The organism is Roseomonas sp. CCTCC AB2023176, assembly GCF_042259275.1.
Classification (GTDB): domain Bacteria; phylum Pseudomonadota; class Alphaproteobacteria; order Acetobacterales; family Acetobacteraceae; genus Roseomonas.
The window spans coordinates 1450614-1506221 of sequence record NZ_CP170086.1 but is presented as its reverse complement, the minus strand read 5'-3'; the positions used below and the strand labels follow the sequence as shown (position 1 = coordinate 1506221).

Annotated in this window: 57 protein-coding genes and 1 pseudogene (2 of these 58 running past the window's edge); 42 read left to right on the top strand and 16 right to left on the bottom strand. The window is 71.5% G+C overall.

What is annotated here, in order from left to right; all coding sequences use genetic code 11:
* Positions 1-669 carry the 5' portion of a calcium-binding protein gene (locus ACE7GA_RS07570; RefSeq protein ID WP_376097889.1) on the bottom strand. It extends 504 nt beyond the left edge of the window, so the window shows 669 of its 1173 coding nt (coding positions 1-669); the start codon lies at positions 667-669; the stop codon falls past the left edge of the window.
* Positions 670-1006: 337 nt separating this feature from the next.
* Here ACE7GA_RS07570 and ACE7GA_RS07565 point away from each other — a divergent pair, with 337 nt between their 5' ends.
* The 4 genes from ACE7GA_RS07565 to ACE7GA_RS07550 all read left to right on the top strand — a co-directional run bounded on the left by ACE7GA_RS07565 (position 1007) and on the right by ACE7GA_RS07550 (position 4923).
* Positions 1007-2296, top strand: a complete 1290-nt coding sequence (locus ACE7GA_RS07565; RefSeq protein ID WP_376097886.1) for a bifunctional folylpolyglutamate synthase/dihydrofolate synthase — start codon at positions 1007-1009, stop codon at positions 2294-2296.
* 101 nt (positions 2297-2397) lie between these two features.
* Positions 2398-3822, top strand: coding sequence for an NAD(P)-binding domain-containing protein (locus tag ACE7GA_RS07560; protein WP_376097884.1), 1425 nt, complete (start codon positions 2398-2400; stop codon positions 3820-3822).
* A gap of 34 nt (positions 3823-3856) precedes the next feature.
* Complete coding sequence (locus tag ACE7GA_RS07555; RefSeq protein ID WP_376097881.1) at positions 3857-4360, top strand: CMD domain protein; 504 nt, start codon at positions 3857-3859, stop codon at positions 4358-4360.
* Entirely contained in the window at positions 4357-4923 is a 567-nt protein-coding gene (locus ACE7GA_RS07550; protein WP_376097878.1) for a peroxidase-related enzyme, read from the top strand. The genes ACE7GA_RS07555 and ACE7GA_RS07550 overlap by 4 nt, the downstream gene beginning before the upstream one ends.
* A 257-nt stretch (positions 4924-5180) precedes the next feature.
* On the opposite strand, the gene ACE7GA_RS07545 is transcribed toward ACE7GA_RS07550, so the two are convergent.
* A complete protein-coding gene (locus ACE7GA_RS07545; RefSeq protein ID WP_376097875.1) occupies positions 5181-5876 on the bottom strand; it encodes a helix-turn-helix transcriptional regulator in 696 nt (231 codons plus the stop codon).
* 63 nt (positions 5877-5939) lie between these two features.
* On the opposite strand from ACE7GA_RS07545, the gene ACE7GA_RS07540 reads away from it, so the two are divergent.
* The 8 genes from ACE7GA_RS07540 to ACE7GA_RS07505 all read left to right on the top strand — a co-directional run bounded on the left by ACE7GA_RS07540 (position 5940) and on the right by ACE7GA_RS07505 (position 11663).
* The gene (locus tag ACE7GA_RS07540) at positions 5940-6680 is read left to right on the top strand and encodes a class I SAM-dependent methyltransferase (protein WP_376097872.1); all 741 of its coding nucleotides are present in this window, start codon (positions 5940-5942) and stop codon (positions 6678-6680) included.
* 10 nt (positions 6681-6690) lie between these two features.
* Positions 6691-7347, top strand: coding sequence for a hypothetical protein (locus ACE7GA_RS07535; RefSeq protein ID WP_376097869.1), 657 nt, complete (start codon positions 6691-6693; stop codon positions 7345-7347).
* A gap of 43 nt (positions 7348-7390) precedes the next feature.
* On the top strand, positions 7391-7645 hold the full coding sequence (locus tag ACE7GA_RS07530) for a DUF2171 domain-containing protein (protein ID WP_376097866.1): 255 nt from the start codon (positions 7391-7393) through the stop codon (positions 7643-7645).
* 123 nt (positions 7646-7768) lie between these two features.
* Positions 7769-8209: a hypothetical protein gene (locus ACE7GA_RS07525; protein WP_376097863.1), complete on the top strand. Its 441-nt coding sequence runs from the start codon at positions 7769-7771 to the stop codon at positions 8207-8209.
* 143 nt (positions 8210-8352) lie between these two features.
* Positions 8353-9801, top strand: a complete 1449-nt coding sequence (locus ACE7GA_RS07520) for a bifunctional phosphopantothenoylcysteine decarboxylase/phosphopantothenate synthase (protein WP_376097860.1) — start codon at positions 8353-8355, stop codon at positions 9799-9801.
* Positions 9798-10253 carry a dUTP diphosphatase gene (gene dut, locus ACE7GA_RS07515; protein ID WP_376097857.1) on the top strand — a complete coding sequence of 152 codons (456 nt, stop codon included), beginning with the start codon at positions 9798-9800 and terminating at the stop codon, positions 10251-10253. The genes ACE7GA_RS07520 and dut overlap by 4 nt, the downstream gene beginning before the upstream one ends.
* A gap of 93 nt (positions 10254-10346) precedes the next feature.
* Entirely contained in the window at positions 10347-10826 is a 480-nt protein-coding gene (locus tag ACE7GA_RS07510; protein WP_376097854.1) for a hypothetical protein, read from the top strand.
* Between the two features lie 39 nt (positions 10827-10865).
* A complete protein-coding gene (locus tag ACE7GA_RS07505; RefSeq protein WP_376097851.1) occupies positions 10866-11663 on the top strand; it encodes a ThiF family adenylyltransferase in 798 nt (265 codons plus the stop codon).
* A 125-nt stretch (positions 11664-11788) separates the two neighbouring features.
* Here ACE7GA_RS07505 and ACE7GA_RS07500 read toward each other — a convergent pair whose 3' ends face one another.
* The 8 genes from ACE7GA_RS07500 to ACE7GA_RS07465 form a co-directional block, all read right to left on the bottom strand.
* Complete coding sequence (locus ACE7GA_RS07500; protein ID WP_376097848.1) at positions 11789-12757, bottom strand: Bug family tripartite tricarboxylate transporter substrate binding protein; 969 nt, start codon at positions 12755-12757, stop codon at positions 11789-11791.
* A gap of 117 nt (positions 12758-12874) precedes the next feature.
* Positions 12875-13591: a 1-(5-phosphoribosyl)-5-[(5-phosphoribosylamino)methylideneamino]imidazole-4-carboxamide isomerase gene (gene hisA / locus ACE7GA_RS07495; protein WP_376097845.1), complete on the bottom strand. Its 717-nt coding sequence runs from the start codon at positions 13589-13591 to the stop codon at positions 12875-12877.
* A gap of 10 nt (positions 13592-13601) precedes the next feature.
* The gene (locus tag ACE7GA_RS07490) at positions 13602-14162 is read right to left on the bottom strand and encodes a GNAT family N-acetyltransferase (RefSeq protein WP_376097842.1); all 561 of its coding nucleotides are present in this window, start codon (positions 14160-14162) and stop codon (positions 13602-13604) included.
* Positions 14159-14818, bottom strand: a complete 660-nt coding sequence (hisH, locus tag ACE7GA_RS07485) for an imidazole glycerol phosphate synthase subunit HisH (protein WP_376100153.1) — start codon at positions 14816-14818, stop codon at positions 14159-14161. The genes ACE7GA_RS07490 and hisH overlap by 4 nt, the downstream gene beginning before the upstream one ends.
* A gap of 46 nt (positions 14819-14864) precedes the next feature.
* Complete coding sequence (locus ACE7GA_RS07480) at positions 14865-15275, bottom strand: DUF2628 domain-containing protein (RefSeq protein ID WP_376097839.1); 411 nt, start codon at positions 15273-15275, stop codon at positions 14865-14867.
* Positions 15275-15889 (bottom strand): imidazoleglycerol-phosphate dehydratase HisB, encoded by a 615-nt coding sequence (hisB, locus tag ACE7GA_RS07475; RefSeq protein WP_376097836.1) that lies wholly within the window; start codon positions 15887-15889, stop codon positions 15275-15277. The genes ACE7GA_RS07480 and hisB overlap by 1 nt, the downstream gene beginning before the upstream one ends.
* A 70-nt stretch (positions 15890-15959) precedes the next feature.
* Positions 15960-19736, bottom strand: a complete 3777-nt coding sequence (locus ACE7GA_RS07470; RefSeq protein WP_376097833.1) for a M10 family metallopeptidase C-terminal domain-containing protein — start codon at positions 19734-19736, stop codon at positions 15960-15962.
* 187 nt (positions 19737-19923) lie between these two features.
* Entirely contained in the window at positions 19924-21327 is a 1404-nt protein-coding gene (locus ACE7GA_RS07465; RefSeq protein ID WP_376097830.1) for a TonB family protein, read from the bottom strand.
* 162 nt (positions 21328-21489) lie between these two features.
* On the opposite strand from ACE7GA_RS07465, the gene hslV reads away from it, so the two are divergent.
* The 5 genes from hslV (at position 21490) to ACE7GA_RS07440 (ending at position 27753) form a co-directional block, all read left to right on the top strand.
* The gene (gene hslV, locus ACE7GA_RS07460; RefSeq protein ID WP_376097827.1) at positions 21490-22056 is read left to right on the top strand and encodes an ATP-dependent protease subunit HslV; all 567 of its coding nucleotides are present in this window, start codon (positions 21490-21492) and stop codon (positions 22054-22056) included.
* A gap of 1 nt (position 22057) precedes the next feature.
* Positions 22058-23404 (top strand): ATP-dependent protease ATPase subunit HslU, encoded by a 1347-nt coding sequence (gene hslU, locus ACE7GA_RS07455; RefSeq protein ID WP_376097824.1) that lies wholly within the window; start codon positions 22058-22060, stop codon positions 23402-23404.
* Positions 23405-23857: 453 nt separating this feature from the next.
* The gene (locus tag ACE7GA_RS07450) at positions 23858-24667 is read left to right on the top strand and encodes an amidohydrolase family protein (RefSeq protein ID WP_376097821.1); all 810 of its coding nucleotides are present in this window, start codon (positions 23858-23860) and stop codon (positions 24665-24667) included.
* The gene (locus tag ACE7GA_RS07445; protein WP_376097818.1) at positions 24664-25611 is read left to right on the top strand and encodes a LysR family transcriptional regulator; all 948 of its coding nucleotides are present in this window, start codon (positions 24664-24666) and stop codon (positions 25609-25611) included. The genes ACE7GA_RS07450 and ACE7GA_RS07445 overlap by 4 nt, the downstream gene beginning before the upstream one ends.
* A 438-nt stretch (positions 25612-26049) precedes the next feature.
* Positions 26050-27753, top strand: a complete 1704-nt coding sequence (locus ACE7GA_RS07440; RefSeq protein WP_376097816.1) for a NosD domain-containing protein — start codon at positions 26050-26052, stop codon at positions 27751-27753.
* 9 nt (positions 27754-27762) lie between these two features.
* On the opposite strand, the gene ACE7GA_RS07435 is transcribed toward ACE7GA_RS07440, so the two are convergent.
* Entirely contained in the window at positions 27763-27990 is a 228-nt protein-coding gene (locus ACE7GA_RS07435; protein WP_376097813.1) for a hypothetical protein, read from the bottom strand.
* Between the two features lie 198 nt (positions 27991-28188).
* Positions 28189-29307 carry a mandelate racemase/muconate lactonizing enzyme family protein gene (locus tag ACE7GA_RS07430; RefSeq protein ID WP_376097810.1) on the bottom strand — a complete coding sequence of 373 codons (1119 nt, stop codon included), beginning with the start codon at positions 29305-29307 and terminating at the stop codon, positions 28189-28191.
* A gap of 99 nt (positions 29308-29406) precedes the next feature.
* Between ACE7GA_RS07430 and ACE7GA_RS07425 the strand changes: the two genes are divergently transcribed.
* Positions 29407-29661, top strand: a complete 255-nt coding sequence (locus tag ACE7GA_RS07425; protein ID WP_376097807.1) for a DUF3072 domain-containing protein — start codon at positions 29407-29409, stop codon at positions 29659-29661.
* Between the two features lie 37 nt (positions 29662-29698).
* Here the strand turns inward: ACE7GA_RS07425 and ACE7GA_RS07420 are convergent, their stop codons facing one another.
* Positions 29699-30256: a Yip1 family protein gene (locus ACE7GA_RS07420; protein WP_376097804.1), complete on the bottom strand. Its 558-nt coding sequence runs from the start codon at positions 30254-30256 to the stop codon at positions 29699-29701.
* A 145-nt stretch (positions 30257-30401) separates the two neighbouring features.
* Here ACE7GA_RS07420 and ACE7GA_RS07415 point away from each other — a divergent pair, with 145 nt between their 5' ends.
* A complete protein-coding gene (locus tag ACE7GA_RS07415) occupies positions 30402-31652 on the top strand; it encodes an MFS transporter (RefSeq protein ID WP_376097801.1) in 1251 nt (416 codons plus the stop codon).
* A 5-nt stretch (positions 31653-31657) separates the two neighbouring features.
* Here the strand turns inward: ACE7GA_RS07415 and ACE7GA_RS07410 are convergent, their stop codons facing one another.
* Positions 31658-31990 (bottom strand): DHCW motif cupin fold protein, encoded by a 333-nt coding sequence (locus tag ACE7GA_RS07410; protein WP_376097798.1) that lies wholly within the window; start codon positions 31988-31990, stop codon positions 31658-31660.
* Positions 31991-32049: 59 nt separating this feature from the next.
* On the opposite strand from ACE7GA_RS07410, the gene ACE7GA_RS07405 reads away from it, so the two are divergent.
* The 4 genes and pseudogenes from ACE7GA_RS07405 (at position 32050) to ACE7GA_RS07390 (ending at position 35216) form a co-directional block, all read left to right on the top strand.
* A complete protein-coding gene (locus ACE7GA_RS07405) occupies positions 32050-32403 on the top strand; it encodes a DMT family protein (RefSeq protein ID WP_376097795.1) in 354 nt (117 codons plus the stop codon).
* A gap of 13 nt (positions 32404-32416) precedes the next feature.
* Positions 32417-33594, top strand: a pseudogene (locus ACE7GA_RS07400) (aminotransferase).
* A 49-nt stretch (positions 33595-33643) separates the two neighbouring features.
* Positions 33644-34243 carry a methionine biosynthesis protein MetW gene (gene metW / locus ACE7GA_RS07395; RefSeq protein WP_376100151.1) on the top strand — a complete coding sequence of 200 codons (600 nt, stop codon included), beginning with the start codon at positions 33644-33646 and terminating at the stop codon, positions 34241-34243.
* 10 nt (positions 34244-34253) lie between these two features.
* Positions 34254-35216 (top strand): NAD-dependent epimerase/dehydratase family protein, encoded by a 963-nt coding sequence (locus ACE7GA_RS07390; protein WP_376097792.1) that lies wholly within the window; start codon positions 34254-34256, stop codon positions 35214-35216.
* Here ACE7GA_RS07390 and ACE7GA_RS07385 read toward each other — a convergent pair.
* The gene (locus ACE7GA_RS07385) at positions 35189-35881 is read right to left on the bottom strand and encodes a LysR substrate-binding domain-containing protein (RefSeq protein ID WP_376100149.1); all 693 of its coding nucleotides are present in this window, start codon (positions 35879-35881) and stop codon (positions 35189-35191) included. The genes ACE7GA_RS07390 and ACE7GA_RS07385 overlap by 28 nt on opposite strands.
* A gap of 50 nt (positions 35882-35931) precedes the next feature.
* Positions 35932-36111 carry a LysR family transcriptional regulator gene (locus tag ACE7GA_RS07380; RefSeq protein ID WP_376097789.1) on the bottom strand — a complete coding sequence of 60 codons (180 nt, stop codon included), beginning with the start codon at positions 36109-36111 and terminating at the stop codon, positions 35932-35934.
* Between the two features lie 114 nt (positions 36112-36225).
* On the opposite strand from ACE7GA_RS07380, the gene ACE7GA_RS07375 reads away from it, so the two are divergent.
* From ACE7GA_RS07375 to dnaN, 19 genes are all read left to right on the top strand, one after another.
* The gene (locus ACE7GA_RS07375) at positions 36226-37251 is read left to right on the top strand and encodes an aldo/keto reductase (protein WP_376097786.1); all 1026 of its coding nucleotides are present in this window, start codon (positions 36226-36228) and stop codon (positions 37249-37251) included.
* Between the two features lie 84 nt (positions 37252-37335).
* The gene (locus ACE7GA_RS07370) at positions 37336-37977 is read left to right on the top strand and encodes a hypothetical protein (RefSeq protein ID WP_376097783.1); all 642 of its coding nucleotides are present in this window, start codon (positions 37336-37338) and stop codon (positions 37975-37977) included.
* A gap of 70 nt (positions 37978-38047) precedes the next feature.
* Entirely contained in the window at positions 38048-39355 is a 1308-nt protein-coding gene (hisD, locus tag ACE7GA_RS07365) for a histidinol dehydrogenase (protein ID WP_376097780.1), read from the top strand.
* Positions 39352-40128 (top strand): SDR family NAD(P)-dependent oxidoreductase, encoded by a 777-nt coding sequence (locus ACE7GA_RS07360; protein ID WP_376097777.1) that lies wholly within the window; start codon positions 39352-39354, stop codon positions 40126-40128. Before hisD ends, ACE7GA_RS07360 begins: the two co-directional genes overlap by 4 nt.
* A gap of 73 nt (positions 40129-40201) precedes the next feature.
* Positions 40202-41290, top strand: coding sequence for a LacI family DNA-binding transcriptional regulator (locus ACE7GA_RS07355; RefSeq protein ID WP_376097774.1), 1089 nt, complete (start codon positions 40202-40204; stop codon positions 41288-41290).
* Positions 41290-42270 carry an ester cyclase gene (locus ACE7GA_RS07350; protein WP_376097772.1) on the top strand — a complete coding sequence of 327 codons (981 nt, stop codon included), beginning with the start codon at positions 41290-41292 and terminating at the stop codon, positions 42268-42270. Before ACE7GA_RS07355 ends, ACE7GA_RS07350 begins: the two co-directional genes overlap by 1 nt.
* 85 nt (positions 42271-42355) lie before the next feature.
* A complete protein-coding gene (locus tag ACE7GA_RS07345) occupies positions 42356-43669 on the top strand; it encodes an ABC transporter substrate-binding protein (RefSeq protein WP_376097769.1) in 1314 nt (437 codons plus the stop codon).
* Positions 43666-44637 carry a carbohydrate ABC transporter permease gene (locus tag ACE7GA_RS07340; protein ID WP_376097766.1) on the top strand — a complete coding sequence of 324 codons (972 nt, stop codon included), beginning with the start codon at positions 43666-43668 and terminating at the stop codon, positions 44635-44637. Before ACE7GA_RS07345 ends, ACE7GA_RS07340 begins: the two co-directional genes overlap by 4 nt.
* Entirely contained in the window at positions 44634-45452 is an 819-nt protein-coding gene (locus ACE7GA_RS07335) for a carbohydrate ABC transporter permease (protein ID WP_376097763.1), read from the top strand. The genes ACE7GA_RS07340 and ACE7GA_RS07335 overlap by 4 nt, the downstream gene beginning before the upstream one ends.
* A complete protein-coding gene (locus ACE7GA_RS07330; protein ID WP_376097760.1) occupies positions 45449-46540 on the top strand; it encodes an ester cyclase in 1092 nt (363 codons plus the stop codon). The genes ACE7GA_RS07335 and ACE7GA_RS07330 overlap by 4 nt, the downstream gene beginning before the upstream one ends.
* A complete protein-coding gene (locus tag ACE7GA_RS07325) occupies positions 46540-47607 on the top strand; it encodes an ABC transporter ATP-binding protein (protein WP_376097757.1) in 1068 nt (355 codons plus the stop codon). Before ACE7GA_RS07330 ends, ACE7GA_RS07325 begins: the two co-directional genes overlap by 1 nt.
* On the top strand, positions 47604-48629 hold the full coding sequence (locus ACE7GA_RS07320; RefSeq protein ID WP_376097754.1) for a cupin domain-containing protein: 1026 nt from the start codon (positions 47604-47606) through the stop codon (positions 48627-48629). The genes ACE7GA_RS07325 and ACE7GA_RS07320 overlap by 4 nt, the downstream gene beginning before the upstream one ends.
* The gene (locus tag ACE7GA_RS07315; protein ID WP_376097751.1) at positions 48626-49750 is read left to right on the top strand and encodes a cobalamin-independent methionine synthase II family protein; all 1125 of its coding nucleotides are present in this window, start codon (positions 48626-48628) and stop codon (positions 49748-49750) included. The genes ACE7GA_RS07320 and ACE7GA_RS07315 overlap by 4 nt, the downstream gene beginning before the upstream one ends.
* 69 nt (positions 49751-49819) lie before the next feature.
* The gene (locus tag ACE7GA_RS07310) at positions 49820-50599 is read left to right on the top strand and encodes an enoyl-CoA hydratase (protein ID WP_376097748.1); all 780 of its coding nucleotides are present in this window, start codon (positions 49820-49822) and stop codon (positions 50597-50599) included.
* A gap of 139 nt (positions 50600-50738) precedes the next feature.
* Positions 50739-51011, top strand: coding sequence for a 30S ribosomal protein S20 (gene rpsT, locus ACE7GA_RS07305; RefSeq protein ID WP_376097745.1), 273 nt, complete (start codon positions 50739-50741; stop codon positions 51009-51011).
* A gap of 222 nt (positions 51012-51233) precedes the next feature.
* Positions 51234-52685: a chromosomal replication initiator protein DnaA gene (gene dnaA / locus ACE7GA_RS07300; protein WP_376097742.1), complete on the top strand. Its 1452-nt coding sequence runs from the start codon at positions 51234-51236 to the stop codon at positions 52683-52685.
* Positions 52686-52729: 44 nt separating this feature from the next.
* Positions 52730-53716: a 4-hydroxythreonine-4-phosphate dehydrogenase PdxA gene (gene pdxA, locus ACE7GA_RS07295; RefSeq protein ID WP_376097738.1), complete on the top strand. Its 987-nt coding sequence runs from the start codon at positions 52730-52732 to the stop codon at positions 53714-53716.
* Entirely contained in the window at positions 53713-54453 is a 741-nt protein-coding gene (locus ACE7GA_RS07290; RefSeq protein WP_376097735.1) for a pyridoxine 5'-phosphate synthase, read from the top strand. The genes pdxA and ACE7GA_RS07290 overlap by 4 nt, the downstream gene beginning before the upstream one ends.
* A gap of 118 nt (positions 54454-54571) precedes the next feature.
* On the top strand, positions 54572-55608 hold the 5' portion of the coding sequence (dnaN, locus tag ACE7GA_RS07285) for a DNA polymerase III subunit beta (protein ID WP_376097732.1). Its footprint extends 91 nt past the window's final position; only the first 1037 of its 1128 coding nucleotides appear in the window; it begins with the start codon at positions 54572-54574; its stop codon lies off the right edge, out of view.

Genomic DNA, 55608 nt, shown 5'->3' with positions numbered 1-55608 from the left:
CGTGTCATTGTCGCCGGCACCGAAGATCACGTCGTCGCCCGCGCCGCCGAAGGATCGGTTGTTGCCGGCGCCGCCCAGGATCGTGTCGTTGCCGTCATCGCCCTGGGCGTATTCGCGCCCGTCGCCGCCGTCGATGTAGTCGTTGCCGGCGCCGCCATAGGCCATGTCGTTGCCGAGGCCGCCGAGCAGCACGTCGTCTCCGTCGCCGCCGGCCACCACGTCGTTCCCCGCGCCGCCGGAGACGATGTCGCGACCGGCCCCGCCGAAGAGCTGGTCGGCCCCCGCGCCGCCGTCGAGGCCGTCGTTCCCGTCGCCGCCGTCGAGCTGGTCGTCGCCGGTGCCGCCGACGAGGAGGTCGGTCCCCGCCCCGCCGAAGAGCTGGTCGTTCCCGGCATCGCCGAAGAGCTGGTCGTTGCCGTCGCCCCCCGACAGGTAGTCGTTGCCGAGGCCGCCCAGCAGCGTGTCGTTGCCGAGCCCGCCATGCAGCTGGTCATCACCGTCGCCGCCGAGCAGCGAGTCCCGGAAATCCGTCCCCTGGACGAAGTCGTTGCCGCCCTTGGCGTCGAAGGAGATGACGTCCGACAGGACGCTCCACGACGGCCGGACGGAGAGGGTTAGAAAGACGGCCTGTGCCGCGTTGGTCCCGGTGGTGACGATCCGGAGGGCCATGATGCGCTGTCCTGGGCCGGCGCGGGGTGGAAGGAACCGCACACGGAACGATCCATAAAGGATCAGTTCGTGCATCGTATCAATTGGTAAAGTGAGGTAGAGTAAGGAAGGCCTGATCTTGGTCCGAAATCTCATATTTTGATCATTTCTGACGATAATTAGGCAGACTGCCGCGGATGCTGGTGACGCTCTGGAAACGGTACGGCGGTCACAGACCCCGCAGTACGGCCCGATCAGGTCCGTCCGCATCACGTCGAGCCGTGGGACAAAGCCCTCGACACGTCCCCCGCGCGGCGCCTCGTTGACGACCGCCGGTTCTCCCGCGCACACCTCCGGCATGGGACGCAGCGAAGCGATCGTCGACCGGCTGCATGCCCTTCACCCCCGCCTGATCGATCTCAGCCTCGATCGACTCCGGCGCCTCCTGGCCGCCCTCGGCCACCCCGAGCAGCGCCTGCCGCCTGTCCTCCACGTCGCCGGAACCAACGGCAAGGGCAGCACCTGTGCTTTCCTCCGCGCCGTGGCGGAGGCCGCGGGACAGCGGGTCCACGTCTATACCTCCCCCCACCTAGTGCGCTTCCACGAACGCATCCGCCTCGCCGGCCGATTGGTGGAGGAAGACGCCCTCACCGTGGCGCTGGAGGAGGTCGAGGCGGTGAACGCCGGCGCCCCCATCACCGTCTTCGAGGTGACGACCGCGGTCGCCTTGCTGCTCTTCGCGCGGACGCCGGCGGACCTGCTGGTGCTGGAGGTCGGGCTCGGCGGACGGTTCGACGCGACGAACGTCGTGGACCATCCCGCCGCCTGCGCCATCGCCTCGATCTCCATGGACCACATGGATTTCCTTGGCGACACGATCGAGAAGATCGCGGGTGAGAAGGCGGGCATCCTCAAGCCCGGCGTCCCCGCCGTGACGGGCGCCCAGCGCGCCGAGGTCCTGCCCGTCCTGGACGCGGAGGCCGCGCGGGTCGGCACGCGCGTTCAGGCCCGCGGCCGCGCCTGGAGCATCGAGGAGACGGACACCGGCCTTCGCTTCCGCGACGCGCACGGGGCGCTCGACCTGCCGCCACCCGCGTTGCCCGGGCCGCACCAGGCGGACAATGCGGGCATCGCCGTCGCGGCGCTGCGTGCCTGGAACCCGTCCTGGCTGACGGAGGACGCGCTGCGCCGCGGCGTCGCGCTCGCCACCTGGCCGGCGCGGATGCAGCGGCTGCACGGATCGCTCGCGGCGTCCCTGCCGCCGGGCTGGGAGCTCTGGCTCGACGGCGGGCATAACGCCGGCGCGGGCGAGGCGATCGCGGCGCAGCTGCGGCGCTGGCAGGCGGGCGGCGTCCCGACCCACCTCGTCGTCGGCATGAAGCGCAGCAAGGCGGTCGGGGACTTCCTTGCGCCGGTCCTGCCGCTCGCCGCCTCGGCCTGGGCGGTGGCCGAGCCGGACCAGCACCTCGCCGTCACGCCGGAGGACATCGTCGCGGCCTCCGGCGGCGTCGCGCGGATCGGGCCCCGTGTCGCGGATGCGCTGCGCGGGATCACCGCCGGCGGCGGGACGCCCGGGCGGATCCTGATCTGCGGCAGCCTCTACCTTGCGGGCGAGGTGCTGAAGGCGGACGGGAGCCTGCCGCGCTAGCGACCCGCCCGACGCCCGGGCGGGGAATGCGACGCCCGCCTGCCATTGCCCTCTGCGTCGCACCGCGCCAAGTCGGGTCCCGGACCGACGGAGAGGTGCGGGTGTCCCTGAGCGACCTGGAGGCGCGGCTTCGGCACGACCTCGCCTGCCTCGAACTCCCCGGCAAGCCCTGGGTGCCGGAGCGGGCGGGCCCGGACGGCAGGCCCGTCACGGATGTCGCGGTCATCGGCGCGGGGATGTGCGGCCTGACGGCCGCGGCGGCGCTGCGTTTCCTGGGAATCGAGCGGTTGCGCGTGCTGGACCGGGCCCCCGCGGGGCAGGAGGGTCCCTGGATCACCTTCGCCCGCATGGAGACGCTTCGCTCGCCGAAGGCCCTCGCCGGCCCCGCGCTGGGTCTGCCCGCCCTGACCTTCCGCCAGTGGTTCGAGGCGCAGCATGGCGCCGAGGCCTGGGAGGCGCTCGGGAAGATCCCGCGCCCCATGTGGATGGACTACCTCGTCTGGTACCGGCGCGTGCTGGACCTGCCCGTCGAGAACGGCGTCACCGTCACCCTCGTCCGTCCGCGCGGGGACGGGCTGATCACGCTGGAACTTGCGGAAGGACCGCCGGTGCATTGCCGCCGCCTCGTCCTCGCGGGTGGGCGGGACGGGCTGGGCGGGCCCTTCGTGCCGGAGGTGATCCGCGCCCTGCCGCGCCGGCTCTGGTCGCATTCGGCAGACGATGTGGACTTCGCGGCGCTGCGTGGGAAGCGTGTCGGCGTGATCGGGGCCGGGGCGTCGGCGATGGACAACGCGGCCACGGCGTTGGAGGCGGGCTGCGCGACGCTCGACCTCTTCGTCCGCCGCGCGGCGCTGCCGCGGGTCAACAAGTTCACGGGCATCGGCAGCGCGGGGACGGTGCACGGCTTCGCCGGCCTGCCCGACGAGTGGAAGTGGCGCTTCCTGCACACGGTCAACGCGGCCCAGACGCCCCCGCCGCGCGACAGCACGATGCGCGTGTCCCGTCACCCGAACGCGCGGCTGCACCTGTCCTCGCCCATCCGTTCCCTGCGCGACGCCGACGGCGCGTTGGTACTGGAAACGCCGCGGGGCCGGCACGTCCTCGATTACCTCATCGTGGCGACGGGCTTCGTGACCGACCTGGCGCGGCGGTCCGAATACGCGCTCGTCGCGCCGCATGTCCGGGCGTGGGGGGACCGCTTCCCGCTGCCGCCGGACATGCCGAGCGAGGAGCTCGCGACCTCCCCCGACCTCGCACCCGACTTCTCGTTCCAGGAGAAGGTGCCAGGGGAGGCTCCGTGGCTGTCGCGCATCCACTGCTTCAACCATCCCGCGACGCTGTCCCACGGGAAACTGTCCGGCGATATCCCCGCGGTCTCGCAGGGCGCGGAGCGCCTGGCGCGTGGCATCGCGCGGTCGCTGTTCGTCGAGGATCGCGCGATCCACTACGACCGCCTCGTTGCCTTCGACACGCCTGAGCTGCTGGGCGACGAATGGCCGCAGGCGGCGGAGGACGCCGCGGCGTGAAAGGATCGTCCCACCCCGTCGCATCCGAGGCCGCATGAACGAGCCGGAAGACCTGATCGACGACCTCCTCGGCATGGCGCCGGGATCGCCGCTGGACGCGCTGCGGCGTCAGCGTCCGGAAGCGCGGCGACACGCGCAGGGCGCCTACCGGGAACTGCTGATGCCGGACGATCCGGGCAACGTGTCGCACGCCGAGCGCGCCGCGCTGGCGCTGCGCGTCGCACTGCGGGAGGGCGACGCCGACCTCGCCGCGCGCTATCGGGCGTTGCTGACCAACGCGGATGCGGAGGAGACCCTCATGCTGGCGGAGGATCTTTCGGGCGACCCGATGGAAGGCCGCCTTCCCGTGCTGCTGCGCTACGCCGACGTCGTCGCGGCCCGGCCGGAGGCGACGACGCAGGCCGACCTCGACACCCTGCGCGGGATGGGGCTGACGCCGCGCGACGTCGTCGCGATCACGCAGCTGATCGCCTTCGTGCCCTACCAGGTGCGCCTGCTCGCCGGGCTGCGCGCGCTGATGCAGGAAGCCGCCGCATGAACCGCTTCACCATGGAAGAGGTGGGCTGGACGCCCCGCGTCCCGCCGGTCGAGGCCGAGACGGCGACGCCCGCGCAACTGGCGGCGCTGGAGGCCTGCCCGCCGGCGCAGCGGCGCTCCACCTACTTCCTCACCCTCGCGAATGACCCGGCCTCGCTCGGGGAGCGCGGGGCGCTCTTCAACGCGGTGATGTACGCCCCCCGCGGCCTGCCGCGGGCGGAACGCGAACTGGCCACCGCCGTCACGTCCATGGCGAATGGCTGCGTCTACTGCACCTCCGTCCACGCCCGTCGCTTCGCCGAACTCACGAGGGACGCTCCGGCCATGCAGCGCATCCTGGATGAGGGCTGGCTGTCCGACCCGGACCCGCGCCGCCGCGCCGTCGCGGCCTATGCCGACAAGCTGACGCGGACGCCGGCTGCGGTGACGGCGGCGGACGTCGCGGCCCTGCGCCGCGCGGGGCTGGACGACCTTCAGATCCTGGACCTCAACCACTCCGTCGCGATGTTCGCGAACGCGAATCGGCTGATGCAGTCGCTCGGAGACTCGACCCCGCCGGGGTGATCGCCCCGGGGCGGGCTGCGCCCTCCCCGAACCCCTTCCACCGGGGGCGGACGCGCCCCTCGACCGCGTTCTGCCTGGGCCGATCCGGCCAGCGGGGTCGCTTCCAAGGCGGCGCGAGGAGACGCGCGAGCCAGGATTCCGGTTGGCACCCCATGGATGCGCGGACGCGAGGGTCCGGGAGGGCCGGGGAGGCTTGGCCTTTTCTGGTCACCCGCGCGGGACGAAGGGCATCAGGCCGGGACCAGCGCCGGCCGACATCAGTCCTCCCCGCCAAGCGCCTCGGCCAGGCGCCAGTCGGCCAGCAGGACGCGGCGGTGGCGGGGGATGCGGCCGCCGGCGCGGGAGGCCTCGCGGATGCGATCGAGGCGGAAGTGCCGGAAATCCTCCCGCGTCTCGCACCAGGCGACGAGGACCTCCGCGGCCTCGAAGAAGCCGACCGCGACGGGCCAGACGACGCGGTCGGTCTCGCGGCCCTTCTTGTCGGCGTAGTGCAGGCGGAGACGGGCCTCCTCCCGCAGCGCCGCGCGGATCAGGGGCAGGTGGGGGGAGGCGGTGGCGACAGGGCCGGCCAGCAGCCCGCTCTCGGCCGCCGCGTCGGCGCGGCCGGGCGGCAGGGCGGCGGCGATGCGGGCCAGCGCCCGGGCGGCGGCCTCGGCCAGTTCCGGGTCGGCGCGGCGCTGGACGAAGCGCAGGCCGAGCATCACCGCATCCGCCTCGTCGTCGCCGAGCATGAGCGGCGGCAGGAAGGTTCCGGGGCGGAGGACATAGCCCAGCCCCGGCTCGCCCTCGATCGTGGCGCCCCCGGCGTTGAGGGTCGCGATGTCGCGGTAGAGGGTGCGGAGGGAAACGCCGAGCTCCTCGGCCAGGATCGCGCCCGCCACGGGCCGGCGCCTGCGGCGCAGGGCGTCGAGCAGGGCGAGGAGGCGGCCTGACCGGGTCTGGGCGGAGGTCACGCTGCCGATGCTGGCGCGGGGCGGCCGTGACGGGAACCCGCCCCTGGCCTATCTGTCCCCGCGATGCCCCAGGACACCACCGATTTCGGCTTCACCCCCGTCCCGCGCGAACAGAAGGCGCGGATGGTGCGGGATGTCTTCGATTCCGTCGCGCCGAAATACGACGTGATGAATGACCTCATGTCGCTCGGCCTGCACCGGGTCTGGAAGCGGATCTTCATCAACGCGATCGGAGCGGGGCCTCGGGACACGCTGCTGGACCTCGCCGCGGGGACCGGCGACATCGGCTTTCTCGCGCGCGAACGTGGGGCGGGGCGCGTCATCCTCGCCGACATCAACCATTCCATGCTGAACGTCGGCCAGGGGCGGGCGCTGGACCGCGGCCTCGTCGCGGGCCTCGACTTCGTCTGCTGCGACGCGGAGCGGCTGCCCTTCCCCGACCGCTGCGTGGACCGGATCTCCATGGCCTTCGGCCTGCGCAACTGCACGGACAAGGACGCCGTGCTGCGGGAAATGCGCCGCGTGCTGCGCCCCGGCGGGAAGGCGCTGGTCCTGGAGTTCTCCCGGCTCCAGGTCGCGGCGCTCGACCCAATCTACGACGCCTGGTCGTTCAAGGCGTTGCCGGCGATCGGGGCGCGGGTCGCGAAGGACTCCGAATCGTACCGCTACCTTGCCGAGAGCATCCGCATGATGCCGGATCAGGACCGCCTGGCCGGGATGTTCGGCGACGCCGGGCTGGAACGGGTGAGCCACCGCAACCTGTCCGGCGGCATCGTCGCGATCCATCAGGGCTGGCGGCTGTAGGCGCGCGGCCATGCCCACGGCGGCGAACGAGCGGTGGTACGCGAATTCCTGGCTCTGGATGGAAGCCGAGGGCTACCAGTACGACCGGGGCACCGGCGACTGGCAGGTCGTCGCGGACCCCAACCCCGACCCCGCGCGCCGCAACCCGCGCGGCGTCCTGGCCCGCACCGGCGGGCTGATCGCGCGCCGCCGGGTGAACCTGGCGCAGGACAACGTGATGTTCCGCTTCGCGGCCCGGCGTTACCTCGGCGCTTCCGGCCCGCCGTTGCTGCCGCTCCTGAACTCGCCGTGGTGGATGGAGGAGGACCGGATGGTCCTGCTTCTCAGCCGCGCGCGGGGTGCGGGGGTGGGGCTGGTCGAGATGGCGCGGCGACAGCTCGCGCTCCCCACCGCCTGGACGGATGCGGACATCATCGTTCGGGTGAATCTCCGGCCGGGAACCCTCCTCGCCGCCCTGGCGGGACCGGGCCTGACGGCGGAGGGTGGGGGCGAGCGGCGGATCATCGCCCAGGAGGCGCCGCACCTTCTCATCGACCAGCTCTACATCCCCGGCCTGGGACGGCATCCGGCGCTGGCCCGCGGGACGGGCGAGGCGAATGCGGCGGCCTGGTTCGACGCGGCCTCGGCGACCGCCTTCGATCCGAACCACCGCGGCCTGAACCCATGAGGCGGCCACCCGTTATGCGGGCGGGCCGAAGGGGAAGGCAGCGATGGTCGATACGACGCTCATCCGGGAACGCATGCCCGTGGTGGATTGCGAGGGGCGCCGCGTGGGCACGGTGGACCACCTCGATGCGGGCCGGATCAAGCTGACGCGCGCCGGATCTTCGGACGGCCACCACCACTACCTGCCGTTGTCCGAGGTCTCCTCCGTGGACGAGGCGAAGGTCACGTCGCAGCTGACGTTCGAGGAACTGGAAGACCTGTTCCGGAGCGAGGGCGAACGGAGCCACGCCGAGGGCTGACCGGCCGGTCCCTCCTACAGGCTGGCCGATCACGATCCGGGTGGGCGCCACGTGCGGCGAGCAGCGTCCGGCATCCTGGGCCATGTTCCGCCGTTGGGCGGCGGTCACGACGGAGCGCACCTCATGGCCATCTCGACCCGGCTGCACGGATTAATCGACTACGCGGCGGCAGTGTCGCTCGGGGGCCTCGCACTGAGCGGCGCGCTCCGCGGCCGGCCGGGGCGGGTCGCGGCGATGGCCACCGCCGTGCCGGTGGCGGCCTTCCTCTCGACCGACTTCGAGGGCGGCGTCGTCCCGACCTTCAGCGTGCGGGAACACCTGACCTTCGACGTCGTCGCGGGGCTCCTGCTCGCGGGCACCGCGCTCGCGATGCGGAGGGAGCCACCCGCGGCGCGCGCTGTCCTCGCGGGCTACGGCATTGCGCAGTTCCTCCTGGGCCTCTCGACCGATCCGGATGCGGGGAGCGGGCCGGGGGACGGTGCCGGGCCCCTCGAGCGGTTGTTCGGCGGCGAAGACGGGCTGCGCCCCATCGCGGAACGGGTGCGGCGGCTCGTGGAGGCCTGACGCTGGCCGGCTTCGGTTCCGATCCCTGTCGGTGGTGCTGCAGGTGAGGCCGGAGGCAGGCGCAGCCTTCCTCCCGGGTCGACCGGCGCAACACGGCCCGCCGCCGACTGTCCGCACCGCGCGGGGGCCGCTACCCTGGCCTCATGCTCGCCCGCCGCCGCGTCCTCCTCATCGTTTCCGGCTCCGTTGCGGCCTACAAGGCGCTGGAACTCGCCCGGCTGCTCGGCAAGGCCGGCGCGGAAGTGACGGGGCTGCTGACGGGCGGCGGCGCGCGCTTCGTCACGCCCCATGCGCTGCAGGCCATCACGGGGCGGCCGCTGGCAGCCGACCTGTGGTCGCTTGTGGAGGAGGGCGAGGGGCGCGGCCATATCCGCCTGGCCCGCACGCACGACATCGTCGTGGTCGCGCCGGCCTCGGCCGACCGGATCGCGCGCATGGCGGCGGGCTTCGCGGATGATCTCGCGGGCGCAGTCCTGCTGGCCTGGGACGGGCCGCTGCTGGTGGCACCCGCGATGAACCCGACGATGTGGGGGCATCCCGCGACCAACGCGAACGTCGCGACGCTCCTGGCGCGCGGCGTGACCTTCGTGGGGCCAGAGGAAGGGCCGATGGCGGAAGCCGAGAGCGGCGTCGGCCGCCTGTCCGAGCCGCCGGCGATCCTCGCGGCGATCGAGCGGGTGCTGACCGATCCGACCCACGGCGCACCGGACGCGGAGCTCGAGGCGGCGCTGGACGCGGCCATAGCCGGCATCAGCGGGGAGGACGCGGCGCCGCGCGGCGGGGCGGACCGCGTGACAACGCGCGCGTCGTCCTTCTCCGCCTCCTCGCATCCGGAGGCGCCGCATCACCTGTCCGGTGCGGAGGTCCATGCGTCGTCGTTCAGCGCGTCCTGGTCCTCGGCGGCCGCTGTCGCCTCGCACGCCGTCGCGGGCACGGCGTCCGGGGCACTGCCGCTCGCCGGGCGGCACGTCATCGTCACCTCGGGACCGACGCATGAGCCGCTGGACCCGGTGCGCTACATCGCCAACCGGTCCTCCGGGAAGCAGGGGCACGCCATTGCCGGGGCGCTTGCGGCGCTCGGGGCGCGGGTGACGCTGGTGGCCGGCCCGGTGAACGTGCCCGATCCCCAAGGCGTGGAGGTCCGTCACGTGGAGACGGCGCGGGAGATGCTGGCGGCGGTGGAAGCCGCGCTGCCCGCCGATGCCGCCGTGATGGCCGCCGCCGTCGCGGACTGGCGCCCGGCCGAGGTCGCGACGCAGAAGGTGAAGAAGGGCGAAGGCGCGGCCGCCCCGCCGCTGGCCCTCGTGCCGAACCCCGACATCCTCGCCACCCTGTCGCGCCACGCGCGGCGGCCGCGTCTGGTGGTGGGCTTCGCGGCGGAGACCGAGCGCGTCGTCGAACACGCATGCGCAAAACTGGCGCGAAAGGGCTGCGACTGGATCGTCGCGAACGACGTGTCGGGCGACGTGATGGGGGGCGACGCGAACGCGGTGCACCTTGTCTCGGCCGGGGGCGTGGAGGACTGGCCGCGGCTGCCGAAGGGGGAAGTGGCGGCGCGGCTGGCCGACCGCGTGGCGGAGGCGCTGCGGTGACGCGGGATGCCACGATCCGCGTGACCCGCCTGCCGCATGCCGAAGGCTTGCCGCTGCCATCCTATGCGACCGCCGGCGCCGCCGGCGTCGACCTGCTGGCTGCCGTGACGGAACCGCTGGTCATCCCGCCAGGCGGACGCGCGCTGGTGTCCTGCGGCATCAAGGTCGCGCTGCCGCCTGGCCACGAATGGCAGGTGCGCCCGCGCTCCGGCCTCGCGCTGCGGCATGGCATCGTCCTGCCGAACTCCCCCGGTACGGTAGACGAGGACTATCGGGGGGAAATCCAGGTCATCCTGATGAACGCGGGGACCGAGCCCTTCACGGTGGAGCGGGGCATGCGCATCGCGCAGGCCGTCCTGGCGCCGGTGACGCGGGCGGCTTTCCAGGAAGTCGACGAGCTGGACGACACCAGCCGCGGTGAGCGTGGCTTCGGGAGTACGGGCCTGCGTTGACGCCGTGCCGCCCGAGCCCCCTTGTGTTGTCACGATTTCGTGATAAGTCTGTCCTCAATTACCGAAGAACGTCTCGAATTGAGGAAATTACGCTTGCTTCTCCGTGCCCTCGGCCTCCTCGGCCTGCTTCTCTCGACCGCTTGCGCCACCATCACGCAGAGCCCAAGCCAGAATGTCACGGTGGTCACCGAGCCGCCTGGGGCGACCTGCACCCTGACCCGGAACGGCGTCGGACCCATGGGGACAGTGAACCCGACGCCTGGCACCCTGCGGGTCGGACGCTCGGTCCGCGCGCTGGACATCGCGTGCACGCGTGAGGGCTACCAGCCCGCCCAGCAGACGGTGGAGTCGAGAACGAGTCCCGTGTTCCTCGCCAACGTCCTCGTCGGCGGCGTGGTGGGACTGATCGTGGACGCGAGTACCAGCGCCTCCACCTACTATCCGGACAGCGTAACGCTGACCCTGTCGCCGATAGCGCCACCGGCCGCGGCGCCAGCGCCGCCGGCGATCTCGATGGAGCCGATCCCTGACGCGCCAGTAAGGCGCCGCGCCGGCGGGCGGCCGATGAGCTGACGCGGCAGTTGCCGCGCGGGGGGCGGTGACCGACATGCAGTGCATGGACGGTCCCGCCCCCTCTCCCTCGACTTCTCCGAGGACGAACTTCACCGCTACTCCCGCCACATCCTCCTCGGCGAAGTAGGAGCAGTGGGGCAGGCGCGGCTGCGCGCAGCGCGGGTGCTGGTGGTCGGCGCGGGCGGGCTGGGCTCGCCGCTCGCGCTCTACCTCGCCGCGGCCGGCGTCGGCACGATCGGGATCGCGGACCACGACACGCTGGAACTGTCGAACCTCCAGCGCCAGGTCGCGCACGTCACCGCGCGGGTCGGCCAGCGCAAGGCGGACAGCGCGGCGGAGGCGCTCCGCGCCCTCAACCCCCTCACGACCGTCGAGGTCCACGCGCGCCGGCTGGACGAGGCTGCGGCGGACGACCTGATCCCGCGCTACGACATCGTCTGCGACGGCACCGACAACTTCCCGACGCGCTTCCTGCTGGGTGATGCCTGCCACCGTCTCGGGCGCACGCTCGTCTCCGCGGCCGTGCTGCGGTTCGAGGGGCAGTTGTCCACCTTCAAGTCGCATCTCGGCCCACCCCATCCTTGCCACCGCTGCCTGCATCCCGAACCGCCGCCACCGGGCCTGGTGCCGTCCTGCTCAGAGGCGGGGGTGCTCGGCGCCGTCACGGGCGTGATGGGCACGCTCCAGGCCACGGAGGTGCTGAAGGAAATCCTCGGCATCGGCGAGGGCATGTCGGGCCGCCTGCTGCTCTGGGACGCGCTGGACGCACGCTTCCGCACGATCCGCCTGCGCCGCGACCCGGCCTGCCGCCTCTGCGGCAGCGCCGCGCCGGACTGACTGCGGACGGCTTCGGTTCCGATCCCTGTTTGGGGGGCGCCAGTTGTCTCTGGAGGAAGGCAGAGCCTTCCTCCAGCGTAACCTGCAACACCACCGACAGGGATCGGAACGGAAGCCGGCCAGCGTCAGTCCGCGCGGATGGCGAAGCGGCGCACGACCTCAGCGTAGCGGGCCGCGTCCTCGCGGATCGCCTTGGCCAGCGGGGCCGGGCCTTCCTCCTGCGGCTCGACGCCGAGGGGGAGAAGGCGTTCCAGGATCTCCGGCCGGCGCAGACCGGCGCGGTTGGCGGCGTTCAGGCGCTCGGCGATGGCGGGGTCCAGGCCCGGGGGCGCGACCAGGCCGTGCCAGCCGACGGCCGTGTAGGGTGCGAGGCCGATCTCGGTCAGCGTGGGCACGTCCGGCAGGGCCGCCGCGCGGGTCGCAGGCGACACGAACAGGCCGCGCAGGCGTCCGTCGCGGACGTGGCCGGTGACGGCGCCGATGTTGATCATCACGGCCGAGAGCGACCCGGCCAGGAGGTCGTTCACCGCCAGCGCGCCGCCGCGGTAGGGCACGTGGGTCCAGTCGCCCTCCGTCGCGCGGCCGACCTGCGCGACGAGGAGGTGGGCGAGGGAGCCGTTGCCCGGGGTGCCGACCGGGGTCGGCCGGGTACGGGCGCGGTCCGCCCAGGCGGCGAAGTCGGGCGCGGGGTCGTCGGCGCGGACGACGAGGATCTGCGGCACGGACACCGTGCGGTGCACCGGCGCGAAGCCCAGCGGGTCGAAGGCGAGGCGTGTGGAGAGGGCCCCGGTGATGGAGAGGGTGTCCGAGCCGGCCAGCAGGATATGCCCGTCCGCCGGCGCGCGGGCGGCCGCCGAGTAGCCGATGTTCGACCCGCCACCCGGCATGTTCTCGACCTGCACGGGGGCGCCGAGCACGTCGGACAGCGCACGGGCGGAGAGGCGCGCGACGACGTCCTGGGACCCGCCGGGCGCGACGGGAACGATGAGGCGGATCGGGCGCTCGGCCTGGAGGGCGCGGGCGACGCCCGGCGCGACGAAGGGGGCGGCGAGGGTTGCGGCGCCGAGGAGGAGCGGGCGGCGGGGGGTGGACATGGCGGAGCTCCGGGGCCGGTACTGATCGGCCGTCGCCCGCCTATTTCGCGTCCAGGCGCGAAAAGTCCAGGGCTTTACCACGATCAACGATCGGGATGCGTGTATATCTGCCGCGCGTCAGGCGGCGAGCGCTTCCCCCGCCGTCAGCCGCCCGTCGTAGAGCGCGCGGCCGATGATCACGCCGGCGATGATGCCGGTGGCGCGCAGGGCTCGGACGTCGGCCGCGCCGGCGACGCCGCCGCTGGCGATGACGGGCGTGGTGAGGCGCCGGGCCAGGGCCTCGGTCGCCGCGGCGTTGACGCCGCCGAGCATCCCGTCCCGCTCGATATCCGTGTGGATGATGGCGGCGGCGCCGGCATCCTCGAACCGCAGGGCGAGGTCCGTCGCGGCCATCGTCCCGACCTCCGCCCAGCCTTCGGTCGCGACGAGGCCGTCGCGGGCGTCGATGCCGATCGCGACGCGGCCCGGGAAGTCGCGGCAGGCGGCGCGCGCGAAGTCCGGGTCCTTCGCGGCGGCGGAGCCGAGGATCACGCGGCTGATGCCGGCTGAGAGCCAGGCCTCGATCGTCGCGACGTCGCGGATGCCGCCGCCCAACTGCACCGGGCGCGTCGTGGCGGAAAGGATGGCGCGCACGGCCTCCGCGTTCGCGGGGCGGCCGGCGAAGGCGCCGTCCAGGTCCACGACGTGCAGCCAGGGGAAGCCCGACGCGTCGAAGGCGCGGGCCTGCTCGGCCGGGTCGCCGTAGACCGTCGCCTGCGCCATGTCGCCGCGCTTCAGGCGCACGACCTGCCCGCCCTTCAGGTCGATGGCGGGGTAGGGGATGAAGTCCGTCACGGCCTGTCCGTCAGAGTCGGTCGGTGGGGCGGCCGCGGTGCGGCTCCAGCATCTTGTAGTAGTGGTGCCCCGCGACGGTGGCGCCGTTGACGCGGGCATAGGCGGGGTGCGTGCCCCAGCGAACGTAGCCCAGGTTCTCGAAGAGGAAGATCGCGCGCGCCTGGGTTTCCCGCACGTCGAGGTTCAGCACGCGGTGGCCGAGCGCGGCCGCGCGCTCCTCCACCCGTTCGACGAGGAGCCGCGCCAGGCCGTGCCCGCGGGCGTAGGGGGCGACGTAGGCGTGGGTGAGTTGCGCGGCCCAGGCCTGCGCCTCGTTGTTGCGGGCGGGGCGGACGAGCTGCGCGGAGCCGACGATGTGATCGTCGAGGCGTGCGACGAAGAGTTCGCGCTCCGGCACCAGCAGCACGCCGCGGAAGTGGCGGGACAGGGCGTCGCGGCCCTGGGGCGCGAGCCAGCCGAAGCCGCCGCCCTCCATGATCGCGTGGTCCGTCGCCTCGCAGAGGTCGGCCAAGTCCTCATCGGACAGCGCGGTCGCGCGCTCGACCGACGACGTGTGGATGACGTCGGTCATTGCCTCGCCCCGGGAGACCACCGAAGGAAGTTCCGCAGGATGCGCAGGCCGACATCGCCCGACTTCTCCACGTGGAACTGCGTGCCCGCCATGTTGTCCCGCCCGACGATCGCGACGACCGGGCCGCCGTAGGAAGCGGTCGCCAGCAACTCCTCCCGACGCCCGCCGCGCAGCGCGTAGGAATGGACGAAATAGGCGTGCGCGTCGGGCGCGACGCCGGCCAGCAGCGGGTGTGCGGAAGCGGGTTCCAGGCGGTTCCAGCCCATCTGCGGCAGCGGCAGCGGCGCGCCATCATCCCCGCGCGGGTCCATCGGCGCGATCTCGCCCTCGATCCAGCCGAGGCCGGGGGTCACGCCGTGCTCCAGCCCGCGCTGGGCCATGAGCTGCATGCCCACGCAGATGCCGAGGAAGGGTTTTCCGCGCGCGACCTCCTCGTTCAGCGCCTGCGTCATGCCGGGCAACGCGGCGAGGCCCCGCGCGCAGGCGGCGAAGGCACCCTGTCCCGGAAGGACGATGCGGTCGGCGTCGCGGACCGCCTCCGCGTCCTCCGTGACCGTGAGGTCGAGGGCGATCCCCTCCTCCGCCGCCGCGCGCTCGAAGGCGCGCCGGACGGAGGCGAGGTTGCCGGAGCCTGGGTCCACGACGGCGATGCGCATCAGGCGATCCACCCGTGCGTGGTCGCATCCCTGCGCAGGCGTGTCGTCATGCGACCGCCCCGGGCGCCAGGTCCGGCTTCAGGGTGACGGCGCGCAGCAGCGCGTCCTCGTGGTCGCGGCCCGCGACCACGCCGTGCAGGGCGTAGCCGCGGCGCCGCAGCATCCACCGTTCCAGGTCGCGCGCATGCAGGCCGAGAAGGATCTGGGCGGCGAGCGAGGTCCAGGGCATCAGGTCCAGGGTGACGGACGGATCGGCGGAGGCCAGTCCGGCCGTGACCAGCGCCCCAAGCGCAGCGCCGGCGACGGGCACGAACAGCGCCAGCAGCGCGCCGAGCCAGAGCCCGCGCGCGAGGAACCAGAACGGCCCGAAGAGGAAGGCCCAGAAGGACGACCCTTCCCGCACCAGCCGGGTCCGCGGCCGGTCCCCGGCCTTCGCGTGCAGCGTGTAGAGGCGCATCAGGCCTCCAGCATGCCCTTGGTCGAGGGGACCGCGTGCGGGGCGCGAGGGTCGGTCTCGGCCGCCGCACGCAGGGCGCGGGCAACGGCCTTGAAGCAGGCCTCCGCCACGTGGTGCGCGTTCGTGCCGGCGCGCTGGACCACGTGCAGCGTCAGCAGCGCGTTCATCGCGAGCGCGCGGAAGAACTCCTCGAAGAGTTCCGTGTCCATCTCGCCGACCTTGTCGCGGCCGAAGGTCACGGACCAGGCCAGGAATGGGCGGCCGGAGATGTCGAGCGCGGCCTCGGCCAGCGCCTCGTCCATCGGGACGACCGCGTGGCCGTAGCGCCGGATGCCCCGCTTGTCGGACAGGGCCTGCCGGATCGCCTGGCCCAGGACGATGCCCACGTCTTCCGTCGTGTGGTGGAAATCCACGTGCAGGTCGCCCTCCGCCCGCACGGTCAGGTCGGCCATGGAGTGCTTCGCGAAGGCGGTGAGCATGTGGTCGAGGAAGCCGATCCCCGTCGCGACCACCGCCCGCCCCGTCCCGTCGAGGTCGAGGGTGAGGTGGATGCGCGTCTCCGCGGTCTCGCGGGCGATGGTCGCGCGGCGGGCGGGCGGTGGCGGGGCGTCCATGGCCGGGGTTTAGACCCGGCCGCCCCCCGCGGATAGCCGGACCGCCCGGGCGTGACCCCGGGCGGGCGGTTCAGGCGACGAGCAGGAAGTCGCTCGCGGCCAGGGCCGTGCCGGGGTCGAGGTTGCAGATCAGGAAGGCGGCCTTGTCCCGGTTGCCGTCCACGTCCCAGAGCAGGGCGCCGGTGCCCTGATCGTAGAGGAACTGGCCCTGGATGCCGGTCGCGGCCGTCCCCGGGACGAAGCGGTTGGTCGCGGCGAGGTCCATCCCCTCGGTCAGCCCGCCCCGGAAGCCAGAGGCGTCGATCCACAGCTTGTCCTCGCCACTGACGAAGCCCTGGATGATGTCCTTGCCCTCCGCCGCGAGGTCCCAGCGGAAGAGGTCCGCGCCCGCGCCGCCGGCCATGATGTCCCGGCCGACGCCGCCGACGAGCAGGTCGTCCCCGTCGTTGCCGTAGAGCCTGTCGTTTCCGCCCGAGCCGATCAGCACGTCGCCGCCCTTGCCGCCGCGCAGCAGGTCGTTGCCCGCGCCGCCGTCGAACACCGCCGCGAAGGTCATCCCCGTCCCGGTCATCACGTCGTTCTTCACCCCGCCCGTCACGGACAGGCCCTCCACCCCCTGCACCGTCGCCGCGACCGTCGCGCCGAGCGCAACACTCCAGGGGCCGACCGCCTTGAAGGCGAAGGACACGACTTCCAGCGCATCGGCGAAGGACAGGACGAGGCTGTCGGTCCCGGTACCGCCGTCGATCAGGTCGCCGCCGCCCGAAGCGTAGATCCAGTCGTCGCCCAGGCCGCCATTGAGCGTATCCGCGTCCGAGGCGGCGAAGGATCCCGCCGCGGGGGACGCGCCGGCAAAGGCAGGCTGCTGCGTGTGGTCGGACAGGATATCGTTGCCGACGCCGCCGCTGAGGAAGTCGGCGCCCGCGCCGCCGGTCAGCCTGTCGTCGTCGTCGCCGCCGTCGAGCACGTCCGCGCCGCCGCCGGCGATGAGCGTGTCGTTCCCGGCACCGCCGGCGAGCGTGTCGTCCGCGTTGTCCTCCACGCCCTGCGGCAACAGCAGGCCCTGGGTGTCCACGATCGCGTCGGCGCCGTCGCCGCCGAAGGCCTGGTCCGCGCCGCTGCCGCCTTCCAGGCTGTCATTGCCCTCGCCGCCATCCAGCGTGTCGGCGCCGCCATAGGCGGAGATGTAGTCGGCGCCCCCGCGGCCGAGGATGCGGTTGTCGCCCTCGCTGCCGCCGAGGCTGTCGTTGCCGGCGCCGGCCAGCAGGCCTTCGGGCCGGTCTAACCATGTATCGGCCGTCGCGTGACCACCGGTGACGACGCTTGCCCGGATATCCACCAGGACGCCGACCGTGTCGGTGCGGTAGTCCGCGTAGTCGTAGCCGCCTCCGAAGAACAGGCGGTCCGCCCCGGCGCCGCCTTCCAGCACGTTGTCGCCACCGCCGCCGGAGAGGGTGTCGTTCCCGTCCCCGCCGTAGAAGGACAGGTCGTCGTTGTTGGCGATGAACTGGTCGCCGCCCACGCCGCCGCGCGCGATCTCCATGTTGAGCACCTGGAAGATGCCCTGCCCGTCCACCGAGAAGCTGTTCGTCGACCAGTTGAACACCCCGGCCGTGCCGCCGACCGCCAGCGTGTCGAAGCCTGAGAAGCCGCCATCCACCGAGAGCTCCGTGCCCACGACGATGATCGTGTCGTCCCCTGCCTCCCCGCGCAGCACGTCGCCGCCGCCGCGGCCCGCGAGCGTGTCGTTGCCGCCGCCGCCGTAGAAGTAGTTCGCCTCGTTTGCACGGCCGTAGAAGGCGTCGCCGTAGGCGGACCCCTCGAAGTCCTCGATGGAGAAGACTTGTATCGGGTTCACGACCTGCCCGATGGGGCCGGGGGAGATGTCCACCGCGACCCCGGCCGTCTGGTCGGCGAAGGAGACGCGGTCGAAGCCGTTCCCGCCTTCGTATACGTCGGCGCCAAGGCCGCCGTAGAGCGTATCGTCGCCCTCCCCGCCGCGGAGGGTATCGTTCCCGAGGTTGCCGTAGAGCCGGTCGGCGCCGCCCGCGCCCTCCAGCAGGTCGTTCCCCTCGCTGCCGACGAGGTCGTTGGCGAAAGCGTCACCGGTCATCGTGTCGTTGCCGGTGCCGCCGACGAAGCGCTCGACCGAGGCGTAGGTGTCGCCGGCCGCCTCGCCGCCATGGAGGCCCGTCGTGAGGTTCAACAGGACGGCGGCTTCGTTGAAGACCGCGGTGTCGTAGCCTTCCCCGCCGTTGATGATATCGGCGCCGGCACCGCCCACCAGCGTGTCGTCGCCGACATCGCCGCGGAGCGCGTCGTTGCCGCCCCGGCCGTTGAGGACGTCGGTTCCGAACCCGCCGCTCAGGTCCTCGACGTTTCCGCTACCGCTCATCGTGTCGTTGAAGTTCGAACCGCGATAGGCCTCGACCGAGGTGAAGCGGTCGCCCACCGCGTCGCCGGCGTTGGGAAAGAAGCCGATGAGGTCGAGGCCGATGGCAGCCCCGGCGTTAGTGTAATCCGCGAGGTCTGTTCCCGCCCCGCCGTTCAGGTTATCGGCTCCGACGCCGCCCACGAGCGTGTCCGCGCCGTCGTCGCCGTTCAGCCGGTCGTTGCCGTTGCCGCCGATGAGGAGGTCGTTGCCCAGCAGCCCGACAAGGTAGTCGCGCCCGTCGCGGCCTTCGAGCCGGTTGTCGCCCTGGTTGCCGAACATCGTATCGTCGTTCGTGCCGCCGATCGCGTTCTCGATCAGGCTTGCGGTGTTGCCGCGGAAGAGCAGGGCGTTGAAGACCTGCCCGCGGGCATAGATGTCGGGGTCGGCGCCGCGCGGGTCCAGCAGGGCGGCCTGGTAGGTACCGTCCGCGTCCACGTCCGTGAAGCCGCCGGGCGCGAGGTCCACCCGCAGCCTGGTCTGGTAGCTGCTGAAGTCATAGGTGTCGACGCCGCCGCCGTCCCAGATCGTGCGGAACAGGATGTTCGTGGGGGCGTTGCCGACCACCCCGTCGTCCGGCGTGCCCAGGCTCGTGCCATCGCGGCTTGTCCGGCCCGTCCCGTAGTCGAAGCGCCAGACCGTGTTGCCGGCGTTCGTCGAATAATCCGCCCCGTAGAGCGTCTGCAGGGCCTGGATATCCAGCATCATGTAGGACTGGGGGAGACTGCCCGCCGGCGTCTGGTAGCCGTTGTCCGGCGCGCCCACCGATTCGAGGTAGGTCATCGTCGTGAACTCGAGCGAGTCCCACTCCGTCGGCAGGATCGGGCTGTTGGCGACGCCGCCGACCGTCTCGGCGTGCGTGTGCTTCAGGCCGAGAGTGTGCCCGATCTCGTGGTAGAAGGTCTGGTAGTCGAAGGTGCCGAGGTCGGCGTTGTTGTAGTCCACGGTGTTGAACCAGGCGTCGCCGCCCCTGCCCGTCGCGGGGTACTGCCCATAGGCCGTCCACTGCGCCGGTGTCGGGTTCTGGATCGTACCGCTGGGACCGGGCGTCGTCGTCATCGCGAAGCGCAGGTCGGCCGTGAGCGGGGTGGCCCAGTTCCGGTTGATCGTGAGGTTGGTGAAGGACTCCACCTCGGCCAGCGCGACGTTGACGGCAGCGCTCTGGTACGCGTTCAGGGCGACGAAGCCGGTCGTCTCGTCCACCGTGATGTTGTACGGGTCGGCGGATCCCGCGCCGGTGGCAGGGTTGAACGGACCGTCGGGGTCGAAGGATACGGTCCGGGGATAGCCGTCGCCCCAGCCCGCGCCGGTCGTCGGGATGGAATAGGTGATCGTCTGGTTGTCCCAGGCGACTCCCTTGAGGAGGGGATCGATCAGGGCGTCCCCCGTGGGTGCGACGGTACGTGCTCCGGCCATCCTCTCCGTCCTCCTGCATCCCGGTCCCGGCTTGGGCGCGGTGGGATGAGGGGACGTTAGCCCGGGTCGTTCCAGGTGGCGCGGTGGGGACGCCGCAGGGCAGCGTTATTCTTGCCGAAGGATCGCCGAAGCTTCGCGGAATCGACCCTTCGCCGCAGCGGGGCCCGTCCCACGCGGCCAACGCGCGTCAGCGTCCGATCAGGACGTAGCGCGCGTTCAGCGTGATCTCCGCCGTATCGCCCCGGGTCCCCGGGGGAAGGGCGGCAGTGGCGCGTCGCGCACGCACGGCCTGCGCCGCGATGTCCAGCGGCCGCGACCCGGTCGGGCCGACGAGGCGCAGGTCCTGGACGCGCCCGTCCCGCGTCACGGTGAAGCGCAGGATGGCCGTCCCGTCCTCCCCGTTCATCGCGGCATCCCGCGGGTAGTACATCCGGGACTGGAGCACCCGGATCATCGCGCGGCGCCACCCCTCGCCGAGCTCGGCTCCGCGAACGGTGAAGGTCGCGTCCGTCGAGTAGCGGCCGGACGGGTTGGGCGGGTCCGTCCGGCGGTCCGTCCCCCGCGCCGCGGGCGCCGGGACGCCGCCGAGCGCGACGGGCGCGCCGGAGAGGTCGAGCACCCCGGCGAAAGGATCGGCCGGCCGCGGCGCCGGTCGGGGCTGCGGGGCGGGCGGGCGCGGGGCGGCGGCACGCGGTTCCGGCGGTGCGGGGCGGGGCGGTGGCGGGATGGAGAGGGCGGCCGTCTGCTGCCGTTCCGCCTCCCGCGGCGCTGCCTCCCGCGGCGGTGCCGGCGGCGGCTCGGCGGGGGCACGCGGCGCCTCCGCAGGGCGGGGCGGGGGCAGGGCTTCGGCCAGGCGGGGCGGCCGCGGCGGGACCGCGGGAGCAAGGGCCGACGGTGCATCGACGCGCGGGGTGGGCGTGACCGGCGGCGCGACCGGCGGCGCGGCCGCGACCCGCGGCGAGGCGGGCAGGTCGGCAGGGGCCGGCGGGCGGGCCTCGACCGGCGGGGGCGGTGGGGCGGCCGCGAGGTCGCGCGGTGGCTGCGGAGCCAGGGGCGGCGCCGGCAGGGGTGGAGGCGGATCGAAGCGCGGCGGCGCCTCCGCGATCCCGACCGGAGGCGGGCCGGGACGGGTCGGAGCCTCCGGCCGTTCGACGAGGGGCGGGGGCGGCGCGAAGGGCATGTCCACCGGTGGCAGGGCCAGCGGCGGGGCGGGCGGGGCCCCGGCCAGGGCCGGGGGCGCGGAGGGCGCGCCCGGCAAGGCCGGGAGGTCGGGTGGGGTCGGCGGCGCGTCCGGCATCGCGGAGGGGGCGGGCAGTTGGCTGGACGCGGTGCCGCCCTCGAACACGACGTCCACGCCTTCTTCCGCCGGGGCCGGCGGCAGGTCCCGGCCCGGCAGGTCCACCAGGGCGAAGAACAGCGCCGCGGCGTGCAGCAGGACGGAGGCGGTCCAGAACAGGGCCCGGCGGTTCGGGCCCGCACTGCGCGGGGGCGATGCGGCCGAAACCGCCCCGCTCGGCGCCGGGAGGACGGGCGTGGCGCGCACGACCTGCCGACGCGCGCCGAAGCGCGGCAGGGATTGGGGCCGGGCCACTCCCGCAGGGGCGGGGGCCGGCAGGCTGGGGCGCGGTGCGTCCATCGGGCAACTGCACAAGTGGACTGGAAAGACCGCTTCGTGAACCGGCATTCCGGTCACGGATCGTGTCCGCGGCCGCCGGATTGCACGGCGCGGGCCGGATAGCCACATGCGGCGATCATGGACTCCCCACAACTCGATCTTCCCCGTGACCTCCTCGGGTGGCACGGCACCACCATTCTTTGCGTGCGCCGGGACGGCCAGGTGGCCATGGCCGGGGACGGCCAGGTCTCGATGGGCCAGACCGTCGTCAAGAACAACGCGCGCAAGGTCCGCCGCATCGCCAATGGCCGCGTGCTGACGGGCTTCGCTGGCGCGACCGCCGACGCCTTCACGCTGCTGGAGCGCCTGGAGGCGAAGCTGGAACGCTACCCCGACCAGTTGGAGCGCGCGGCCGTCGAGCTCGCGAAGGACTGGCGCACGGACAAGTACCTGCGCCGCCTGGAGGCGCTGCTGGCCGTCGCCGACAAGGACCGGTCGCTGCTCATCACCGGCCAGGGTGACGTGATGGAGCCGGAGGACGGCATCATCGGCATCGGCTCCGGCGGCAACTTCGCGCTCGCCGCGGCGCGCGCGCTGATGACCGTGGACGGGCTGACGGCCGAGGAGGTCGCGCGCCGGTCCATGACCATCGCGGCGGATATCTGCGTGTACACCAACGGACGCTTCGTCCTGGAAATCCTCTGAGATGCCCCTCGATCAGGCTGCCTCGGTCACCGAGGCCGTGAACCTCTCGCCGCGCGAGATCGTCTCCGAACTGGACCGCTACATCGTCGGTCAGGCCGATGCGAAGCGCGCCGTCGCCATCGCGCTGCGCAACCGCTGGCGCCGGCAGCAACTTCCGGACGGCCTGCGGGACGAGGTCGTGCCGAAGAACATCCTGATGATCGGCCCGACGGGTTGCGGCAAGACGGAAATCGCGCGCCGCCTCGCGCGGCTGGCGAACGCGCCCTTCCTGAAGGTGGAGGCGACGAAGTTCACCGAGGTCGGCTATGTCGGCCGCGACGTCGAGAGCATCGTCCGCGACCTCGTGGATGCCGCGATCGTGCAGATGCGCGAGACCGCCCGCCGCGACGTGCAGGCCAAGGCGGAGCTGGCGGCGGAGGAGCGGATCGTCACGGCGCTCGTTGGCGAGCACGCCTCCGGCGAGACACGGATGAAGTTCCGCAAGATGCTGCGCGACGGCACGCTGGAGACGAAGGAAGTCGAGATCGAGGTCTCCGAGCCGTCGAGCCCGATCGGCGCCATGGACATTCCGGGCATGCCGCCGGGCATGGCGATCGGCAACATCCAGGAGATGATGGGCAAGATGTTCGGCGGGCGCACGAAGGCCCGCAAGATGAGCGTCGCGGAGGCCCGCATCGCCCTCCAGCGCGACGAGGCGGACAAGCTGCTGGACCAGGAGAAGCTGACGCGCGACGCCGTGCAGCACGCGGAGAACCACGGGATCGTCTTCCTCGATGAGATCGACAAGGTCTGTGCCCGCACGGGCGAGGGTGGCTTCCGCGGCGGCGACGTGTCGCGCGAAGGCGTGCAGCGCGACCTGCTGCCGCTGATCGAGGGCACGACGGTCAACACGAAGCACGGCCCGGTGAAGACGGACCACATCCTCTTCATCGCCTCCGGCGCCTTCCACATGGCCAAGCCGTCCGACCTGCTGCCGGAACTGCAGGGCCGCCTGCCGATCCGCGTGGAGCTGAAGGCGCTGTCGCGCGACGACTTCCGCCGCATCCTGACGGAGCCGGAGCACGCGCTGACGTCGCAATACGTAGCGCTGATGAACACGGAAGGCCTGTCGCTTGAGTTCACCGAGGACGCGGTGGACGCCATCGCCGGCTTGGCCGCCGACATCAACGAGCGGGTGGAGAACATCGGGGCCCGCCGCCTGGCGACGGTGCTGGAGCGGCTGCTGGAGGAGGTATCCTTCACCGCCTCCGACCGCCGGGGCGACGCGGTGCGGGTGGATGCGGCCTACGTGACGGAGCGCGTGGCGCCGCTGGCGGCCAGCGCCGACCTGTCGCGGTTCATCCTGTAGAGGGTGCCCTGTAACGGGTAGGTGGGGCGGCGGGGATCGCCCGCCGCCCCGGAAGGATTGTCCACGGGGGGATTCGAACCCTCGGCCTCGGGATTCATGCCACGACGGCTTTCGCCGCCGCCCCCTTCCGGGGCGTTCGTGGTCTGGACTGTCCCTTCGCCCTAGGCCGTGGCCCTTAGGCGCCGCCCGTCCAGTCTCTACACCTTCCCGGCTGGCGCCGGGCTTGGCTCGGGATCGGCATGGCGACCAGTGCGCCGAAGCTTTCCCCGACTTTGAGCGGATCCGCCGCCCGGTTTCCCCTGGCGGCGCCCAGTTTCACACAAGGAATCCCGCGCTCTATCCTGCTGAGCTACGTGGACCGAAGGCCCTTCGTGTAGCCCATCCCCCGGGACCTGCGGAACCCCCTTCCTGACGGCCCTGGCGATCCGGCGCCGGGGCGGCGATCCTGCGGCGATGGATGCCGATTCCCGCCTCGTGGCCCCGCTCGTAGACTGCCACCATCACGTCTACGACGTGCGCCTGCCGGCGGTGCCGGGGACGCGGGCCTCCATGGACGCGCCGCTGCCGGCCTTCCGGGCGATGGCGCAACGGGTGGGCATCACGCACCACGTCCTCGTCCAGCCCTCGACCTACGGCTTCGACAACGCGCTGCACCTGGCCGCGCGGGCGGAGCGGCCGGGGCGGTCCGTCGTCGTCGCGGTGATCCCGCCGGATACGGCGGCGGCGGAGTGCCGCGACCTCGCGGCGCGCGGCGTCGTGGGGCTGCGGGCCAACCTCGTCCACTCGCCCGGGGCGGACGTGGCAGCGCTCGGGCGGCTCTGCGCGGACCAGGGCTGGCACCTGCAGGTCTTTGCAACGGCGGATGCCATCGCCGGCCTCGCGCCGGTGCTGCGCGCCCTTCCCTGCCCGCTGGTGCTGGACCACTACGCCGGCCTGCCGGTCCGCGGCTTCGCGCAGCACGCGGCCTGGGAGGTCGTGGCGGACATGCTTGACGCCGGGCGGGCCTGGATAAAGCTGTCCAGCCCCTACGCGCTGCCCGGGTGGCATGACGGGGGCTGGGGCGACCTCGTCCCGCTGACGCAGGCGCTGGCCGAGGTGGGCGAGTCGAACCTTGTCTGGGGCACCAACTGGCCGCACCCCAATACTGATGCACCGCAGGACGAGGCGACGCTGCTGCGCGGCATCCTCGCGCCGCTCACGACGGGCCAGGCGGAGGCGGTGCGCTGGAACAACCCGGCGCGGCTGTACGGGTTCGCGGCGTGAAGGACCTCTCCGCCTTCGACCTGAACTTGCTGCGTGTCTTCGACGCAGTGGCGCGGGAGCGGCACGTCACGCGTGCGGCGGCGCGGCTGAACCTGTCGCAGCCCGCCGTGTCGAACGCGCTGAACCGGCTGCGCACGGCGCTCGGCGACGACCTGTTCCTCCGCGCGCCCGGCGGGGTGGAGCCGACGCAACTCGCGCTGACGCTGATGCAGCCGGTCACCGAGATGCTGGACCGCCTGGCCGAGACCCTCGCGGCGACCGCGCCCTTCGACCCCGCGACGAGCGACCGCGTCTTTACCATCGCCCTGTCGGAATATGCGGAAGCCGTGCTGGCGCCCGCCCTCTTCGCGCGGCTCGCGAAGGAGGCACCGGGGGTGCTCGTCGCGATCCGCCACGCAGACCGGACCAATGCCTCGGCGCTGCTGGAGAGCGGGGAAGCGCAATTGGCCGTCGCAGTCCTGCCGGAGCCGACCGCGCTCTACACGCGCCTGCGGCTGCTGCCGGAGGAGTTCCTCGCCCTCGTCCGCCCCGGCCATCCGCTGCTGGAGCGGGAGGTGACGGTGGAGTGCTTCGCCGCCTTCCCCCACCTGCTGCATTCCGCGAACGGATCGCGCGACGGCGCGCTGGACGGGCCGTTCCGGGAGGCGGGGCACCCGAGGCGCCTCGGCGGCGTGGTCGCGCACCTCTCGGCCGTACCGGGGATCCTGCTGAACACGGATATGGTGATGACCCTGTCGGGACGGCTGGCGCGGCAATTGGCTGCCGCGCACGGGCTGATCCTGCTGCCGCTGCCGATCCGGACGAGCCACACGCGCCTCTCCCTCGTCTTCCACCGGCGGTTCGAGAATGACGGCGGGCATGCCTGGCTGCGGCGGCTCCTGCTCACGCTGGCGCGGGAGGTGCGGGCGGGGGACGCGGCGATCGCGGTGGACGACGAGGACTGAAGCGGCGAAGCCGGCCCGCTCCGGCCGACAACCTCTCGCGGGCCGGACGGCACGTCGTCCCAACCCGCGCCCAACGTTCCTACGGGCCCTCGTGGCGCGACCGCATCGGCCCGCGGAGCCGAGTGGTCCCGTCCAGGGGTGACCAGCCCGCAAATCCTTCACGCAAAACGCGATCCGGACGCCGCCACCACGGGCGCCCTGCTGTTGCGCGATGGCACGGCACAGCGTGACTCGTTTCAGCTCGCGCGCGAGTTGAAGGACAGGAAACCCATCAACTTACCATCACGGTCCGGTGATGCGGCGATATGCGTGCTCACGTCCCGTCATTCCGGAGGCGGCGCTGTGCCGCCCAGGCTGCCGTCGTAGCCCCTTGGGTGTCACGCGGCGGGGCAGGGGATGGCTCCGCGTGTGGCGGCTTCACGAGGGGAAGAAGAGGGCATGAGCACGCTCACCGTCGGTGCCTCCGGCACCTATCGCAGCATCGCGTCCGCTGTCTCAGCCGCGGAGGACGGGGACGTCCTGAAGGTTCAGGCGGGCACCTACACGAACGATTTCGCGACGATCAGCAAGAAGATCACGATCGAGGGGGTGGGCGGGATGGTCCACCTGGAAGCGACGAGATCGCCGCCGGACGGCAAGGCCATCCTGACGGTCAACACCGACGCGACGATCAAGAACCTGGAGTTCTCCGGCGCCAGGGTGCCGGACGGGAACGGCGCGGGCATCCGCTACCAGGGCGGCGACCTGACGGTCGAAGACAGCTACTTCCACGACAACCAGAACGGCATCCTCGCGAACTCCTCGGCCGGTGGCACGATAACCATCCGCGACAGCGAGTTCCGGCACAACGGCACGGGCGACGGGCGCACGCACAACATCTACGTCAACACGATCGACAAGCTGACGATCGAGGACAGCTGGTTCCACGACGCCGTCACGGGCCACCAGATCAAGAGCCGCGCGCTGGAAACGGTGGTGACGGATAGCCGCATCACCGACGATGGCGGCAACGGCAGCTACTCGATCGACCTGCCGAATGGCGGCAAGGCGCTCATCGCCGACAACGAAATCCAGCAGGGCGCGCGGTCTGGCAATCCCGCCATCATCCATTTCGGCGGCGAAGGCGACCCACGCCCGGGATCGAGCCTGACGATCACCGGCAACACCGTCGTGAACGAGATGGATTCGCCGAGTGCGGCGCTGCTGCTGAACCAGACCTCCGTCGTCGCGAAGGTCTCCGGCGGAGAGGTCTACGGCCTGGCCAGCTCGGATCTGGTGAAGGGCTCGGCCGTGGTATCCGCCGTGACGACGCTCGCGTCGAAGCCGCTGCTCGACCTCACGCATCCGTTCGGCGATGACGCCCCCGCGCCGACGCCGCAGAAGCCAACCGTGCCCGACGGCAGCGGCACGGGCGGTTCGGACGGAAGCGGCGGCAACGACACGGTGACCCTGACCAAGCCCGTCCAGGGCGGCGCCGTGGACCTCGGCGGCGGCGAGGATCACCTCATCCTCTCCTCAGACGGGCCGAACGCGCTGACCGTCTCCCACACCGAAACCATCACGGGCGGCGGTTCCGCCGACAGCGTGGTCCTCGGCACGACCCTCGCCTCCGGCACCGTCGGCCTGAGCGCGGGTGACGACCGGCTCGTCCTCGCCTCGGGCCGGAACGACGTCGAGGTGTTCAGCGTGGAAACGGTGGTCGGGGGCGCCGGCGACGACCGGATCGCCATCACCGGCCCGGGAGGGCGCCTGGAGGGTGGTGCGGGGGCGGACACGCTGACCGGCGGCGCGAACGCGGACCAGCTCTACGGCGGTAGCGGCGGGGACGTGCTGACGGGGAACGGCGGGGTGGACCGTTTCATCTACAAGGCGGCCTCCGACGCTGCGGTCGGCACGGGGGAACGCATCACCGACTTCGACGCGCGTGGCGACGTCCTGGTCTTCGGCGGTCTGCTGAAGGGCGACTTCGAGTTCCGGGGCGCCGCGGCCTTCACCGGCGACGGACACTCCGAAGCGCGCTTCGTGGACGGGACGGACCAACTCACCGTCGACGTGAACGGCGACGGCACGGCAGACATGCAGATGACGCTGTCCGGGGTGAAGCTTGCCTCGTTGTCGGAGTCGGACTTCCTCTGGGTCTGACCGCGGGAGTCAGCTCGGCGCCAGACGGGCCAAGCGCTTGAGGCAGGCGGGACACGTCACGCGCTGCGACGGCGGTTCTGCCCAGCCCGAGCCTGCGCCGGGCTCGGCGGCGCAAAGCGCCATGCGACAATATGGCGTGACCGCGTGGTAGAGCGGGTCGGTTCCTGCCCGGGGCCGGCCCGCCTTCCGCAGCGCCACGAAGGTCCGGTCGCCGGCGAGGATCGCGTTCTGCAGCATGGTCGGGCATGAGCCATGCCGCCGAGTCCGGGTCAACCAACCCGAAGCGAGGCGCGTAGCCGGGGCGGCCGGATCGCGCCGGGGCCGCGGAGCGGCGCAACGCCGGCCGGCGCACCTCTCCGGTGATCGCGACGGAAGGCCAGCCGAACGGTGGATTCGACGGCAACCCCGAGGGTCCGCAAACCGGATCGTGTGTGGCTATGCGATCGGTCGCGCGAAGCGGCGGAACGCCTCCTCGGTCGGCGTGGTCGAGGCGCCCGGGCGTTCGGGGCGCAGCCAGATGCCCCGTGCCACCCGCACCGGCTCCTCGAACCATTCGCGGATCCAGGGGATCCATTCCATCGACGTGCTGGCCGGATGCCAGACCGCGAGGTGTACGTGGACCTGCCCCATGTCCCCGGCATGCGCGACGACGGGCAGGCGCCGCGCATGCGCCGCGTCAGCCACGCGAACATATTCGGTGATGCCCGCAAGACGCGTGACGTCCGGCTGCACCCAATGAACCGCGCCCGCATCCATGAAGGCATGGAAGGCGTCCTGCGTGTAGAGCTGTTCGCCCAGCGCGACCGGAATGCGGGTCGCGCGCGCCAGGGCAGCGTGGCCGCCGACGTCGTCGTACCACAGCGGCTCCTCGAACCAGAGGAGGTCGAGCGGCTCGGCCGCGCGGCAGAAGCGAAGGCAGGTCGGCAGGTCCCACTTGCCGTTGCCGTCCACGGCGAGGGTCGCATCCCGTCCGATGGCGCGGCGCACGGCCTCTACCCGCCGCAGGTCGGTCGTGACGTTGGGGGAACCGACCTTTACCTTCACGCCGGGAAAGCCGTCTTCCTCGACGGCGCGGCGGCAGCCGTCCACGAGCACATCGTCGGGGATGGAGAGCCAGCCGACATCGGTGTTGTAGGCCGCGACCTCCCCACCCGAGGCGCCGCCAAGGAAGCGCCACAGCGGCAGTCCGGCGTGCTTCGCGCGGAGGTCCCAGAGCGCCACGTCCACGGCGGCATGGGCCAGCGTCGTCATCCCCGCGCGCCCGACCCATTGCACCGGCGGGAAGCGCGCGAGCTTCGTCCAGAGCCGTTCGGAATCCTGCGCATCCTCCCCCACCAGCAGCGGCGCCCAGAGGTCGCGGATGCAGCCGGCGATCAGCCGGTCCGATGGCAGGTGGGCGTGGGTGCCGGTGAAGCCGTGGCCGACAAGACCGTCCTCCGTCTCGATCCGCGCGCCGACGACGCCCCAATGGGTCACGTGATGGGTGCTGTCGCGGATGCCGCCGCCGGCGATCGGCAGGTGAAGGATGTAGGGCTCGACGGACCGGATGCGCATCAACGGCGATGGGGCGCTTGCGCTGCCATTCCGTCAACGCCCCGGCAACCCGCGCCCGTCGTGAACGTTTAGGGAACGGAAGAGCACAGGGGATCAATCATGTCCGCGAAGCAGGCCGCGCACGAGGAGCACAACCCGAAGACCGATCCGGAGCCCGGTTCCAACGCCGTCAAGGATCCGGCGGAGTGGACCACCGGTGGGGAGCCGATGACCGGCGCCCAGGCCTCCTACCTCAAGACGCTGAGCGAAGAGGCCGGCGCCGACGAGAAGGAGGGCTACGCCGAGGAACTGACGAAGGCCGAGGCGTCGCAGCGCATCGACGCCTTGCGGGAGAGGACCGGCAAGGAAAAGTAGGGCGGCCGGGGGCCGCCGCGGCGGCCCCCTCCAGCCCTCAGCGGAAGAGCAGCGCGCCGACGATGCCGCCGACCACCGCGCCGATGATGACGTTGATGACGATGGCGACGATCACCAGGACAATCGTGAAGACCAGCCGCCGGTCCTCCGGGACCCGGGTCACGATCGGCACGCCGACCCAGTAGATGTAGATCGAGTACAGGCCGAGGATCGCGAGGAACCCGAGGAACGGGATGATCGCGAAGATGCCGGCAAGCCAGGTTGCCGTTGGCGAATAGACGGCCAGCTTCATGGCCGAAAGCGGGTCGTTGTTGCCCCCGAAGGACGGCGCCACCGCCTCGATGATCTTCGCCATGACGAAGGTGCCGGCGAGCGACAGGACGTAGCTGAGGAGCGCGATCACGACGGCGCCGATGACGCCCCGGAAGCCGCCGAAGACGATCCCGCCGATCAGCCCCGCCACGGCGGGGACGGCCGCCAGCGGCACCGCGTAGGCCCGGAAGTGATCCATCGGCGCGCCGCCCTCCGGCGCGATGCGTGCCCATTCGGTGCGGGGATCGAGAATGAGGCCCTTCGCGCGGCCGACGACGTCCATGGTTCAGCATCCCCCTAGGGTAGGGCGCCGATGCTGGCGCGGCCGTGACGCGGCCGCAAGAATCGCCCGCCGAACGAACGGTCGCGTCCGTCGCGTGGCCCCGCCGCCTTGGCGCCCGGCGGGCCCGGACGCATGATCCCGCGCCATGCTTCCCGCCTTCCTCAAGGACCGGCGCTTCCCGGTATTGCTTGCCCTCGGCTTCTCGGCCGGCGTGCCGCTGCCGCTGGTCGCCGGCGCCGTGCTGCGCCAGTGGTTCGCGGAGAGCGAGGTGCCGCTGGCCCAGATTGGGCTGACCGCGCTCATCGGGCTCGCCTATTCCTTCAAGTTCCTCTGGTCGCCGGCGCTGGATTCGATCCGGCCGCCGCTTTTGGGCCGGCGACGGGGCTGGCTGCTGATCATCCAGCCCCTGCTGATCGGGGCGATCGTCCTGACCGGGCTGGGCGATCCGAAGGCGGCGCCGCTGACCGTCGCCGCGATCGCGGCCGTCGTCGCCTTCCTCTCCGCGTCGCAGGACATCGTCGTGGATGCCTGGCGCATCGAGATGCTGGAGGAAAGGGAGCAGGGCTACGGCCTCGCCCTCTACGTCTGGGGCTACCGGCTCGCGTTGCTGGCCTCGGGCGCGGGGACGCTGTTCATGGTCGGCGAGCTCGGCTGGTCCGGGGCCTACGTCTATGCCGCGGCTCTCATGTTCGTCGGGATCATCGCGACGCTCGCGGGACCGGAACGTCCCGCGCCGCCCGCGCCGGCGGGCTGGGGCGCGCGGATCGAGGACGCGGTCGTTCGGCCGTTCACGGAGTTTCTGCAACGACCGCTCGCGCTGTGGATCCTGCTCTTCGTCGCGCTGTTCAAGCTCGGCGAGGCGCTGGCGGGCATCATGACCAATCCCTTCTACCGCCAACTCGGCTTTACGCGGGATGAGGTGGCGGCGGTCGGATCGGTCTTCGGCCTCTTCGCGACGCTCGGCGGGGCGCTGGCGGGGGGCTGGGTCGTCGCACGGATCGGGACGGCGCGGGCGCTGGTCTGGACCGGGCTGTTCCAGATGCTGTCGAACCTGATGTACGTCTGGCTGGCCTATGCGGGGCGAGACGTACCGCTGCTCTGGGCGCAGGTGGGGGTGGAGAACTTCACCGACGGCCTCGCGGACGCGGCCTTCGTCGGGTACCTGTCGTCGCTGACCTCGCGCGCCTATACGGCGACGCAGTATGCGCTGCTGTCGTCGCTCGCGGCCGTGCCGCTGCGGACGCTCGGCGCTTCCTCCGGCGTGCTGGCGGAGTCGATGGGCTGGCCCATGTTCTTCCTGATGACGACCGCCGCGGCCTTGCCGGCGCTATGCATCATGTCCTTCCTGCTGCGGCGCCTGCCGCCGGTGCCCCGGATGCAGGAGCAGCCGGCGTGACGCGCTCAGTCCACGACGAACAGGCGCGCCCCGGTGCGGGTCGAGGATCGGTGCGAGGCGTCGCCATGATCCGACACCTGGTAGCTCATCCCCGGGGTGAGCACGAAGCGCCGGCCGTCCCGCAGTTCCGTCTCCAGCTCCCCCTCCAGCACGAACAGGACGTGGCCGCGGTCGCACCAGTGATCCGCCAGGTAGCCCGGCGAGTATTCCACCATCCGCACGCGGAGGTCGCCGACGTGGAAGCTGCGCCATGTCGCGGTCCCCGTCTCGCCCGGGTATTCGGTCGGCGGCATGGCGGACCAGTCGGTGACGGTGAAGGGCAGGATCGGGATCTGCACGGCGCGGCTCCTGGGATGAGGGTAGGGATGGGGCGGCCGCGATACGGAGTCCAGGCGCCATGACCCCGAGCCACCTCTGGACGCCGCTGCTGCTGATCGGCAGCAACGTCGTGATGACCTTCGCCTGGTACTATCACCTGAAGAAGCCGGGCTGGGCGATGTGGATGGCCATCGTCATCTCCTGGGGGATGGCGTTTTTCGAGTATTGCCTCGCCGTCCCGGCCAACCGCATCGGCTACGAGAGCGGAGCCTATACGGGACAGCAGCTGAAGGTGATGCAGGAGGTCATCACGCTGACGATCTTCGCGGGCTTCTCCGTCATGATCCTGGGGGAACCGCTGCGCTGGACCTACCTCGCGGCGATGGCCTGCCTCGTCGCGGCCGTGATCTTCATCTTCCTGCCCGTGGACTGAGGCCTGGACTGAGATGCCGCCGCTGAACCCTGCCGTCCGCGCGACCGAAACGCCGCCCATCCCCGCGATCGTCGCGTGCGCCACGGCCTATTCAGGCGCACGAGGGCCGCTGCTGAACCTGTCCCAGGCCGCCCCCGCGCATCCGCCGGCGCCGGAGATGCTGGAACGGCTGGCCCAGGCCGCCGGCGATCCGGCGACCGCCGGCTACGGCCCGATCCTCGGCGAGCTCGCGCTGAGGGAGGCTTATGCGGCCGACTTGCGGGAAGCGGGCGACACCGCGGCGCGCGCGGGCAACGTCGTGGTCACAGCGGGCTGCAACCTGGCCTTCGTCATCGCCGCCAACGCCGTCGCGGGCCCGGGCGACGCGGTGCTTGTGCCCACGCCCTGGTACTTCAATCACGCGATGACCTTGCGCATGCAGGGGTTGAGCCGCGCCCTCTGCCGACGCGGGCCGAGGCCGGATTCGTTCCCAGCCCGGACGACGCCGCGCGCCTGTTGGATGGGCGGGTCCGCGCGCTTCTGCTGGTGACGCCGAACAACCCGACCGGCGCGATCTACCCGCCGGAGGTCATCGCCGCCTTCCACGCCCTGTGCCGCGCGCGGGGGATCTGGCTCATCCTGGACGAGACCTATCGCGACCTCGTCGGGGGACACCCGCACGCGCAGCTCGGCGGGACGGAATGGCCGGAGGACCTGATCCACCTGACGTCCTTTTCCAAGTCCTTCGCGATCCCCGGCCATCGCATGGGGATCCTCGCCGCGCCGGAGGCCGCAACCCCGGAGATCGCGAAGATCGTGGACTCCGTGCAGATCTGCGCCGGCCGTCCCGCGCAGTACGCCCTGGCCTGGGGCATCCCGGCGCTGCGCGAATGGCGTCGCGCGAACCGCGACCGCCTCGCCGCACGCGCCGCCGCGGTGCGCGCCGCCTTTGCGGAGCTTCCGGGCTGGGACCTCCTCTCGATCGGTGCCTACTTCGCCTATGTCCGCCACCCCTTCGCTGGCACCCCGGCTGCGCGCGTGGCGGAGCACCTGGCCGAGGAGCACGGCCTGATCACGCTTCCCGGCCCCGCCTTCGCGGGAGAGGAGTCGCATCTCCGCCTCTCCTTCGCGAACCTGCCGGAGGAGCGGCTCCCCGAACTCGTGGCGCGGCTGCGGGATGCGGCCGCCGAGCCCCTGGCGAAAGCCGCCTGACATGCCGGACACCGCGATCCCCGCGCCGATCCGATACGTCGCGAAGAACATGCGGCTCGACCTGCGCCTGATCGCCGGGATGATCCCGCCGCGCACGCGCGTGCTGGACATCGGCTGCGGCGACGGCGCGTTGATCGAGCACCTGACGCGCGAGAAGGACGCGGACGCCCGGGGCATCGAGATCGACATGGCCGAGGCGACGCGCGCCGTGGCCTCCGGCCTCGCGGTCATCCACGGCGATGCGGACACGGACCTCGCGCACTACCCCGACGGCGCCTTCGACTACGTCGTGCTGTCCCGCACGCTGCAGGCCGTGGAGCGGCCGCGGGACGTGCTGCGGCAGATGCTGCGCATCGGCGGGCGCGCCATCGTGTCCTTCCCCAATTTCGGCCACTGGCAGATGCGCTGGCGCCTGCTGGTGAACGGGCGCATGCCGGACACCGACACCTGGAACCGCCCCTGGTACGAGACGCCGAACATCCACCCCTGCACGATCCGCGACTTCTTCGACCTCTGCAGGATGGACGGCTACGTCGTGGAGGATTGGCTGGCGGTGGACGAGCACGGGCAGCGCGCGCCCTGGCGCCGCTCCGCCTGGCTCGCAAACCTGTTCGGGGAACAGGCGCTCTTCGTCCTGCGGCGGGCCTGACGCCATGCGGGTGCTGGTGACCGGCGCGGCCGGCTTCGTCGGGCTGAACGTCGTCGAGGCGCTGCTGCGCCGGGGCGATGCCGTCACCGCCTTCGGGCTGGAGGAGCTGCCGGAACGCGCGTCGAGCCTCTTCGCGACCCTGCCCGGCACCCTGCGCACGGTCCGGGGCGACGTGCGCGACGCCGGGGCGCTGCGGGAGGCTGCGGCGGGCGCGGAGGGCATCCTGCCCTTTGCGGCCATCACCGCCGGCGCGGAGCGGGAGGCCGCAAACCCGGAATCCGTGCTGGAAGTGAACCTGCTCGGCCTGATCGGGACGCTCCGTGCGGGACAGGCGGCCGGGACGGTGCGGCGCGTGATCCTGCCCTCCTCCTCCGCCGTCTATGGCGAGAGCGCCTATCGCTTGGACGTGCTGGACGAGGTGGAGACGCCCCCGGTGCCCATCACGACCTACGGCGTCACGAAGTACGCGGCGGAGCGGATGGGACTGCGCCTTTGCGGGTTGTGGGGCCTGGACGCCGTCGCCGCCCGCATCGGGCCGGCCTTCGGGCCCTGGGAGCGTGCGACGGGGGCGCGCGACACGCTCTCCCCCTTTTTCGCGCTGGGGGAGGCGGCGCGGGACGGGAAGACCGTCGTGCTGCCGGACGGCAACCTGCCGGCCTATGACTGGATCTATGCCCCCGACCTCGCCGCGGGCCTGCTCGCGCTGCTGGACCATCCCGCGCCGCCGCATCGCGTGGTCAATCTCGGGCCCGGATCGGACCAGTCGGCGCTGCTGTTCGAGGTTGCGGAGGCGCTGGCCGAGCGTCGCCCCGCCTTCCGTCTGTCCCGCGGCGCCGAGCCGACGATCCGGCCGAACGATCCGCGCCGGCGCGGCATCATGGCCGTGGACCGCGCGCGCGACTTCGGGTGGCAGGCGCGCCGCACCGGCCGCGGCGCGGCGAACGCCTATGCGGACTGGCTCGGCGGGGCCTGACGGCCCATCAACCGCGCCACCGCGAAATCGGCGAAGGCGCGCAGCTTCGGCAGCGCCTGCGCGCGGCTGGGGTAGTACAGGAAGAAGCCCGGCGTTTCCGGCACGACCTCGTCCAGCACCGTCTCCAGCAGCCCCGCCTCGATCAGCGGCGCGGCCACCGGCGCGAGGGTATAGGCGAGGCCCAGCCCCTGCACCGTCATCGCGATCATCAGGGAGGCGTCGTTCGTTGCAAGCGTCCCCGGGACCGTCATCTCCCACGCCCGCCCGCCCTCCTCGAACTCCCAGCGGTAGAGCGTGCCGCGGCCCTGGCGGAAGTTGACGCAGTGGTGCGCGCGCAGGTCCTCCGGCCGGCGGGGCCGCCCGTGGCGTGCGAGATAGCCGGGCGAGGCGACGATCGCGCAGGGGAAGGGCGGCGTCAGGCGGCGGGCGACCATGTCGGCTTCCAGCATCTCGCCCAGGCGGATGCCCGCATCGAAGCCGCCTTCCACGATGTTCACCGACCGGTCCTCGACCGTGATCTCGACCTCCACGAGCGGGTAGGCGTTGCGGAAGTCGGCGAGGATCGGTTCGATGATTCCGGGAAGGGCCGCGCGGGGCACGTTCAGGCGCAGGAGGCCGGCGGGCGTGCTGCCGACCTGTCGCGCAGCCTCGAAGGCTTCCGCCAGCCGGGCGACGGCGGGGTGGGCGTGCTCCAGGAAGCGCTGCCCTGCTTCCGTCAGCCCGACGTCGCGGGTCGTGCGGGCGAAGAGGGGGCGCCCAGCCGCGCTTCCAGCGCCTTGATCGTCTGGCTGATCGCCGCGGCCGTGACGCCGAGTTCGGCGGCGGCAGCGGTGAAGGACCGGCGCTCCGCGACGCGGAGGAAGGCCACGATTCCGTCCAGGCCGTTCCGGTGCATTGTTAAATCCTGCTTAACAGCAAATCAGATTTATCCGGCATTATCGTCATAATCCAGCGTGGCTATCTCTGGCCCACCGGTGCGGCACCCCGCCCGCCACGAGGGACCATGACCATGCAGTACGCGACCTTCGGCAACACCGGCCTCGCCGTCTCCCGCCTCGCCTTCGGGGCGATGACCTTCACGGCGGGCAACCAGGACATGGCGGCGGTGTACAAGGTCGGCGCCCTCGACGCCGACCGCCTCGTCGGCCAGGCGCTCGACGCGGGCGTGACCTTCTTCGACACGGCCGACGGCTACGCGAACGGGGAGTCCGAGACGATCCTCGGCAACGCCCTGCGCGGCCGGCGCGACGAGGTGGTGATCGCGACGAAGGTGGGCTTCCGCACGGGGCAGCCGATCACCCAGGCCGGGCTGTCGCGGCGCCACATCCTGTGGTCCGTGGATCAGAGCCTGCGCCGCCTCGGCACGGACTGGATCGACGCCTACATCGTCCACAAGGAGGACCCCTTCACCCCGCTGGAGGAGACGCTGGAGACGCTCGACGCCGTCGTCCGCGCGGGGAAGGTCCGCTACCTCGGCTTCTCGAACTGGTCGGCCTGGAAGGTCGCGGCGGCGATGGAGATCCAGCGGGCCAGGGGCCTGGCGCCCTTCACGCATGGGCAGATGCACTACTCCCTCGTCGGCCGCGACGTGGAGCGGGACGTGATCCCGATGATGGCGCGCTATGGCCTGGGAATGACGGTGTGGAGCCCGCTGGCGAGCGGCTTCCTCTCCGGCAAGTACACGCGGGAGAACCTGACGGACTCCGACAACCGCCTCTCCGGCTTCGACATCATGCCCTTCGACAAGGAGGCCGGCTTCGCCGTGGTGGAGCGGATGCGGGAGATCGCGGCGGGGCACGGCGCAAGCGTGGCGCAGGTCGCCATTGCCTGGCTGCTGGCGAAGCCGGGCGTGACCTCCGTCCTCCTCGGGGCCAGCAAGCCGCACCAGCTGGCCGACAACCTCGGCGCGGCCGAGGTGCGGCTGACCGCGGAGGAGGTCGCGGCGCTCGATGCGATCACGACGCCGCCGGAGGTCTATCCCAACTGGTTCATCGAGCGGCTGGTCGATGCCCGGCACCGGGACGTGCTGGGCTGAGGAGGGAGCCCCCGGGTCCGGATCACCGGAACGCGAGCGGCGGCGCGACCATTCCTGCGGCATGGTCACGCCGAAGGGGGAGCCATGTCGATCAAGACCGAGCCGACCTACACCGAGTACGAGGTCTCCCGCATCCTGCGCGACAGCGAGGGACAGTCCATCCGTCCGACGGACCGCGGCGAGGGACATGCCGAGGCGAATCACGAGCTTGTCGCGCAGGGGAAGAACCGGGCCAGCATCACGTTCGACGGCCTGGAGATGCGCATCATCGGGGATGAGGGCCTGCCGGCTTCGAGCGCGTTCGACGGCTGCCAGGTCGCGGCGATCACCTACGCGCTCAACACGCGCGCCGGCCAGACCGCGCTGGGCTACCTGTGCTGGGACCGCTGCGAATGGGTCTTCGCGCGGATCGGCATCGCGGCGGGCAACTTCCGGATGGTCGGCTACAACGCCCAGGTCACGCGTCCCGCACCGTCGGGCGCGCGCTTCGTGGTGGGCCCGTCGCGGACCGGCCCGGATGGGAGCTGGCGCCCCGCCATCGTGCTGCCCGGGCTTCTCGACCAGACGCCAGGGATCGCCGGCGGAATTGGCATGAAGCTGATGAAAACGGTCGGGAAGGCCCTGCACATCCGGACCGCATTTCCCCTGGCGAACGCCCCGGTGCCGCCCCGGGCGAGGATCCGCTGGGTCGGCGCGGGGGAGCAGGACCAGGACCTGCCGGTGTGACCGCCGGCGGTTGACAAGCCTGCCCGTTCCGCGCCCCCATTGCATACGATTGCAAGTGCGGGAGGAACGGATGGCGCGGCACCTCAAGACCGGCCGGGACGCGGCCGCCGCGGCGGAGGACGACGCCCGCGTCCGCGCCACCGTCGAGGGCATCCTGGCCGATATCGCGGCCCGGGGCGACGCTGCAGTGCGCGACCTGTCGATCCGTTTCGACAAGTGGGACCGCGCGGACTACCGCCTGACCGACGCCGAGATCCGGGACTGCCTGTCCCAGTTGTCGCAGCGCGACCTCGACGACATCCGCTTCGCGCAGGAGCAGGTGCGGAACTTCGCGCAGCACCAGAAGGACGCCCTGCGCGACATCGAGGTGGAGACGCTGCCCGGCGTGGTGCTGGGGCACAAGAACATCCCGGTGAACTCGGTCGGCTGCTACGTGCCGGGGGGCAAGTATCCGCTGCTGGCCTCCGCCCACATGTCGGTCGTCACGGCGAAGGTCGCGGGGTGCAAGCGCATCATCACCTGCGCCCCGCCCTTCGAGGGCCGCGCGGCGCCCGCCATCGTCGCCGCGCAGCACCTGGCCGGTGCGGACGTGATCTACAGCCTCGGCGGCATCCAGGCGGTGGGTGCCATGGCGCTGGGGACGGAGACCATCGAGGCGGTGGACATGCTCGTCGGCCCCGGCAATGCCTTCGTCGCCGAGGCGAAGCGGCAGTTGTACGGGCGCGTCGGCATCGACCTCTTCGCCGGTCCGACCGAGACGCTGGTGATCGCCGATGAGAGCGTGGACGGCGAACTCTGCGCGACCGACCTGCTGGGGCAGGCGGAGCACGGGCCGAACTCGCCGGCCATCCTGCTCACCAATTCGGAGAAGCTGGCGCGCGACACGATGCGGGAGGTGGAGCGGCTGCTGACCATCCTCCCCACCGCCGCCATCGCCCGCAAGGCCTGGGAGGATTACGGCGAGGTCATCGTCTGCGAGGACGAGGCGGAGATGGTGCGGGAAGCCGACCGAATCGCGTCCGAGCACGTGCAGGTCATGACCTGGGACCCCGACTATTTCCTGGCCAACATGACGAACTACGGCGCGCTGTTCCTCGGGCCGCGGACCAACGTCTCCTACGGCGACAAGGTGATCGGCACGAACCACACGCTGCCGACGAGGAAGGCGGCGCGCTACACGGGCGGGCTCTGGGTCGGCAAGTTCATGAAGACCTGCACCTACCAGCGCGTGCTGACGGACGAAGCCAGTGCGATGGTCGGGGAATACTGTTCGCGCCTTTGCATGCTCGAGGGCTTCGCGGGGCATGCGGAGCAGGCGAACATCCGGGTACGCCGCTACGGCGGGCGGAACATTCCCTACGCGACGGCGGCGGAGTGAGCGCGGCCGTCGAGCTGCCGGCGGCACCGACCTTCCGGCTGGACGGCAAGCGCGCGATCGTCACGGGCGCGGGGCGGGGGATCGGGCTGGCCGCTGCGGCCGCGCTGGCATCCGCCGGGGCCGCCATCACGCTCGTCGCGCGCACGGCGGCGGAGATCGAGGCGGCCGCCGGCGCGATCCGCGCGCAAGGCGGGCTGGCCGATGCGCTGACGGTGGACGTGACGGACACCGCCGCCTTCGCCCGCGCCGTCGCGGAGCACGGGCCTTTCGACGTCCTGGTGAACAATGCGGGCACCGCGCGCCACGCGCACGTTCTCGACGTGACGGAAGCCGACTACGACCTCGTCACCGACCTGAACGTCCGCGCGGCCTTCTTCGCGATGCAGGCGGTCGCGCGGGGGATGCGCGACGCGGGGCGGGGCGGGTCCATCATCAACGTGTCCTCGCAGATGGGGCATGTGGGAGGGCCGCGCCGCAGCGTCTATTGCGCGACGAAATGGGCGATGGAGGGCTTCACCAAGGCCGCGGCGATCGAACTCGCGCCGCTCGGCATCCGGGTGAACACGCTTTGCCCGACCTTCATCGAGACGCCGATGACGCGGCCCGGCCTGGCCGACCCGGCGACGCGGGACTGGATCCTGTCGAACATCCGGCTGGGGCGCGTGGGGCAGCCGGAGGACCTGACGGGGGCGGTGGTGTTCCTGGCGTCGGACGCATCGTCGCTGATGACGGGGGCGGCGCTGGTGGTGGATGGCGGATGGACCGCGGCGTGAGGAAGGCCTTGGGGGGGTGCGTTCACCCTCCGGCTGCCGGTCCGGGAGGCAGGGCCTCCCGGGGCTGCCGGTCATGACCCGCCCCATCGCCAACGCCCGCGACGTCGCCCGCGTCGCCGGCGTCTCGCAATCCGCCGTCTCCCGCGCCTTCACGCCCGGCGCCAGCGTCGCCTCCGCCACGCGGGAGAAGGTACTGGAGGCCGCGCGGAGCCTCGGCTACCGGCCGAACATGATCGCGCGGTCGCTGATCACGCGGCGGTCGCGGATTGTGGGCGTGGCGGTGGGCAACCTGCGCAACGGGTTCTACCCCGCGGTGCTGGAGGCGCTGTCGGACCGGCTGCAGGCGATGGGGTATCACGTGCTGCTCTTCACGGCCCCGGCGCAGGGTGACGTGGACCCGGGGCTGCAGGAGGTGATGCGGTATCAGGTGGATGCGCTGGTGCTGCTCTCCGCCACGCTGTCGTCGCGGCTGGCGGCGGAGTGCCGCGCCAGCGGGATCCCCGTGGTGCTGGTCAACCGTGTCGTGACGGATGATGGGGTCGAGAGCGTCGCGGGCGAGAACCGTGCCGGCGCGGCGCGGATCGCGCGGTTCCTCCTGGCGGGCGGGCACCGGCGCTTCGCCTATGTCGCGGGGCTGTCGGATTCCTCCACCAACCGTGACCGCGAGGCCGGGTTCCGGGAAGAACTGCGCACCGCGCGCCTGCCCGATCCGATCCGCCTGGCCGGCGACTACGATGCGCACCGCGCGGGTGCGGCGGCCGAGGCGATGTTCGCGCGGGGGGAACGGGTGGACGCGGTCTTCTGCGCCTCCGACCACATGGCGCTGGCGGTGATGGACGCGGCGCGGCGACGCGGGCTGCGGGTGCCGGGGGATGTGTCGGTCGTCGGGTTCGACGATGCGGCGCCGGCGTCCCTCGGCGCCTATGACCTGACGACCTATTCCCAGCCGATCGGGGCGATGGTCGAGGAGGCCGTGCGCCTGCTTGCGACGCGGCTGGATCCCCAGGGCTTGTCGCCGCGCCGTGCGGGAACGCCGTCCCCCGGGCATGTGGCCCGGCACGTCGTCGTACCGGGCGAGCTGATCGTCCGCGGCTCGGCCCGCCCGCCCCCGACGGGGCTCGTGACGGTGGACGGACGGACAGTGTGGAGGGACGACCGCTGATGGCGATGGACGGCTTCGATCCGGAGTTCCGCGACCTTCCGGACTACATCATCAAGATCACCGAGCGGATCTGGGAAGGCCGCGGCATCGGGCTGATCCGGGACTGGTATTCCGAAGACTGCCTCGTCCACACCGCGAACGGGGAGATGCACGGGGCCGAGGCGATGGTGGCGGGAACGCTGGCGACGCTGCACGCCTTCCCCGAACGGCGCCTGCTGCCGGAGGACATCATCTGGTCCGGCGACGCAGGGCGGGGCTTCCTGTCCTCCCACCGCGTCTCCGCGCCCTCCGTGCACCTGGGCGAGGGGATCTACGGCCCGCCGACGGGGCGCGCGATCCACTTCTACGCCGTCGCCGATTGCGTCTGTATCGGCAACCGGATCGTCGAGGAATGGCTCGTCCGCGACGAGGCGGGGATCGCAATCCAGCTCGGCCTCGATCCCGTGGAACATGCGCGTCGCCAGGCACGGGCGGACATGGAGGCGGGGAAGGGTCCCTGGCAGGCCGGGCTGGCCCGGTCCCTGCGCGACGAATCCTTCGAGCCGCATGAGCAGCAGGACCACCCGGCCGCGGTGATGGTGCGGGACGCCCTGGCGCGGATGTGGCGGTCGGATCTGCACGTCATCCGCGACGCCTACCACCCGGCCTGCGTCGTGCGCGCGACGGGGAACCGCCTGCTGCACGGCCACGCGCGGCTGGACCGGTGGTTCATCGGCTGGCTGTCATCCTTCCCCGACGCGCGCTTCGTCGTGGACCATTCGATGGCAATGGAGGAGCCCGGGCGGCCCGTCCGCGTTTCCACGCGCTGGTGGCTGACGGGCACGCATGCGGGCCACGGCGCCTTCGGCCCGCCGAGCGGGGCCACGGTGGTCGCGCTGGGCGTCACGCATGCGGAGGTCGTGGACGGGCTGATCCGCAACGAATGGATCGTGACGGACGAGGTCGCGGTACGGCGGCAGATCGCGATGCATCAGGGCTGACGCTCGCGGCCCGGTGAGCCGCGAACCCCGTTGCATACGCTTGCAAGGACTGCGTAGCATGCCCGGAACGAGGGAGGAGGCGAGGATGATCCTGGATCGGCGGGGACTGATCGGACTCGGTGCTGCGGGGATGCTGACGCGGCCGGCGGTGGCGCAGTTGCGGTCCGGGAAACCCTTCGACGGGCAGGCGATCAACGTCCTCCTCCCCGTCGCGTCGCAGTTCCGGGCGCATGAGAAGCGGCTGCCGGACTTCGAGCGGCAGACGGGAATCAAGGCCAGCTACACCTACGTCCCCTACGGCCAGCTGCGCGACAAGATCACGACGGAAGCCGTGGCGGGCGGCCGGGCGTTCGACGTCGTGTGCTACCAGGATTCCTGGGGCTCCTCCCTCGCCGTGCACCTGGCGTCGTTGGACGATCTGCTGCAGCGCGACGGCGTGGACATGAACCGCTACCCCCAGGCCTACAAGCTGGGCAGCATGGTCGAGGGCAAGACCTACGGCCTGCCGCTCCGAGGCCATCCGCAGATGCTGTTCTACCGCAAGGATTTGCTGGAAGGCGCGGGCGTGCAGCCGCCGATGACCTGGGAGGACGTGGTGACGGCGTCCCGGGCCGTGCAGCAGCGGAATGACGGCGTTTCCGGCATCGCCATGATGTACGGCAAGGGGAACGGGCAGCAGAACCTGTTCCTGTGGCTCAACCACCTCTGGGGCCGCGGCGGTGACGTCCTCACGGCCGACGAGCGCGGCGCACGCTTCAACGACGAGGTCGGCGTGCAGGCAACGCAGCAATACCTGGACTACCTGCTGCGCCACCGCGTCGCGGCGCCCGGTTCGGTGCAGTTCGTGGAGGGCGATGCGGTGAACTCCGTCGCCCAGGGCAATTCGGCGATGGTCGCGGTTTGGTGGTGGGTCTATTCGGTGCTGACCGGCCCGCAGTCCCGCCTGCGGCCGGAACAGGTGGGCTTCGCGCCGGTGCCGCAGATCGCGGGCGGGCGGCCCGTGTCCTACGCCATCTCCCTCCCTCTCGCGATCTCCAACGGGTCCACGAAGAAGGATGCGGCCTGGGAGTTCATGAAGTGGGTCTGCGCGCCGGAGATCGAGGTCGCCGTTGCGACCGACAAGTCCGACCCGAACACCGCGGACATCGTGGTCACCCAGACCGCCTCCTTCACCAATGAGGCCGTGAACTCGGCCAATGGCGGCCTGCACCGCGTCGCCGCGCGGTCGCTGGAAGGCAGCCGCATCATGCCGCAGACCCGCGACTGGCCGCAGGTCGCGACGGTGCTGGAGAACACGCTTTCCGAACTCGCCACGGGTCGCGGGCAGGTCAAGGCGTCGCTCGACAACGCGGCGCGGGAGACCGACCGCATCCTGCGCCGGACGAGCAGCCGACGGTGAGCGGGCCCGCCGCCACCCCAAGAACCTTTGGGGATGGGCAGCGCGTCGCAGCACCGGTCGCGCCGGTGCGCGGCGGCCTGCGGCGCGGCGGGATCGCGGACCGGCACCTCCGCTGGTTCCTGATCCTGCCGGCCTTCGCGGTCCTGGCGGGGACGTTGTTCTACCCGCTGGCCTATGCGCTCTACCTCTCGGTGATGGAATGGGACCTGTCCCGCGCCGCTTCGCCGGGACCCTATGTGGGACTGGAGAACTACGCGCGCGCGCTGACGGACGACCCGGAGGTCTGGTCCTCCCTCGGCGTCACCGCGACCTTCACCGGCCTGTCGGTGGTCTTCACCCTGACCCTCGCGATGCTGCTGGCCCTGCTGCTGGCGGGGCCGGACCGGCTGCGGGTTTCGGCCCGGACGCTGCTGGTCATTCCCTTCGCCATGTCGCCGGCCCTCGTCGGCGTATCCTGGCGTTTCCTGCTCAACCCGGAATTCGGCGCGGCCTCCGCCGCCATCGGCGCGGCGGTTCCGCCCTTGCGCGGAGCGGCGCTGCTGGCCGACCCGAACCTGGCCATGGCCGCCCTGGTGCTGACGGATGTCTGGCACTGGGCGCCCTACTTCATGCTCATGTTCATCGGCGCCCTGGCGTCGCTCCCGCAGGAGACGGTGGAGGCCGCGCAGGTGGATGGCGCGGGGCGGGTGCGGACCTTCTTCGAAGTGGTGCTGCCGCAGATGCGGTCCGTCATCGTCGTCGCGGTGCTGCTGAAGACGATCTTCTCGCTGAAGGTGCTGGATCAGGTGGTCACCCTGACCGCCGGCGGGCCCGGGAACGCGACGGAGACGCTTGCGCACCTCGTGTACCAGACCGGCTTCCGCTGGTTCGACCTCGGCTACGCCGCAGCGATGGCCTACCTCCTCGCGGCCCTCATGGCCGTCTTCGCCGCGCTTTATTTCCGCCTCGTCCGGGAGGATGGGCGTTGAGGCCGGGTCCGATCGAGCGCTGGCTGAAGGTCGCCGCGATCGTCGCGGTCCTCGTCCTCTTCATGGCGCCGATCCTGTGGATCGCAGCCACCGCCTTCAAGTCGCCGCGGGACGTCTATGCGCTGCGGCTGTTCTTCACGCCGACGACGGAGAACTTCGTGGCCTCCGTGGGCGCGCCCTACTTCCTCGGCAACCGGACGATGAACAGCGTCATCGTCACGCTTCTGACGCTGGTGCTGTCCCTGCCGATCGCGACGCTGGCGGCCTACGCCTTCTCCCGCTTCCGGCTGCCCGGGGGGCGGGTCTGGCCGCTGGGTGTATTGGCGACACAGTTCGTGCCGCCGGTGATCATCATCATCCCGCTCTTCATCGCCTTCCGCACGGTGGGGCTGCTGGACACGCGGATCGCGCTGGTGATCGCGAACATGTCCTTCGTCGTCCCCTACGCGATCTGGATGATCAAGGGGTTCATCGACGCGATCCCGATGGACATGGAGGAAGCGGCGATGACCGACGGCGCCTCCCGCTTGCGGGTGCTCTGGGACGTGGTCGTGCCGATGGCGCTGCCGGGGATTGCGACGGCGGCGATCTTTTGCTTCGTCGTGTCCTGGAACGAGTTCTTCTACGCCCTTGTCCTGTCCCGCAACGAAGCGGTGACGCTGCAGGTCGGCCTGATGTCCGCGCGGACCGAGCGCGGCGACGCCTGGGAGATCATGGCCGCCATGGGCCTGACGATCATGCTGCCGATGCTTGTCCTGTCCGGCTACGTGCAGCGCTACTTCGTGAAGGGCCTGAACACGGGGGCGGTGCGGTGACGCCGGCGGAGCTCGGCCTGCCGGAACGGGCCCAGGCCACCCGCGTCCGGCACGTGGCGGTCGAGGACCTGATCGCCGAGCGCCCTGACACCGGTTTTTCGTGGAGCGGCTTTCAACCCGGTCACGCCGACATCGTGGACTGGATCTTCAAGATCACCCACCGGATCTGGGCCGAACGCGCGGTGGGCTACATCTACGACACCTACGATCACGCCTGCCCCGTCTATGCCGGCGCCGACTTCTCCCGCGGGGCGGAGGAGGTGGTCGTGGGGACGCTGGCGACCCTCGCCGCCTTCGACCGCGACAGCCGCTTCCTGAACGTCGCATGGAGCGAGGATGCGGACGGCTTCTACACCTCCCATCTCGGCGTCTCGGCGGTCACGCATATCGGGCCGAATGCCTGGGGCCCCGCGACGGGCCGCCGCGCGCGGTTCCTGACCTGCGCCGATTGCGTCTCCCGCGACGGCCGTATCCACACGGAATGGCTGATCCGCGACAACGGCGCCCTCGTCGCCGGCCTGGGCTTCGACATGTTCGAAGTGGCGGAACGCATGGCCCGCGCCGATGCGGCTTCGGGCCGCACGCCCTGGTATGTGGGCCTGCCCCGCCGCGCCCCGGGACAGGCGCAGCCGGGACCGCTGGACCGGCCGGAGGGGCCGGGGATCGAGGACCGGCTCGCCCACCTGCTGCACGACGTCCTCAACCGCCGGCGGATCGACGCACTCCCGCGCCTCTACGCGCCAAACGTGCACGTCCACATGGCCGGCGGGCGGGAGATCATGGGGCGGCAGGCGCTCGGCGATTTCTGGATCTCCTTCCTCGCGGCCTTCCCGGACGCGGTGCATTCCCTCGATCATTTCTGCTGGTCCGAGGAGACGGACGGCATCATCCTCGCCGCGCGCTGGGGCATCCGCGCGCATCACCGGGGCTATGGCCCCTGGGGACCGCCGACGGGCAAGCCGGTCTACGTCCTCGGCATGTCGCATTTCCGTATCGACGAGTCGGGCCTGATCGTCGAGGAGTGGACGCTCTTCGACGAGCTCGCGATCCTGCGCCAGATCCATCGGCCTTCTGGGGCCCCGTCCTGATGGCCACGATCTCCCTCCGTGACCTGACGAAGCGCTGGGGCGACTTCGTGGCGCTGAAGCCGCAGAGCCTGGAGGTCGCGGACGGCGAGTTCATCGTCCTCCTCGGTCCTTCCGGCTGCGGCAAGACGACGACGATGCGGATGATCGCGGGGCTCGAGGAACCCTCGGGCGGGGACATCCTTATCGGCGGCCGGCGTGTGAACGACGATCCGCCGAAGGACCGGGACGTCGCGATGGTGTTCCAGAACTACGGTCTCTACCCCCACATGACGGTGGCCGAGAACATCGGCTACCCCCTGAAGGTCCGGGGCCTCGGGCGGACGGAGCGGGAGAAGCGGGTCAAGGCCGCGGCCGACACCGTCGAGCTGGGCCCCCTGCTGGCCCGCCGGCCCCGCGAACTCTCCGGCGGCCAGCGGCAGCGCGTGGCGCTCGCCCGCGCCATCGTCCGCACGCCCCAGGCCTTCCTGATGGATGAGCCGCTGTCGAACCTCGACGCGCGCCTGCGCGTCACGATGCGGGCGGAGATTAAGCACCTGCAGCAGACGCTCGGCGTCACGACGATCTACGTCACGCACGACCAGATCGAGGCGATGACGCTTGCACACCGGGTGGCAGTGATGAGCGCCGGCGAAATCCGTCAGCTCGGCACGCCCGAAGACATCTACGACCACCCCGCCGACCTTTTCGTCGCGGGCTTCATCGGCTCCCCGCCCATGAACCTCATCCCCGGCACGGTCGAGGGCGGCGCCTTCCGCCTGCCCGGCGCCGCCATCGCGCTGGATGCGGCGCCGGGTACTGTCGTGCTGGGCGTGCGACCTGAGGACACGGCCGTCACCGCCCCCGGCGCGGGCGACCTGGACGGCGAAATCTATGCGACGGAGATGACCGGCGAATCCGTCCTCGTCACCGCCACCATCCCCGGCGGCACGCGCGTCATCGCCCGCACCGCCCGCGGCTTCCGCCACCCGCCGGGAACCCCCGTCGGGCTACGACTGGACCGTGCCCGCCTGCATCTGTTCGACAAGGAGAGCGGCAAGCGCCTCGCCGCCGAGAGAGTGACCGCATGAGCATCACGTCCCGCTTGGTCCGCTACGCCGACCTGATCCCCTGCAAGAACGCCTTCGTGGACACGCGCACGCCCGGTTCGGACGCGAAGGAGAATTTCTCGCTGATCGGCCCCGGCGTTTCGGAGAACCCGAACCAGCACGTCCATATCCCCGAGCCGCACGGTTTCAACATCGGCGCCGCGCGCCAGCCCGGCGGCTGCCTCAACTCCCAGCACAGCCACGAGACGGCGGAGGTCTTCGTCGTCCATTCCGGCCACTGGGCCATCACGTTCGGCGCGGAAGCCGGGGCGGATGGCGAGGTCGAGGTCGCGCCGGGCGACGTCTATTCCGTGCCGACGCAGATGTTCCGCGGCTTCCGCAAACTGGATGAGGGGGTCGGCTTCCTCTGGGTCGCGCTCGGGCGGGACGATCCGGGCAGGGTGCAATGGGCGCCGAAGGTTTTCGACCTTGCGCGGCAATACGGCCTCGTGCTGCTGAAGGGCGGGCGCCTGGTGGACACGACGGTCGGCGAGACCGTCCCGCCCGGCGCGGAACTCGAAGAAGCGCCGAACGCGGAACTGGTCCGCCGCCTCGCCACGCCGTCCGCGGACAAGCTGGCCTCCTGCGCCGTGCGCCTCGCGGACATGCGGGGCAACCCGCGCTCGCCCCTCGCCGGCCCGGGCGTGGAGGAATGCCCGGTCATCACCCCGGCCGAGACGCGCGACGGCTTCGCCCCCGGCCCCATCACCGGCTGGTGGCCGCACGGCTTCAACCTGCGCCTGCTGCGGGTGGAGACGGGCGCCCGCATCCCGCCGCATGTCCGGGACGAGGAGGAGGTGATCTTCGTCCACCGCGGCACGCTGGAGGTCACCGTGGACGGCGAGGCGGTCGACATGGCCGCCGGCGACACCTTCACGACGCCCAAGGGCGCCACGCGGTCCTTCCGCGCCCTCTCCTCCGACGGCGTGCTGGCCTACGTCGTCCGTGGCGGCGACCAGGCGGGCGCCGTGCGCTTCGTCGGGCAGCGGGCTGCCGCGGAATGATCCGCACGACGCATGTCGGGTCCCTGCCCCGGAGCGCCGCCGTCGCCGACCGGCTCTTCGCGCGGGAGAAGGGCATCGCCCTGGACGACGCCGACTACCACCGCGTGATGGAGGAGGCGACGCGCGCCGTCCTGCGCCGTCAGATGTCGGTCGGCGTGGACATCCCCTCGGACGGCGAGACGTCGAAGATTTCCTACGCCACGTACATCAAGGACCGGCTGACGGGGTTCGAGGGCGACAGCCCGCGACGGCCGCCGGCCGACCTGACGGATTACCCGTCCTTCATGGAGCGCCTGGCGAAGGCTGGCGGCACGCCGACCTACCGCCGCCCCCGCTGCACCGGCCCTATCGCGGTGAAGGACACCGCGCCGATGGAACGCGATATCGCGACGATGCGGGACGCGATGGCGGAGGCCGGCTACCATGACGGCTTCCTGAATTCCGCTTCACCCGGCGTCATCGCGCTGTTCCAGGTGTCGGACTACCACGCGACGCTGGACGACTACCTCGCCGACATCGGTGAGGCGATGCGGGTGGAATACGAGGGCATCGTCAACGCCGGCCTGATCCTGCAGATCGACGCGCCCGACCTCGGCCTCGGCCGCCACATGATGTACCGCGAGCTGTCCGAGGACGAGTTCCTCCGCCGCGCGGCGGTGCACGTGGAGGTCCTGAACCACGCCCTGCGCAACGTCCCCGGCGACCGCGTGCGGATGCATATCTGCTGGGGCAACTACGAAGGCCCCCACACCCACGACATTCCGCTGGAACGGGTCCTGCCCGTCCTGCTGCGCGCCAAGCCGCGCGCCCTGCTGTTCGAGGCGGCGAACCCCCGGCACGCCCATGAATGGGAAGCCTGGACGCGGGTGGCGATCCCCGACGACTACGTCCTGATCCCCGGCTGCCTCGATTCCACGACCAACTTCGTGGAGCATCCCGAACTCGTCGCCCAGCGGGTCGAGCGCTTCGCCACGGTCGTTGGACGGGACAGGGTCATCGCCGGGACCGATTGCGGCTTCTCCACCTTCGCGGGCTTCGGGGCGGTGGACCCCGAGATCGCCTGGGCCAAGCTCGCCTCCCTCGCCGAAGGCGTCCGGATCGCCAACGCCCGGCTTCGCTGATCTCCCGGCCCGTTGACCCAACCCCGGCTTCGGGGGAAGGAAACGCCCGCGATACGGGGGGATGCCGACATGGCCGAATACGAGATGATCAAGGTCGAAACGCGCGGGAAGGTCGGGCTCATCACCCTCAACCGCCCCTCCGCCCTTAACGCCCTCTGCGACCAGCTGATGACCGAGGTCGGGCAGGCCCTTCGCGCCTACGATGCGGACGACGCGGTCGGCGCCATCGTCCTGACGGGCTCCGAAAAGGCCTTCGCCGCGGGTGCCGACATCAAGGAGATGAAGGACCGCTCCTACCCCGCCATCCACTTCGAGGACTTCATCGGCAACCGTTGGGAGACGGTCCTGACGATCAAGAAGCCGGTCATCGCGGCCGTCGCGGGCTTCGCCCTGGGCGGCGGCTGCGAGCTGGCGATGATGTGCGACATCATCCTCGCGGCCGACAACGCGAAGTTCGGCCAGCCCGAGATCAAGCTCGGCGTCATGCCGGGCGCCGGCGGCACGCAGCGCCTGATCCGCGCGGTCGGCAAGTCCAAGGCGATGGACCTCATCCTCACGGGCCGCATGATGGACGCGGCGGAGGCGGAACGGTCCAACCTCGTCACCCGCATCGTCCCCGTCGCCGATCTGGTGGACGAGGCGGTGAAGATGGCCGAGGCGATCGCCGCCTTCTCCCTCCCCTCCGTCGTACTCTCGAAGGAGGCGGTGAACGCGGCCTACGAGATGACGCTGCGGGAGGGCGTGCGGTTCGAGCGGCGGCTGTTCCACTCGCTCTTTGCGACGGAAGACCAGAAGGAGGGCATGTCCGCCTTCGCCGAAAAGCGGAAGCCGACTTTCAGGAACGCCTGACGTGTCCCCGCTGCAACCGCCCTTTCGTTGACTCCCCCATTTGTTGACTCTGGGGGGGGCGGTGGATAGAACCCCGCCCTTTCCGGCGGCCTGCGACGGGCCACCTTCTCTCCATCTCCACGACTGGTACATCCGGCCCATGGCGAACACCGCGTCCGCGCGCAAGCGCATCCGTCAGAACGAGAAGCGCGTCGAGCGCAACCGCGCCCGCCGCTCTCGCGTCCGCACCTTCCTCCGCAAGGTGGAGGAGGCGATCACCGGCGGCGACAAGACCCAGGCGCAGGAAGCCTTCCGCCTGGCGCAGCCCGAGCTGCAGCGTGCGGCCGACAAGGGCGTGATGCACGACAATACCGTGGCCCGGAAGCTCTCGCGGCTCTCCGCCCGGATCAAGGGCATCGGCGCCTCCGCCTAACGGCGGCAAGTCCTCGCCGGGCTTTTTGAAGTAAAGTTCCCATCAGTACTTGCGTCGGCGCGCTGCGGTCTTTCATGACCGCTGCGCGGCGATTTTGCGCGTCATCAAACCGACGCGTGCCCGCAAACTTTGTCATTTGCGGCCTCTGTTGCCGCGCGTTACCGTTATTGGCGTGGCGGATCCGGGGCAGGGATCCGTGACAGGGGGTGATCGGTGGGTCGCATGCAGGACGAGCTGGGTGCCGTATCCTCCGGACCGATTCACCCGGATTCCGGAGACGATTCCCGCCTCTCCTCGGCCTGGGCCCGCATCCGCGGCCGCCTTCGTGACGAAGTCGGGGAGGTCGAGTACCGGACCTGGCTGCGCCAGCTGACCCTCGCGGCCATCGAGGGCGACGAGGCCGTCATCCACGTCCCCACGCGCTTCCTGCGCGACTGGCTCCGCGGCCAGTACGGCGACCGCCTCCGCGCCCTCTGGATGGCCGAGAACGTCGGGGTCCGCCGGGTCGAGATCCGCGTGGCACCCGCCCGTGACCTGCCCGCCGAGGCGGAGGAGGACGGTGCTGCCCCCGCGCTGGCCGAGCCCCTCGCCGTGCGCCCCGCGGAGCCCCGCGTCGAACCCGCGCGCAACGAGGGCGGCCGCGGCGACTGGATCGCCCCCCTCGACCCCCGCTTCACCTTCGACACCTTCATCGTCGGCAAGCCCAACGAATTCGCCCATGCCTGCGCCCGGCGGGTTGCGGAGAGGCCTGCCTCCCCGGGCTTCAACCCGCTCTTCCTCTACGGCGGCGTCGGCCTCGGCAAGACGCACCTGATGCACGCCATCGCCTGGGCCATCCGGGAGCCGAACCTGAACCGCACCGTCGCCTACATGAGCGCGGAGAAGTTCATGTACCGCTTCATCGCGGCGCTCCGGTCGCAGTCCACGATGGAGTTCAAGGAGAGCCTCCGCTCCGTCGACGTTCTGATGATCGACGACCTGCAGTTCCTCATCGGCAAGGACAACACGCAGGAGGAGTTCTTCCACACCTTCAACGCGCTGGTGGATGCGGGGAAGCAGATCGTCGTCTCCTCCGACAAGCCGCCTTCGGACCTCGCGGGGCTCGAGGACCGGCTGCGCACGCGCCTGGGCTGCGGCATGGTCGCCGACATCCACGCGACGACCTACGAACTGCGCATCTCCATTCTGGAAGCGAAGGCCGCCGCGAACGGCGTCTCCGTACCGGCACGCGTGCTGGAGTTCCTCGCGCACAAGATCACGTCCAACGTGCGGGAACTCGAAGGCGCGCTGAACCGACTGATCGCCCACGCCAACCTCTTCGGCCGGCCCGTCACGGTGGAATCCTGCCAGGAGGTCCTGCACGACATCCTCCGCGCCCATGACCGCCGGGTCACGATCGAGGAGATCCAGAAGAAGGTTGCGGAGCACTACAACATCCGCCTGACCGACATGTCCTCGGCCCGCCGTGCGCGGAACGTCGCGCGTCCTCGCCAGGTCGCCATGTACCTGGCCAAGCAGCTGACCTCCCGGTCGCTTCCGGAGATCGGGCGGCGCTTCGGCAACCGCGACCACACGACGGTGATGCATGCCGTCTCCCGAGTTGCGGAGCTGATGCAGGCCGACGCCGCCTTCGGCGAGGACGTGGAACTGCTGCGCCGGATGCTGGAGAGCTGACGCCGCCCGGGGCCTTCGCACCCGGCACCGCGGCCCCCTTCACGATGGCCCCCCGACCCCTCGCGCTCACCATGGGCGAGCCCGCCGGCATCGCCCCGGAGATCACGGCCGCATCCTGGTCGCGCCTCCGCGCGACCGGCCCGGCCTTCCTCGTCCTCGGCGACCCCGCGCTGTTCAGGGGTGTGCCCGTCATCTCCATCGCCGGGCCGGAGGAAACCGCGGCGGCTTTCCCGCACGCCCTGCCCGTCCTGCCAATGCCGCTCCCGGTCGCCGTGACGCCCGGCCGCCCTTCCATCGCCAACGCCCCCGCTATCCTCGCCTCCATCGAACGGGCCGTCGCCCTGGCGCTGGCGGGCCGGGCCGCCGCGGTGATCACCAACCCCATCCAGAAGGCGGTGCTGACGGCAGCCGGCTTTGCCCATCCCGGCCATACGGAGTTCCTGGGCGAGCTCGCCGGCCGCGGCGTCCCGCCGGTGATGATGCTCGCCTGCCCCGGGCTGCGCGTGGTGCCGGTCACGATCCACCTCTCCCTGCGGGACGCCGTCTCGCGCCTGACTTCCGGGAGCATCGTCGGGACCGGGACCCTCCTCGCCGAGGCACTGCGCCGGGATTTCGGCATCGCCGAACCCCGCCTGGTCGTTGCCGCTCTGAACCCGCATGCGGGGGAGGAAGGGACGATGGGCCGGGAGGACATCGAGGTCGTCGCCCCCGCCGTTGCCGCGCTCCGGGCCGCCGGCATCTCGGTGCGCGGACCCCTGCCGGCCGACACCCTGTTCACGCCGCGCGCCCGCGCCACCTACGATGCGGCGCTCTGCATGTACCACGACCAGGCGCTGATCCCGGTGAAGACGATCGATATGGATGGCGGCGTGAACGCGACCCTCGGCCTGCGCGTGGTCCGGACCAGCCCGGACCATGGCACCGCCCTCGACATCGCGGGCAAGGGACTGGCCGATCCGGGCAGCCTCATCGCCGCGCTCCGCATGGCCGCGGAGATCGCCGCGCACCGGGCCGCGGGGGCCGCCGCGTGACGCCGTTGCGCCTGTCCATCAACATCGACCATGTCGCGACGCTGCGGAACGCGCGGGCCGGGACGCATCCGGACCCCCTCGACGCCGCGCGCGCCGTGCTGGAGGCCGGTGCCGACGGCATCACGGTCCACCTGCGGGAAGACCGGCGCCACATCCGCGATGCCGACGTGGAACGCCTCCGCGCCGCCCTCGACGCGCCGCTGAACCTGGAGATGGCCGCGACAGAGGAGATGGTCGCCATCGCCGAGCGCCTGCGCCCCGCCGATTGCTGCATCGTCCCGGAGGGGCGGCACGAGTTGACGACGGAAGGCGGCCTCGACATTCCCCGCGCCGGCGCCTTCCTGGCCGAGGCGGTCCGTCGTCTTTCCGGCGCGGGCATCCGCGTCTCGATTTTCATCGAGGCCGATCGGGCGCAGGTGGAAGCCGCCGTGGCGATCGGCGCGGCCGCGATCGAGTTCCACACCGGCACCTATGCCGATGCCGCGCCGGACGCCCGCGCCCCCCACCTCCGCCGTATCGCGGAGGCCGCGCCGATCGCCGCCGCGGCCGGCCTCGCCTGCCACGCTGGCCATGGCCTGGCCTACGACTCGATCGCCGGCATCGCGGCCATTCCCGATATCTCTGAGGTCTCGATCGGCCACTTCCTCGTGGGCCAGGCCGTGTTCGAAGGCCTGCCCGCCGCCGTGCGCCGCATGAAGGCCCTCATTGCCGAGGCCCGCGAGGCCCGCCGTCCCTGAAGCACCGCCCATCCCGGCGGCGTCCGCCTTCCCCGCGGCTTTTCAGGATGATAGGGGATCGCTCCCGGGGGACGCCGTCTGCCGGGGTGGGGACGACGTCGGCGCGGGGGTGGCGACCATGAAGTTCACGGCAGACCGGGCGGTGCTGCTCAAGGCCCTGGCCCATGTCCAGAGCGTCGTCGAGCGCCGCAACACCATTCCCATCCTCGCGAACGTCCTGCTCGACGCCTCCGGCGGCGCGCTGCGCCTGACCGCGACGGACATGGAGATCGCGATCATCGAGGAGATCGCGGGCGTGGAGATCGCGCGCGAAGGCCGTTGCACCGCACCCGCCGCGACGCTCTTCGAGATCGTGCGCAAGCTACCGGACGGCGCACGAATCGAACTCGACCACAAGGGCGGGGATGCCCCCCTCGCGCTGCGCGCCGGCCGCTACAACACCTCGCTGATGGTCCTGCCGGTCGAGGACTTCCCCTCGATGACGGAAGGAAAACTGCCCCACAAGTTCCGCCTCGGCGCGGGGATGCTGCGGGACCTCGTGGACCGCACGCGCTTCGCGATCTCGACGGAGGAGACACGCTACTACCTCAACGGCATCTACCTGCACGCCACGAAGGCGGAGGGCGTGGACGTGCTGCGCGCCGTCGCGACCGACGGCCACCGCCTCGCGCGCGTCGAGGAGCCGCTGCCGGACGGCGCGGCCGGCATGCCCGGCGTCATCGTGCCCCGCAAGACGGTGGGCGAGCTGCGCAAGCTGGCGGAGGAGACCTCCGATGAGATCGAGTTTCGCCTGTCCGACACGAAGCTCCAGGTCAAGATCGGCGCGGTCACGCTCACCAGCAAGCTGATCGACGGCACCTTCCCCGACTACGAGCGAGTCATTCCCAAGGGCAACGACCGCGTGCTGCGCGTGGACAAGGGTGCCTTCGCCCAGGCGGTTGACCGCGTCGCCGCCATCTCCTCCGAGCGCTCGCGCCCCGTAAAGCTGTCGCTCGGCAAGAACCACCTGCTGCTCACCGCCGCCTCGCCCGAACAGGGCCAGGCGCAGGAGGAGCTGGACGGCGACGCGGTGACCTACGACGCCCCCTCGCTCGAGATCGGGTTCCAGGCGCGCTACCTGAAGGACATCACGGATCAGGTGGACGCGCAGGTGGA

Coding starts and splice junctions, on each gene's coding strand:
- ACE7GA_RS07555 (WP_376097881.1), top strand. CDS start 3,857: ATGAACGAGCCGGAAGACCTGATCGACGACCTCCTCGGCATGGCGCCG.
- ACE7GA_RS07320 (WP_376097754.1), top strand. CDS start 47,604: ATGAGCATCACGTCCCGCTTGGTCCGCTACGCCGACCTGATCCCCTGC.
- ACE7GA_RS07480 (WP_376097839.1), bottom strand. CDS start 15,275: ATGCGCCTCTACACGCTGCACGCGAAGGCCGGGGACCGGCCGCGGACC.
- hisB (WP_376097836.1), bottom strand. CDS start 15,889: ATGGACGCCCCGCCACCGCCCGCCCGCCGCGCGACCATCGCCCGCGAG.
- ACE7GA_RS07420 (WP_376097804.1), bottom strand. CDS start 30,256: ATGGACGTCGTCGGCCGCGCGAAGGGCCTCATTCTCGATCCCCGCACC.
- ACE7GA_RS07535 (WP_376097869.1), top strand. CDS start 6,691: ATGCCCACGGCGGCGAACGAGCGGTGGTACGCGAATTCCTGGCTCTGG.
- ACE7GA_RS07450 (WP_376097821.1), top strand. CDS start 23,858: ATGGATGCCGATTCCCGCCTCGTGGCCCCGCTCGTAGACTGCCACCAT.
- ACE7GA_RS07470 (WP_376097833.1), bottom strand. CDS start 19,736: ATGGCCGGAGCACGTACCGTCGCACCCACGGGGGACGCCCTGATCGAT.
- pdxA (WP_376097738.1), top strand. CDS start 52,730: ATGGCCCCCCGACCCCTCGCGCTCACCATGGGCGAGCCCGCCGGCATC.
- ACE7GA_RS07415 (WP_376097801.1), top strand. CDS start 30,402: ATGCTTCCCGCCTTCCTCAAGGACCGGCGCTTCCCGGTATTGCTTGCC.
- ACE7GA_RS07310 (WP_376097748.1), top strand. CDS start 49,820: ATGGCCGAATACGAGATGATCAAGGTCGAAACGCGCGGGAAGGTCGGG.
- ACE7GA_RS07530 (WP_376097866.1), top strand. CDS start 7,391: ATGGTCGATACGACGCTCATCCGGGAACGCATGCCCGTGGTGGATTGC.
- ACE7GA_RS07345 (WP_376097769.1), top strand. CDS start 42,356: ATGATCCTGGATCGGCGGGGACTGATCGGACTCGGTGCTGCGGGGATG.
- ACE7GA_RS07540 (WP_376097872.1), top strand. CDS start 5,940: ATGCCCCAGGACACCACCGATTTCGGCTTCACCCCCGTCCCGCGCGAA.
- dnaA (WP_376097742.1), top strand. CDS start 51,234: ATGCAGGACGAGCTGGGTGCCGTATCCTCCGGACCGATTCACCCGGAT.
- ACE7GA_RS07325 (WP_376097757.1), top strand. CDS start 46,540: ATGGCCACGATCTCCCTCCGTGACCTGACGAAGCGCTGGGGCGACTTC.
- metW (WP_376100151.1), top strand. CDS start 33,644: ATGCGGCTCGACCTGCGCCTGATCGCCGGGATGATCCCGCCGCGCACG.
- hisD (WP_376097780.1), top strand. CDS start 38,048: ATGGCGCGGCACCTCAAGACCGGCCGGGACGCGGCCGCCGCGGCGGAG.
- rpsT (WP_376097745.1), top strand. CDS start 50,739: ATGGCGAACACCGCGTCCGCGCGCAAGCGCATCCGTCAGAACGAGAAG.
- ACE7GA_RS07315 (WP_376097751.1), top strand. CDS start 48,626: ATGATCCGCACGACGCATGTCGGGTCCCTGCCCCGGAGCGCCGCCGTC.
- hslU (WP_376097824.1), top strand. CDS start 22,058: ATGCCCCTCGATCAGGCTGCCTCGGTCACCGAGGCCGTGAACCTCTCG.
- ACE7GA_RS07430 (WP_376097810.1), bottom strand. CDS start 29,307: ATGCGCATCCGGTCCGTCGAGCCCTACATCCTTCACCTGCCGATCGCC.
- ACE7GA_RS07425 (WP_376097807.1), top strand. CDS start 29,407: ATGTCCGCGAAGCAGGCCGCGCACGAGGAGCACAACCCGAAGACCGAT.
- hisH (WP_376100153.1), bottom strand. CDS start 14,818: ATGCGCATCGCCGTCGTGGACCCAGGCTCCGGCAACCTCGCCTCCGTC.
- ACE7GA_RS07525 (WP_376097863.1), top strand. CDS start 7,769: ATGGCCATCTCGACCCGGCTGCACGGATTAATCGACTACGCGGCGGCA.
- ACE7GA_RS07565 (WP_376097886.1), top strand. CDS start 1,007: ATGGGACGCAGCGAAGCGATCGTCGACCGGCTGCATGCCCTTCACCCC.
- ACE7GA_RS07500 (WP_376097848.1), bottom strand. CDS start 12,757: ATGTCCACCCCCCGCCGCCCGCTCCTCCTCGGCGCCGCAACCCTCGCC.
- ACE7GA_RS07370 (WP_376097783.1), top strand. CDS start 37,336: ATGTCGATCAAGACCGAGCCGACCTACACCGAGTACGAGGTCTCCCGC.
- ACE7GA_RS07355 (WP_376097774.1), top strand. CDS start 40,202: ATGACCCGCCCCATCGCCAACGCCCGCGACGTCGCCCGCGTCGCCGGC.
- ACE7GA_RS07405 (WP_376097795.1), top strand. CDS start 32,050: ATGACCCCGAGCCACCTCTGGACGCCGCTGCTGCTGATCGGCAGCAAC.
- ACE7GA_RS07375 (WP_376097786.1), top strand. CDS start 36,226: ATGCAGTACGCGACCTTCGGCAACACCGGCCTCGCCGTCTCCCGCCTC.
- hslV (WP_376097827.1), top strand. CDS start 21,490: ATGGACTCCCCACAACTCGATCTTCCCCGTGACCTCCTCGGGTGGCAC.
- ACE7GA_RS07435 (WP_376097813.1), bottom strand. CDS start 27,990: ATGCTGCAGAACGCGATCCTCGCCGGCGACCGGACCTTCGTGGCGCTG.
- ACE7GA_RS07440 (WP_376097816.1), top strand. CDS start 26,050: ATGAGCACGCTCACCGTCGGTGCCTCCGGCACCTATCGCAGCATCGCG.
- ACE7GA_RS07350 (WP_376097772.1), top strand. CDS start 41,290: ATGGCGATGGACGGCTTCGATCCGGAGTTCCGCGACCTTCCGGACTAC.
- ACE7GA_RS07550 (WP_376097878.1), top strand. CDS start 4,357: ATGAACCGCTTCACCATGGAAGAGGTGGGCTGGACGCCCCGCGTCCCG.
- ACE7GA_RS07520 (WP_376097860.1), top strand. CDS start 8,353: ATGCTCGCCCGCCGCCGCGTCCTCCTCATCGTTTCCGGCTCCGTTGCG.
- ACE7GA_RS07490 (WP_376097842.1), bottom strand. CDS start 14,162: ATGACCGACGTCATCCACACGTCGTCGGTCGAGCGCGCGACCGCGCTG.
- ACE7GA_RS07380 (WP_376097789.1), bottom strand. CDS start 36,111: ATGCACCGGAACGGCCTGGACGGAATCGTGGCCTTCCTCCGCGTCGCG.